This window comes from Aestuariimicrobium soli (genome assembly GCF_051192575.1).
Taxonomy (GTDB): domain Bacteria; phylum Actinomycetota; class Actinomycetes; order Propionibacteriales; family Propionibacteriaceae; genus Aestuariimicrobium; species Aestuariimicrobium soli.
Genome location: NZ_JBPJSQ010000003.1, coordinates 335,476 through 393,146 on the forward strand (window position 1 = coordinate 335,476; position 57,671 = coordinate 393,146).

The 57,671-nt window shown below is 70.0% G+C and carries 44 protein-coding genes (2 of these 44 only partly in view); 25 read left to right on the forward strand and 19 right to left on the reverse strand.

Translation table 11 applies throughout. The features are described from left to right. On the reverse strand, positions 1–795 hold the 5' portion of the coding sequence (locus ACSDQ9_RS05330) for an NAD(P)-dependent oxidoreductase (RefSeq protein ID WP_435144543.1). It extends 78 nt beyond the left edge of the window; the window shows 795 of its 873 coding nt (coding positions 1–795); it begins with the start codon at positions 793–795; its stop codon lies off the left edge, out of view. Between the two features lie 129 nt (positions 796–924). On the opposite strand from ACSDQ9_RS05330, the gene ACSDQ9_RS05335 reads away from it, so the two are divergent. The 4 genes from ACSDQ9_RS05335 (at position 925) to purB (ending at position 6,395) form a co-directional block, all read left to right on the forward strand. Continuing rightward, positions 925–2,349 (forward strand): lactate racemase domain-containing protein, encoded by a 1,425-nt coding sequence (locus ACSDQ9_RS05335; RefSeq protein WP_435144546.1) that lies wholly within the window; start codon positions 925–927, stop codon positions 2,347–2,349. Positions 2,350–2,413: 64 nt separating this feature from the next. After that, a complete protein-coding gene (locus tag ACSDQ9_RS05340) occupies positions 2,414–3,481 on the forward strand; it encodes a Gfo/Idh/MocA family protein (RefSeq protein ID WP_435144548.1) in 1,068 nt (355 codons plus the stop codon). 169 nt (positions 3,482–3,650) lie between these two features. Next, the gene (purD, locus tag ACSDQ9_RS05345) at positions 3,651–4,925 is read left to right on the forward strand and encodes a phosphoribosylamine--glycine ligase (protein ID WP_435144551.1); all 1,275 of its coding nucleotides are present in this window, start codon (positions 3,651–3,653) and stop codon (positions 4,923–4,925) included. A 9-nt stretch (positions 4,926–4,934) separates the two neighbouring features. Next, positions 4,935–6,395: an adenylosuccinate lyase gene (purB, locus tag ACSDQ9_RS05350; protein WP_435144553.1), complete on the forward strand. Its 1,461-nt coding sequence runs from the start codon at positions 4,935–4,937 to the stop codon at positions 6,393–6,395. On the opposite strand, the gene ACSDQ9_RS05355 is transcribed toward purB, so the two are convergent. Continuing rightward, a complete protein-coding gene (locus tag ACSDQ9_RS05355) occupies positions 6,371–7,432 on the reverse strand; it encodes a LacI family DNA-binding transcriptional regulator (RefSeq protein WP_435144556.1) in 1,062 nt (353 codons plus the stop codon). The two genes, purB and ACSDQ9_RS05355, sit on opposite strands and share 25 nt — an antisense overlap. Before the next feature lie 144 nt (positions 7,433–7,576). Between ACSDQ9_RS05355 and ACSDQ9_RS05360 the strand changes: the two genes are divergently transcribed. Next, positions 7,577–11,077, forward strand: a complete 3,501-nt coding sequence (locus ACSDQ9_RS05360; RefSeq protein WP_435144558.1) for a CBM96 family carbohydrate-binding protein — start codon at positions 7,577–7,579, stop codon at positions 11,075–11,077. 92 nt (positions 11,078–11,169) lie between these two features. Here ACSDQ9_RS05360 and ACSDQ9_RS05365 read toward each other — a convergent pair whose 3' ends face one another. Beyond that, complete coding sequence (locus ACSDQ9_RS05365; protein ID WP_435144560.1) at positions 11,170–12,120, reverse strand: DUF389 domain-containing protein; 951 nt, start codon at positions 12,118–12,120, stop codon at positions 11,170–11,172. A 107-nt stretch (positions 12,121–12,227) separates the two neighbouring features. On the opposite strand from ACSDQ9_RS05365, the gene ACSDQ9_RS05370 reads away from it, so the two are divergent. Then, a complete protein-coding gene (locus tag ACSDQ9_RS05370) occupies positions 12,228–12,584 on the forward strand; it encodes an MmcQ/YjbR family DNA-binding protein (protein WP_435144563.1) in 357 nt (118 codons plus the stop codon). 18 nt (positions 12,585–12,602) lie between these two features. On the opposite strand, the gene ACSDQ9_RS05375 is transcribed toward ACSDQ9_RS05370, so the two are convergent. From ACSDQ9_RS05375 to xylA, 3 genes are all read right to left on the reverse strand, one after another. Further along, positions 12,603–13,574, reverse strand: a complete 972-nt coding sequence (locus tag ACSDQ9_RS05375; RefSeq protein WP_435144565.1) for a LacI family DNA-binding transcriptional regulator — start codon at positions 13,572–13,574, stop codon at positions 12,603–12,605. Between the two features lie 113 nt (positions 13,575–13,687). Beyond that, entirely contained in the window at positions 13,688–15,187 is a 1,500-nt protein-coding gene (gene xylB / locus ACSDQ9_RS05380) for a xylulokinase (protein WP_435144567.1), read from the reverse strand. Between the two features lie 2 nt (positions 15,188–15,189). Next, positions 15,190–16,362, reverse strand: a complete 1,173-nt coding sequence (gene xylA, locus ACSDQ9_RS05385; RefSeq protein ID WP_435144570.1) for a xylose isomerase — start codon at positions 16,360–16,362, stop codon at positions 15,190–15,192. Positions 16,363–16,506: 144 nt separating this feature from the next. On the opposite strand from xylA, the gene ACSDQ9_RS05390 reads away from it, so the two are divergent. After that, positions 16,507–17,688: an ROK family transcriptional regulator gene (locus tag ACSDQ9_RS05390; protein WP_435144573.1), complete on the forward strand. Its 1,182-nt coding sequence runs from the start codon at positions 16,507–16,509 to the stop codon at positions 17,686–17,688. Between the two features lie 10 nt (positions 17,689–17,698). Here the strand turns inward: ACSDQ9_RS05390 and ACSDQ9_RS05395 are convergent, their stop codons facing one another. Further along, positions 17,699–18,718, reverse strand: a complete 1,020-nt coding sequence (locus ACSDQ9_RS05395; RefSeq protein WP_435144575.1) for a LacI family DNA-binding transcriptional regulator — start codon at positions 18,716–18,718, stop codon at positions 17,699–17,701. A gap of 154 nt (positions 18,719–18,872) precedes the next feature. Here ACSDQ9_RS05395 and ACSDQ9_RS05400 point away from each other — a divergent pair, with 154 nt between their 5' ends. The 9 genes from ACSDQ9_RS05400 to ACSDQ9_RS05440 all read left to right on the forward strand — a co-directional run bounded on the left by ACSDQ9_RS05400 (position 18,873) and on the right by ACSDQ9_RS05440 (position 31,251). Beyond that, a complete protein-coding gene (locus ACSDQ9_RS05400) occupies positions 18,873–20,171 on the forward strand; it encodes an ABC transporter substrate-binding protein (protein ID WP_435144577.1) in 1,299 nt (432 codons plus the stop codon). A gap of 3 nt (positions 20,172–20,174) precedes the next feature. Continuing rightward, on the forward strand, positions 20,175–21,242 hold the full coding sequence (locus tag ACSDQ9_RS05405) for a carbohydrate ABC transporter permease (RefSeq protein WP_435144580.1): 1,068 nt from the start codon (positions 20,175–20,177) through the stop codon (positions 21,240–21,242). Further along, positions 21,242–22,150 carry a carbohydrate ABC transporter permease gene (locus ACSDQ9_RS05410; RefSeq protein ID WP_435144583.1) on the forward strand — a complete coding sequence of 303 codons (909 nt, stop codon included), beginning with the start codon at positions 21,242–21,244 and terminating at the stop codon, positions 22,148–22,150. The genes ACSDQ9_RS05405 and ACSDQ9_RS05410 overlap by 1 nt, the downstream gene beginning before the upstream one ends. 13 nt (positions 22,151–22,163) lie before the next feature. Next, positions 22,164–24,491: a glycoside hydrolase family 3 N-terminal domain-containing protein gene (locus ACSDQ9_RS05415; protein WP_435144586.1), complete on the forward strand. Its 2,328-nt coding sequence runs from the start codon at positions 22,164–22,166 to the stop codon at positions 24,489–24,491. 81 nt (positions 24,492–24,572) lie between these two features. Beyond that, the gene (locus ACSDQ9_RS05420) at positions 24,573–25,730 is read left to right on the forward strand and encodes an endo-1,4-beta-xylanase (RefSeq protein WP_435144589.1); all 1,158 of its coding nucleotides are present in this window, start codon (positions 24,573–24,575) and stop codon (positions 25,728–25,730) included. A 236-nt stretch (positions 25,731–25,966) separates the two neighbouring features. Beyond that, complete coding sequence (locus ACSDQ9_RS05425; RefSeq protein ID WP_435144592.1) at positions 25,967–27,457, forward strand: glycoside hydrolase family 5 protein; 1,491 nt, start codon at positions 25,967–25,969, stop codon at positions 27,455–27,457. A 151-nt stretch (positions 27,458–27,608) separates the two neighbouring features. Continuing rightward, positions 27,609–29,243: a type 2 periplasmic-binding domain-containing protein gene (locus tag ACSDQ9_RS05430; protein WP_435144595.1), complete on the forward strand. Its 1,635-nt coding sequence runs from the start codon at positions 27,609–27,611 to the stop codon at positions 29,241–29,243. Beyond that, complete coding sequence (locus tag ACSDQ9_RS05435) at positions 29,240–30,256, forward strand: ABC transporter permease (protein WP_435144598.1); 1,017 nt, start codon at positions 29,240–29,242, stop codon at positions 30,254–30,256. The genes ACSDQ9_RS05430 and ACSDQ9_RS05435 overlap by 4 nt, the downstream gene beginning before the upstream one ends. Next, complete coding sequence (locus ACSDQ9_RS05440) at positions 30,253–31,251, forward strand: carbohydrate ABC transporter permease (protein WP_435144600.1); 999 nt, start codon at positions 30,253–30,255, stop codon at positions 31,249–31,251. Before ACSDQ9_RS05435 ends, ACSDQ9_RS05440 begins: the two co-directional genes overlap by 4 nt. Here ACSDQ9_RS05440 and ACSDQ9_RS05445 read toward each other — a convergent pair. Further along, a complete protein-coding gene (locus tag ACSDQ9_RS05445; protein WP_435144603.1) occupies positions 31,241–32,260 on the reverse strand; it encodes a LacI family DNA-binding transcriptional regulator in 1,020 nt (339 codons plus the stop codon). The two genes, ACSDQ9_RS05440 and ACSDQ9_RS05445, sit on opposite strands and share 11 nt — an antisense overlap. Positions 32,261–32,361: 101 nt before the next feature. On the opposite strand from ACSDQ9_RS05445, the gene yicI reads away from it, so the two are divergent. After that, positions 32,362–34,719 (forward strand): alpha-xylosidase, encoded by a 2,358-nt coding sequence (gene yicI / locus ACSDQ9_RS05450; protein WP_435144606.1) that lies wholly within the window; start codon positions 32,362–32,364, stop codon positions 34,717–34,719. 64 nt (positions 34,720–34,783) lie between these two features. Then, positions 34,784–36,832 (forward strand): beta-galactosidase, encoded by a 2,049-nt coding sequence (locus tag ACSDQ9_RS05455; protein ID WP_435144609.1) that lies wholly within the window; start codon positions 34,784–34,786, stop codon positions 36,830–36,832. On the opposite strand, the gene ACSDQ9_RS05460 is transcribed toward ACSDQ9_RS05455, so the two are convergent. Further along, positions 36,786–37,724 carry a VanW family protein gene (locus ACSDQ9_RS05460; protein ID WP_435144611.1) on the reverse strand — a complete coding sequence of 313 codons (939 nt, stop codon included), beginning with the start codon at positions 37,722–37,724 and terminating at the stop codon, positions 36,786–36,788. The genes ACSDQ9_RS05455 and ACSDQ9_RS05460 overlap by 47 nt on opposite strands. Positions 37,725–37,774: 50 nt before the next feature. Next, entirely contained in the window at positions 37,775–38,794 is a 1,020-nt protein-coding gene (locus tag ACSDQ9_RS05465) for an aldo/keto reductase family protein (protein WP_435144614.1), read from the reverse strand. Between the two features lie 137 nt (positions 38,795–38,931). On the opposite strand from ACSDQ9_RS05465, the gene ACSDQ9_RS05470 reads away from it, so the two are divergent. Then, complete coding sequence (locus ACSDQ9_RS05470) at positions 38,932–41,265, forward strand: glycosyl hydrolase family 95 catalytic domain-containing protein (protein ID WP_435144617.1); 2,334 nt, start codon at positions 38,932–38,934, stop codon at positions 41,263–41,265. A 114-nt stretch (positions 41,266–41,379) separates the two neighbouring features. Here the strand turns inward: ACSDQ9_RS05470 and ACSDQ9_RS05475 are convergent, their stop codons facing one another. Further along, the gene (locus ACSDQ9_RS05475) at positions 41,380–41,643 is read right to left on the reverse strand and encodes a hypothetical protein (protein ID WP_435144619.1); all 264 of its coding nucleotides are present in this window, start codon (positions 41,641–41,643) and stop codon (positions 41,380–41,382) included. Positions 41,644–41,767: 124 nt separating this feature from the next. Here ACSDQ9_RS05475 and ACSDQ9_RS05480 point away from each other — a divergent pair, with 124 nt between their 5' ends. Beyond that, on the forward strand, positions 41,768–42,388 hold the full coding sequence (locus ACSDQ9_RS05480; RefSeq protein WP_435144622.1) for a LysE/ArgO family amino acid transporter: 621 nt from the start codon (positions 41,768–41,770) through the stop codon (positions 42,386–42,388). 10 nt (positions 42,389–42,398) lie between these two features. Here ACSDQ9_RS05480 and ACSDQ9_RS05485 read toward each other — a convergent pair whose 3' ends face one another. From ACSDQ9_RS05485 to ACSDQ9_RS05500, 4 genes are all read right to left on the reverse strand, one after another. After that, a complete protein-coding gene (locus tag ACSDQ9_RS05485) occupies positions 42,399–43,508 on the reverse strand; it encodes a lipase family protein (RefSeq protein ID WP_435144623.1) in 1,110 nt (369 codons plus the stop codon). A 79-nt stretch (positions 43,509–43,587) separates the two neighbouring features. Further along, positions 43,588–44,361, reverse strand: coding sequence for an amino acid ABC transporter ATP-binding protein (locus ACSDQ9_RS05490; RefSeq protein ID WP_435144946.1), 774 nt, complete (start codon positions 44,359–44,361; stop codon positions 43,588–43,590). A gap of 47 nt (positions 44,362–44,408) precedes the next feature. Continuing rightward, complete coding sequence (locus tag ACSDQ9_RS05495; protein WP_435144626.1) at positions 44,409–45,368, reverse strand: amino acid ABC transporter permease; 960 nt, start codon at positions 45,366–45,368, stop codon at positions 44,409–44,411. A gap of 126 nt (positions 45,369–45,494) precedes the next feature. Beyond that, positions 45,495–46,445 carry an ABC transporter substrate-binding protein gene (locus ACSDQ9_RS05500; protein ID WP_435144629.1) on the reverse strand — a complete coding sequence of 317 codons (951 nt, stop codon included), beginning with the start codon at positions 46,443–46,445 and terminating at the stop codon, positions 45,495–45,497. A gap of 147 nt (positions 46,446–46,592) precedes the next feature. Here ACSDQ9_RS05500 and ACSDQ9_RS05505 point away from each other — a divergent pair, with 147 nt between their 5' ends. From ACSDQ9_RS05505 to ACSDQ9_RS05515, 3 genes are read left to right on the forward strand one after another with little or no spacing between them, the layout of a single operon-like run. Continuing rightward, the gene (locus ACSDQ9_RS05505; RefSeq protein ID WP_435144632.1) at positions 46,593–47,795 is read left to right on the forward strand and encodes a phosphoribosylaminoimidazolesuccinocarboxamide synthase; all 1,203 of its coding nucleotides are present in this window, start codon (positions 46,593–46,595) and stop codon (positions 47,793–47,795) included. Between the two features lies 1 nt (position 47,796). Next, complete coding sequence (purQ, locus tag ACSDQ9_RS05510) at positions 47,797–48,474, forward strand: phosphoribosylformylglycinamidine synthase subunit PurQ (RefSeq protein WP_435144635.1); 678 nt, start codon at positions 47,797–47,799, stop codon at positions 48,472–48,474. Between the two features lie 7 nt (positions 48,475–48,481). After that, entirely contained in the window at positions 48,482–48,817 is a 336-nt protein-coding gene (locus tag ACSDQ9_RS05515; RefSeq protein ID WP_435144637.1) for a YnfA family protein, read from the forward strand. A gap of 466 nt (positions 48,818–49,283) precedes the next feature. On the opposite strand, the gene ACSDQ9_RS05520 is transcribed toward ACSDQ9_RS05515, so the two are convergent. Continuing rightward, complete coding sequence (locus ACSDQ9_RS05520; protein WP_435144640.1) at positions 49,284–52,175, reverse strand: glucodextranase DOMON-like domain-containing protein; 2,892 nt, start codon at positions 52,173–52,175, stop codon at positions 49,284–49,286. Positions 52,176–52,322: 147 nt separating this feature from the next. On the opposite strand from ACSDQ9_RS05520, the gene ACSDQ9_RS05525 reads away from it, so the two are divergent. Both ACSDQ9_RS05525 and ACSDQ9_RS05530 read left to right on the forward strand, forming a co-directional pair. Then, positions 52,323–53,594, forward strand: coding sequence for an ROK family protein (locus ACSDQ9_RS05525; protein WP_435144643.1), 1,272 nt, complete (start codon positions 52,323–52,325; stop codon positions 53,592–53,594). A 69-nt stretch (positions 53,595–53,663) separates the two neighbouring features. Then, entirely contained in the window at positions 53,664–54,065 is a 402-nt protein-coding gene (locus ACSDQ9_RS05530; protein ID WP_435144646.1) for a hypothetical protein, read from the forward strand. Positions 54,066–54,086: 21 nt separating this feature from the next. On the opposite strand, the gene ACSDQ9_RS05535 is transcribed toward ACSDQ9_RS05530, so the two are convergent. The 3 genes from ACSDQ9_RS05535 to ACSDQ9_RS05545 all read right to left on the reverse strand — a co-directional run. Further along, positions 54,087–55,004, reverse strand: coding sequence for an N-acetylglucosamine kinase (locus tag ACSDQ9_RS05535; protein WP_435144649.1), 918 nt, complete (start codon positions 55,002–55,004; stop codon positions 54,087–54,089). Next, a complete protein-coding gene (locus ACSDQ9_RS05540; protein WP_435144652.1) occupies positions 55,001–57,517 on the reverse strand; it encodes a glycoside hydrolase family 2 protein in 2,517 nt (838 codons plus the stop codon). Before ACSDQ9_RS05540 ends, ACSDQ9_RS05535 begins: the two co-directional genes overlap by 4 nt. Positions 57,518–57,619: 102 nt before the next feature. After that, on the reverse strand, positions 57,620–57,671 hold the final stretch of the coding sequence (locus tag ACSDQ9_RS05545) for an N-acyl-D-amino-acid deacylase family protein (RefSeq protein WP_435144654.1). 1,550 nt of this gene lie beyond the right edge of the window; 52 of the gene's 1,602 nt are visible here — the last part of the coding sequence; its start codon lies off the right edge, out of view — the gene reads right to left on this strand; the stop codon is at positions 57,620–57,622.

Here is a 57,671-nt window from a genome sequence, read left to right on the forward strand (position 1 = left end):
CACGCGCTGACTTGCGGCGACGACCTCGAGCGGGGTGCCTTGGGCGGCCGCCAGATCGAGGGCCAGCTGGGCGTCCTTGCGCATCAGCGCCAGCGAGAAGACCGGGTCGAAGTCACCGGCCACGGCGCGCGGGGCGACGTCACGGAAGAGTCCCGACACGCTGGCCGCCCCCGAGTCGAGCACCACGTCGACGAACGTCTGCGGGTCGAGTCCCGACGCCTCGGCGAGTGCCAATGCCTCGCCGGTGACCGCGTTGATGGCCGACAGCATCAGGTTGTTGCAGACCTTCAACACGGCCGCCGCGCCCGCATCTCCCACCCGGACGACGCGCCGCGCCAGGGGAGCCAGCAGCACCTCGGCGCGAGCGGCCAGGTCGTCGGCGCCGCCCACCGGGATCGTCCACGAGCCGACGCCCGCAGGTCGTCCGAGAATCGGGGTGTCGAGGTGGGGTCCGCGGGCCGCGAGCTCCCGCGCGGTGGCGGGGTCGATGGTCGAGGTGTCGCAGACCAGCAGGTCGGGGCGCACCGACCAGAGTTCGTCGGTGACCTGTCGGACGATCGCTCCCGTCGGCAGCGACGCGATGCAGGCGTCAACCCGGGTGGCCAGCTCGGCGGCGGAGTCGACCACCGTCAGCCCCTCGGCCCGGGCCCGATCGCGGGCGGCGGGGTTGGCATCGGTGACCACGACGTCGACGCCGGCGGTTCGCAGGTGCTGGGCGATGGGCCAGCCCATCGCTCCCAAACCGACGACCCCAACGGGGCCTCTGACGCCAAGGTCATGCGCATCGTTGCTCATGGCCACGCATTGTTGCAGCCCGCTCGGCCCGCGCAGAACACCAGGCTGGGCTCAAAGCTCCACCGTCCACCATGGAGTTCTGCGCACACGCTGGTGTTTTGCGGAGGGGGTGGGGCACCATCGGGAGGCATGAACGCGACGCAGCGTGTGAGCCTCCAGTACGGCGACGGCGAGGTCGAGGTGGACCTGCCACCAGGCTCGGTGGTACTGACCGCCGATCTCTCCCGCGAACCCGAGCCGCTCGCCGACCCCGTGGCCGCCACCCGGGCCGCCCTCGCGAACCCCGCCGGGTCGGCCCCGATCGGTGATCGGGTGGGCCCGGGCAGCACCGTCACCATCAGCTTTCCCGACCGGGTGAAGGGTGGCGCCCACGAGACGGCCCACCGGCGGGTGGCCATTCCCGCGGTGCTCGACGAGCTGAGGGCCGCCGGGGTGCGCGACCGTGACGTCACGCTGGTCTGCGCGATCGGGTTGCACCGCAAGAATCGCACCGACGAGTGGGCCGAGTACCTCGGGGCCGACCTGCTCGAGCGCTGCCGCGATATGCGCGTGGTCAACCACGACGCCGAAGACCCCGACGCCATGGTCGACCTGGGCCACTCCGAACTGGGCGACCCCGTGGCCGCCAACCGCCACGCCGTCGAGGCCGACCTGTCGGTGCTGATCGGGCACGCGGCCGGCAACCCCTACGGCGGCTACTCCGGGGGCTGGAAGATGCCCGCGACCGGACTCACCTCGTGGCGCTCGATCGCCGCCCACCACGCTCCGTCGACGATGTATCGGCCCGATTTCGTGCCCGCCACCCCCTACGGACGATTCCGGGAGCAGCTCCGGTCGATCGGCGAGCGCATGGAGGCCCATCTGGGGTCGCCGTTCCTGGCGATCGACGCCGTGCTCGACTCCCGCTCCCGGCAGCTGGCGGTCACGGCCGGTGCCATCGGCGACGTGGAGCAGGCCTCGTGGCCGGTGGCCGGAGCACGCACCGATGTCGAACTCGACGCCGAACCCTTCGACGTGCTGCTGCTGGGCATGCCGCGAACCTTCCACTACGGGCCCGGCATGGGCTCGAACCCCGTGCTGATGATGCAGGCGTGCGGGGCGGGGGTCGTCCGGGCCGCCAAGGCGCTCATCGACCAACCGGTGGTGATCGCGGCGAGCGTGTGCGACGGCTGGTTCAACGACGACGACTTCCCGAGCTACCGGCCCGCGTTCGACCTGCTGCAGACCGTCGACCACCCCCGCGAGATGGTGCAATTCCATGATCAACTCTCCACCGACCCCGATCTGATCAGCGCCTATCGCGACCGCTGGGGCTACCACCCGTTCCACGCGTTCTCGATGGTCTACATGGGCGGAGTGGCCCTCGACAAGGCCTCACGGGTGATCATCGCCGGGGCGCAGCGCCCCGGGCTGGCCCGGGCGATGGGGGCGCGCACGGCACCCGACGTCGAGGCCGCCCTGCGCCAGGCCGCCGACCTGCTCGGACGAACCCCCCGCGTGCTCTGCGTGCCGCAGCTCACGGCCCCGGCCTTCCATCCGCACACCACCCGCTGAACGAGACTACGGCAACCACTGGCAACCCCTATTGGCACGTGCTAGCCATGGGCAGTCTGCAGGCATGATCAGAGCAGCGCTGGTGGGTACCGGGTTCATCGCCGGGGTGCACGCCGAGGCGATCGCGCGAGCGACGGGGGTCGAACTCGCCTGCGTCGTCGAGCGCAGTCGTCGCGAGCCGGCGTGGGGCGACCGCCATGGCGTGCCGACCTTCCGCACGCTGACCGAGGCGGCCGAGGCGACCGACGTCGATCTGGCCGTGGTGACGGTGCCGACCGGGGCCCACGTCGCGGTGGCGACCGAGGCCCTCGGGCTGGGTCTGCACGTGCTGCTCGAGAAGCCCGCCGACATCACCCTGGAGAAGGTCGACGGGCTGCTCGAGGTCGAACGTGCCTCGGGGGTGACCGTCGCGGTGGTGAGCCAGCACCGGTTCGACGCCGGCACCGCTCTGGTGCGGCAGCGGATCGCCGAGGGCGCGTTCGGGCGGATCACCTCGGGCCTGGCCTCCACCGCCTGGTGGCGCCCCCAGGCCTACTTCGACGAGAGCGACTGGCGCGGCACCTGGCGCCACGACGGCGGCGGAGCGGTCATCAACCAGGGCATCCACGCGCTCGACCTGCTGGTGCACCTGCTCGGTCGCCCCACCGAGGTGTTCGCCTGGGCGGCCACGCTCGCTCACGCCATCGAGGTGGAGGACACGGCGGTCGGCGTCGTCCGATTCGAGAACGGAACCCTGGGCATGCTGCACGCGACCACGGCGGCGAACCCGGGGCTGAGCGTCACCCTGGGGGTGATGGGCACGCGCGGGTCGGCGCTGCTCGAGAACCACCAACTGCGCTACCTGCACCACGGCGAGGGCCACGACGACCCCCGCCTCAGGGAGGGGTCGCTGACCATCACCAACCAGGTGGACGAGCTGCCCCCCGACCTGCGCGAGGCGGTACAGGCCGAGGAACCGCTGGGGGTGGGGCACGCCCGGCAGTACGAGGCGATGGTCGACGCCCTCGAGGCCTGGAAGGCGGGGGAGCGGGGGGTTCGTCCGCCGGTGTCGCTGGCCGACCATCGGGTCTCGCTGGCGCTGGTGCTGGGGCTGTACGAGTCGGCGCGGACGGGATTGCCGGTCAGCCTGTGAGGTCCGCCCCGGTGCGGGCGAGTGTGCGGCTGGCGCATCCGAGTCGCCGTTCGTGGCTCATCTGGGGAACGAACCCCGTTTCGGGTGCGCATTTCACACAAAACGCCGGCAGCCGGGCGCGGCTTGGGCGCCGGTGACCGCCACCGCCGACAGCAATTAGGCTGACCCTGTGAATCCCACCCCCTTCAGCGTTCTCGTCGTGGGCGGGGGCGGCCGCGAGCACGCTCTGGCCCGCGCCATCGCCGCCGACCCGCTGGTCGAGGCCGTGCACGTGGCCCCCGGCAACCCCGGCACCGCGAGCTTCGCCACCAACCACGCCGTCGATCAACTCGACGGTGACGCCGTGGCCGCACTCGCCGTCGAGCTCGGTGTGGGCCTGGTGGTGGTCGGCCCCGAGGCCCCGCTGGTCGCCGGTGTCGCCGATGCCGTGCGGGCCGCGGGCATCCCGTGCTTCGGTCCCAGCGCCGAGGCCGCCCAACTCGAGGGGTCGAAGGCATTCGCCAAGGACGTGATGGCCTCCGCGGGGGTGCCCACGGCCGCCGCCCGCGTCTGCACCACTCCCGAGGAGGCGGCTGCCGCCCTCGATGAGTTCGGTGCCCCCCACGTCGTCAAGGACGACGGTCTCGCAGCCGGCAAGGGAGTGATCGTCACCGACGACCGTGCCGCCGCCCTCGAGCACGCCGCCGGCTGCGAGCGGGTGGTCATCGAGGACTACCTCGACGGTCCCGAGATCAGCCTGTTCGTGGTCACCGACGGCACCACCTGCGTGGCGCTGCAGCCGGCCCAAGACTTCAAGCGGGTCGGCGAGGGCGACACCGGCCCGAACACTGGCGGTATGGGTGCCTACTCGCCGCTGCCCTGGGCTCCGGACGACCTGGCCGAGCAGGTGCTCGCCACCGTCGCCCGGCCCACCCTCGACGAGCTGCGCCTGCGCGGCATCGAGTTCTCTGGCCTGCTCTACTGCGGCCTCGCTCTCACGAGCACGGGGCTCAAGGTGGTCGAGTTCAACGCCCGCTTCGGCGATCCCGAGACGCAGGCGCTGATGGCGCTCATCGACGCCCCCGTCGGGCAGCTGCTGTTGGCCGCCGCCACCGGCACCCTGGCCGACTTCGGCGCCGTCGGCTGGCGCGAGGGGTCGTCCGTCGTGGTGGTGATGGCCGCCGACGGATACCCGGGCACCCCCGCCCAGGGTGGGGTGATTCGCCTGCCCGCCGACCGCGACGACGCCTGGGTGATCCATGCCGGCACCGCGCTCGACCAGAGCCGGGGCGACCATGATCAACTCGTCGCCGCCGGTGGTCGGGTGCTCACCGTCGTCGGACGAGGCCCCGACCTCGCCGCCGCCCGCGCCGAGGCCTACGCGCTGGTCGACGCCATCGACTTCGAGACCGGATTCGTCCGCCGTGACATCGCCGAGCGAGTGCTCGCCGGCGAGCCTGCCTGAGGAGACCCCATGCCCGAGCGCACCAGCGTTCCCAACGTGCTCGCCAACCGCTACGCGTCCGACGCGATCCGCACCGTGTGGAGCCCCGAGAACAAGATCATCGCCGAGCGTCAGCTGTGGCTGGCCGTGATCGAGGCGCAGCGCGACCTGGGCGTCGCCTTCACCGCACCCGACGGAACGGCCGAGGACGTCGACCAGGTGTTGGCCGATTACCGGGCCGTCATCGACCGTGTTGATCTTGGTTCGATCGCCGCCCGCGAGCGGGTCACCAAGCACGACGTCAAGGCGCGCATCGAGGAGTTCAACGAGCTGGCCGGGCACGAGCACGTGCACAAGGGCATGACCAGCCGCGACCTCACCGAGAACGTCGAGCAGTTGCAGGTGCTGGCCTCGCTGCGGGTGGTGCGTGACCGCATCGTGGCCGCGCTGGCGATGCTCGCCGATCTGGCCGCTCGCTTCGCCGACCAGCCGATCGCGGGCCGTTCACACAACGTGGCCGCCCAGATCACCACCCTCGGCAAGCGGTTCGCCACCGTCGCCGACGAGTTGCTGGTCGCGCACGCCCGCATCGACGAGCTGATCGCTCGCTACCCCGCGCGCGGCATCAAGGGGCCCGTCGGCACCAGTCAGGACATGCTCGACCTGCTCGGCGGTGACGAGGCCAAGATGGCCGACCTCGAGCAGCGCATCGCCGCGCACCTCGGCTTCGGCCGGGTGTTCACCTCGACCGGGCAGGTCTACCCGCGCTCGCTCGACTACGACGTGATCACCGCGCTAGCCCAGGTCGCCGCCGCCCCGTCGAACCTCGCCACCTCCATCCGCCTGATGGCCGGGCACGAGCTGGTCACCGAGGGCTTCAAGCCGGGCCAGGTGGGGTCGTCCGCGATGCCCCACAAGATGAACACTCGCTCCTGCGAGCGGGTCAACGGGCTGGCCGTGATCGTGCGTGGTTACGTCTCGATGGTGGGCGAACTCGCCGGTGACCAGTGGAACGAGGGCGATGTCTCGTGTTCGGTGGTGCGCCGGGTCGCGCTGCCCGATGCGTTCTTCGCGCTCGACGGCCTGTTCGAGACCTTCCTCACCGTACTCACCGATTTCGGCGCCTTCCCGGCCGTGATCGAGGCCGAACTGGCCCGCTACCTGCCCTTCCTCACCACCACCAAGATGCTGATGGGCGCCGTGCGCGCCGGTGTCGGACGAGAGGCCGCCCACGAGGCCATCAAGGAGAATGCGGTGGCCGTGGCGCTCGAGATGCGCGCCTCGGGCGCACGGACGAACGACCTGCTCGACCGACTGGCGGCCGACGAGCGGCTGGGGCTGTCGAAGGCTCACCTCGAGGGCATGCTCACCGAGCCGCTCGAGTTGTCGGGGGCGGCCCGGTCGCAGGTGGCCGCGCTGGTGGCCCGCATCGGCGAGCTGGCCCAGGCCAACCCGCAGGCGGCCGCCTATCGTCCGGGCGAGGTGCTCTGACCGCGCTGGTGTGACCGTGGTGGCGCCGTGGTGGACCGCTCGACCATTGCGGTCGGCAGCATCACGGCGTCGGGTTCCTGGCCGAGGGCCAACTGTGCCGCCGCCAACCCCAACTCGCGCGCGGGAATGCGCACCGTGGTGAGCCTCAGGTCGGCCGCGAAGGCGGCGTCGTCGAAGCCGACCACCGAGACGTCCTCGGGCACCCGGATGCCGGCATCGTCGAGCGCGATCAGCACTCCGGCAGCCACCTGATCGGTGTGGGCCACCACCGCCGTGAAGCCACTCAACCCGTTCGCCAGAACGGCCTCCATGACGGCTCGACCCGAGTCGCGGTCCCAGGCCGGGCCGACGACCAGAGCCGGGTCGAGGTCGCCGTCGGCCGCCTCGAGGGCGCGACGCCAGCCGCGCTGACGTTCGCGGGTGATCGACTGGTCGGCCGGCCCGCTCACCTGCAGGATGCGCCGGTGCCCGAGGGCGGTGAGCTGGGCGATCGCCTGTTCGGCCCCGCCTTCGCCGTCGTACTGCACCACCGACTGTTCGAGGTCGGCGTGCAGGGGTGGGCGAGCGCACAGCACCAGGCGCCCACCCGCTGCGGCCAGGGCACGGGCCTCGTCCGCCATGCCCCGCTGGTAGGCGTCGTCGTCGACGACCGACCCGATCATCACCACCGCCTCGACCGCCTGCGCCCTCAGCCGGCGGACCGCCTGCAGTTCGCGCTCGGGATCACCCGCCGTGGTGGCGATCAGGCACAGCCGCCCGGCTTCGGCGAGCGCGCCGGTCAGGGTCTGGGTCAGTTCGAGCAGGAACCCGTCGTCGAGCATTCTCAGCACGAGAGCGACGGGCGCCGAGGCGGGGCGGGTGAGGGCCCGCGCGTGTGGGTTGGCGACGTAACCCAGCTCACGCACCGCCTGCGCGACCTTCTCCCGAGTGCGGGGGGCGGCGGTGTAGCTGTCGTTCAGGATGCGCGAGACGGTCGCGACCGACACGCCGGCACGCTCGGCCACGTCGCGGATGCCCACCCGGCGCTTCTCGGTCACCGCGTCAGTGTAGTAGCCCTTGACCCGAGATTGTTAAACCGGTTTACTCTTGCATGGAGCCAGCGATGGACGGACGACGCCCTCCCCCCACGGCAATGACGCCGATCGTCGCTGGCCCCCCACTTCTCACCCCTGGGAGCCCCCGTGCCCGCATCAGATCCCCGTCCCACGTCAACCAGGCTGCCCCGCCAGCGCTGGACCCGTCACCGCTGGAGCCGGGCGCTGATCACCCTGCTCGGCATGGTGACGGCCATGGCGGGCGTCATCGCCCCGGCCCCGGCCGCCGCCGAACCGGACGACTCGTCCACCAGTCTGGTCGCCCAGGTGCTGGCCGTCAGCCCGCAGCACCCTCGCCTGCTGGTCACGCCGTCGTCCGTCGATGACCTGCGCACCCGGGTCGAGGGAGACGCCAGGCTGCAGCGCTGGCAGCAGGCCCTGGTCGTCACGGCCGAGGGCATGCTCACCGAGCCGGTACCGATCCAGGGCGGCGGGAACGTCTCGGGCGATCTCGAGGACGTCGTCAAGAAGCGGGTGTACACCCTCGGCCTGCTCTACCTGCTGACCGACGATCGCCGCTACGCCGACCGGGCGGTCGCCGAGGTGATGGCCGTGTCGTCGTTCACCACCTGGAACCCCAGTCATTTCCTCGACGTGGCCGAGATGACCCAGGCGGTGGCCATCGGTTACGACTGGCTGTACCCGGTGCTGACCGATCAGCAACGGGCCACGATCCGGCAGGCGCTGCTCGAGAAGTCCCTGCGACCCGCGTGGGCCTACTACGGGCAGACCACCAGCTTCTTCACGCAGACCCACAACTGGAATCTCGTGTGCAACACCGTCGCGTTGGGGGCGTTGGCGATCGCCGAGGACGAGCCGGAGGTGGCCGAGCAGGTGCTGGCGGCCAGCGTGGCCTCGATTCGCCACGGCATCACCGAGTACGCACCCGACGGTGGCTACGCCGAGAGCCCCGTCTACTGGGCCTACGGCACCGATGCCCTGGTCAGCTACCTCGCGGCCCTGACGACGGCCACCGGATCCGATCAGGGTCTGGGCGACCTGCCGGGGCTGGCCGAGACGGGCTGGTTCGGTCTGCACGTCACCGGCCCGACCGGGCTGGCCGCCAACTTCGGTGACGGTGGCACGGACTTCCTCGGGTCGGTGACCCCCGGATGGCAACTGCCCCACCAGCTGTGGTTGGCGCAGCGCTACGACCTGCCCACGGTGGCTGCCTGGGAGGCCGAGCGGGCCGACCTGTCACCGAGCCCCCTCGATCTGATCTGGTACGACCCGGGGAGCGGCACCGGCCAGACGCACCCCGCCTCGACCGATGCGACCTTCGCCGGCGTCGAGTTGGCGACCGCGCGCAGCGGCTGGTCGCCCCAGTCGGTGGGGGTGGCCTTCAAGGGGCTGCGGGCCGGCTACGACCAGGTCGTCGCCCACGAGAACCTCGACGCCGGCAACCTGACCCTCGACGCGCTGGGCGTGCGGTGGTTCGAGGAACTGGGCGGCGATGGCTACGGCCTGCCCGGTTACTTCGACTGGAAACTCGACCACGGCGGACGATGGGACCATCTCGTGGCCCGCACCGAGGGACAGAACACGGTGGTGATCGGTGGCGGACCCGTGCCCTCGACCGCACTCACGGCCGGGGCCACGGTCGAGACCCGGATCGCGACCCCACGCCGATGGGCGGCGGTGACCGACCTGACGGCGATGTATGCGGGAACGGCGGTGACCGGCGCCCAGCGCGGCGTGCAACTGTTCGACGACCGTCGCCAGGTGCTGGTGCAGGACGAGATCGTCGCCGCCAACCCCGTCGACGTCGTGTCGGTGTTCCACACGCGCGCCGACGTGACCATCGCCAGCGACGGCCGCTCCGCCGTGCTGACCCGCGGTGGTCAGCGGGTGTGGCTGCAACTGCTCGGTGACGCCGGGCTGGGCGGGCAGTTCACCGTCGGGCGGACGGCGCCCCTGCCGTCGAGCCCGGCTCCGGCCGGGCAGAGTGCCCAACCGGGCCTGTCGGCGGTGACGATCCGCCTCTCGGGGGTCACGCAGGCCAGGTTCGCGGTGCGGGTGATGCCGCTCGACGCCGGGCAGCAGCCGCCCACCGACCGGCCGGCGCTCGTCCCTCTCGATGCCTGGGCGCCCACGGCGGACGACGCCACCACCACACTGTCGGGCATCTCGGTCGACGGCGTGCCGCTGCCGGGCTTCGCTCCCGACCGGTTCCGCCACGACGTGGTGCTGCCGGGCGACGCCGAGACCGCCCCCAGGGTGTCGGTCACGGCGACCCGCACGTCGCGGGTGAGCAAGATCACCCAGGCCGACGATCCCTCGTCCGAGCTGGGGATGGGCGTGGCCACCATCACCACCGAGGTGCGCGAGGGCCGCTCGTGGCGACCCGGGCCCACCTACCGGGTTCACTTCCGGCAGCCCGGCCGGCTGGGGACGAGTCTGCCGGTGGTCGCGGCTCGGGCCTCGTCCGACGACGGCAATCCCGCGGGTGGAGCCGTCGACGGCAATCTGGGCACCCGCTGGACCGCCCTGGGCGACGGCGTCACCCTCACCCTCGATCTCGGGCGGCCCAGCACGGTGGCGGCGATCACCGGTCAGTGGGCCAACGGATTCGCCCGCACCTCCCGCTTCGACGTGGTCACCTCGACCGACGGGGTGGCGTGGTCGCCAGCCCTGCTGGGAGCCAGCACCCGCGGCGGCAGTGACAACGTCGAGGCCTTCACGTTCGACCCGAGGGCTGCCCGGTACGTGCGGCTCGTCGGCCACGGGAACTCGGTGAGCGGCTACACCTCGATTCTCGAGCTGCGGGTGCACGCCACCGCCGCCAGCGCCTTGGCCGAGGTGCCCAATCTGCCACCCCGGTTGACGGCGCTGAGCGCCACGCCCGCCGCGGTCACCACCCAGGTCGGGGCCAGCACGCCGGTGTCGCTGGCCGGACTGATGACCGATGGTGCGGCGGCCGACCTGTCCCACGGTGCGGTGGTCTGGCAGAGCCTCGACCCGACCGTGGCGACGGTCTCGTCCGAGGGGTTGGTCACGGCGGTGGCCGGCGGCAGCACCACGGTGACCGCCCTGGTCACGCTGGGTTCGGGGTTCGCGGTGGCGCGCGTGCCGGTCACCGTGGACGACCCGGGCCACGTGGCGGCGGTGGCCGACGGGTTCGTGTTCGCGGGCACCCCGACGACCGGGAACTCGAAGGGCACCACCCTCGAGGTGCGCAACAATCCGACGTTGGGCAGCGGCTACGAGCGGATCGCTTACCTGACCTTCGCGGCGCCGCAGTACGGGTGTCGGGTGACCCGCGCGGTGCTGCACCTGAGCGGCCAGATCGCGACGACGGAGTCGAGCGCCACCGACGCCATTCGGGTGGCCGAGTCGGGCTGGGTCGAGGGCGGCTTGACGTGGGCGAACCGCCCCGACTTGGGCGCCACGCTCGGCACGGTCACGCTGACGCGCACGGCCGGCTGGGTCGAGGTCGACCTCACCGACCACGTGCGCGCGCAGTTGTGCGCCGGGCAGGAGGTGCGCCTGGCGATCGCGTCGACGGTGTCGTCCTACGGGCCGCTGACGCGCTACGCGAGCCGGGAGGCCAGCACCGGCTCGCCCTACCTGGAGCTCACCTTGGCCTGACCTTCCTACAAACGTCTACACGCCTGCTCGGATGACCCCCAGTTTTCGGGGGTCATCCGAGCAGGCGTGTAGAAGTTAGTAGCCGACCGTCCTCAGCCGGCGCGGCGGCGCACGTGCCAGCGCGTGCGCACCCGCCCCCACAGCGTGCGCTGCACCACCAACGTCAGCCACCCGGCGGCGGCCATGGCGGTGAGGTTGAGCGCCAACTGCAGCAGACTGCCGCGCACCTCGTGCCACGCCCCGAAGACCAACCCCAGGGCGACGTTGGCGGCCGCGGGAATCGTGGTCACCGACACGAACGCCCCCGAGAGTCCGTCGCGCTTGTCCGAGGTGATCGCCAGCACGCCCGCCGAGGCGGCGATCATGCCCACGATGAACGACCAGCGGTCGGGTGTGTAGATGAAGGCCGTCGCCGGACGAGGGCCGGTCACGTGCTCGGCGCTGATCCAGCCCAGCCATCGTCCGGCCAACCCGAACAGGGCGGTCACCGCCATCGCCAGGGCGAAGCCGACCCCCAGCGTCCGCAGCGCCTGGCCGAGCAGCGCCCAGCGGCGACGCAGCACGCCCACCGAGGCGGCGGCGATCGCCCCGAACTCGGGGCCGAGAATCATCGCCCCGACCACCAGGATCGGCGAGTCGAGCACGATGGCGATGGCCGCCAGCAGGGTGGCCAGGCAGATGGTGGTGGCGAACACCCACGTGAAGGTCGAGTCACCGCGCAGGGTCTGCACGACGTCGGCCCACAGCACGGCATCGGTGCCCTCACCGGGAGCGCGACGTTCGGCCTCCAGCTGGCGCCGTGACAACCAAGTGTCGACGGGTTGCACCAGCACGGTGCCGTGCTCGGGCACGTCGGCGTCCCGCAACCTCGTCAGCAGGGCGTCGCCCGACTCGCGGGCCACGTCGATGGTGATCACGTCACCGGGTGGCCGCACCGAGGCCCCCGGGAGCACCGCCACCGACGAGATCCCGGGGTCGTCCTCGCAGAGCGCCAGCACGCGGGGCGTCAGTTCGGCGGGCACCCTGACGGTCACGGTCAACACGGCTTCAGTGTGACAGCGCGCCCTGCCCATGGCTGGGGAACTGTCCGGAGCAACGGTCGGATGATGACTGTCTGGGAAATGTCGGAGGGTGGGCGCATGCTTGGCCCATGGCCAGCAAGACCGAACGCGCCCCGATCCCGCTCGAGTTCGTCGAGCGGGTGCGTGCGGTCATGGATGCCCTGCCCCGCACGCACGAGGAGGACGCATGGACGGGGGTGCGGTGGCGCGTGCGCCAGGTGACCATCGCCCACCTGTTCGGCGGTGAGGACCAGCAGGTCAGGATCACGTTCAAGGGCTCGTCCGACGAGGTGCATGCGTTCGGCGAGATGGGTCACCCGTACTTTCGCACCGAGTGGAGCGAGGACACCATCGGCATGGTGCTCGACGCGTCCACCGACTGGCAGGAGGTGGCCGAGATGCTGCAGGACTCCTACCGGCTGCAGACCGGACGACCCGCCCCCTGAACTCGCGACCGGTCGCGGTCAGTGCACGGGTGCGGGGCCGGACGAGTCGCGGAACGAGGCGCCCGCGGTCAGGGTCTGCGTGGTCGGGGAGAGGTCTCCCTCGGCCAGCAGCCGGCGCACGGCGGCACGACCGAGGTCGGCCGCCAGATCGGTGGTGGTGGTCAGCGAGGGCACCGCGATGTCGCGGAGCGAGTCGTCATGACCCACCACGGAGAGGTTGTCGGGCGGGCGAAAGTTGCGCCGGAACAGGGCCGCCACCACGCCCTGGGCCATCCGGTCGTTGGCGCAGACGGCGGCGGTCGCGCCGGAGGCGAGCACCGCGTCAGTGAGCGACTCGCCGGCCTTGATGGTGCTCTCGGTGTGGGGGAGCACCGTGAGCGTCACGTCGCGCTCGGAGCACAGTTCGGTGAACACGGCCAGCTTGTGCCGGGGCATCCAGCGCTCCGACGGTCCGGGAAGGTAGGCCAGGTGCCGGTGTCCGTGGCCCATCAGGTGGTCGAGGATGGCCACCATGGCGGGCCGCGACTCGATCAGCTCGCAGGCGACGCCGGGAATGCTGCGCTGCAGCAGCACCAGCCGCTTGCGTTCGGCGATGGAGCGCAGGGCCTCGTCCGACGCCCGGGCGCCCAGCAGGATCAGCCCGCGCGCCATGTCAGACATGGTGTCGGCCCACTCGGACTCGCGTTGGTCGATGGCATTGGTGTCGCCGACGGCGAGCCAGAGCCCGTGCTCGTAGGCCTCGGCCTGCGCACCCTTGATCGCCGAGGTCATGAAGGGGTCGGCGATGTCGGTGACCAGCATGCCGATGATCGGTGAACTGCCGGTGATGAGCGCCTTCGCGAGTGGGTTCACCCGATAGTTCATCTGCTCGGCGACTTCCCTGATGCGCGCCACGGTGTCGGCGTTGAGTCGTTCCGGGTGGGTGAAGGCGCGCGACACCGTCGACACCGCCACCCCCGCCTCGCGTGCGACGTCCTTGAGCGTGGCCAACCGAACTCCTTGGTTTGCCCCCAGCAAACAGAGGGAAGAAGCACACCATACCGCCTGTCACCCCCTACGGGTGGGGCGTGGCGCGACGGTCCGGCGCCGCTGGTCGGGGGTGCTCAGTGGCCGCCGGCGGTGAAGGTCGCGGCCTGCCTGTCGGCCACCTCGCGGTAGCGCGCTCGCAGGGTCGCGCCCCTTGTCAGGGCGCGGTCGTCCGGCGTGGACGAGCCGCTGCCCGTCACCCGCCAGGGGGGTGGGGTGGGGGTCTGGCCCAGCATCCACGCGGCCTGCCGGGCGGCCCCCCGGGCGACGTGTTCGGCCGGGTCGGGCAGGTCGACGGGCAACCCCCACACTTCCGCGGCCAGTTCCCGCACGGCCGGGGAGGCAGCCGCCCCGCCGATCAGGCTCACCCGCTCGATCGTCACCCCCTGGTCGCGCAGGGCTTCCAAGCCGGTGGCGACCGAGCACAGCAGGCCCTCGACGCTCGCGCGGGCGTAGTTCTCGCGGGTCATCGAGGCGGCCGTCATGCCGTGCAGCGAGGCCGTGGCCGTGGGCAGGTTGGGGGTGCGTTCGCCCTCGAACCAGGGCACCAGCACCAGGCCCCCCGCTCCCGGTTCCGCGCTCAGCGCCAGTCGGGAGAGCTCGTCGTGGTCGACCCCCAGCAGGGAGCAGGCGCCATCGAGCACCCGCGACCCGTTGAGCGTGCACGCCAGCGGCAGGAAGGCGCCGGTCGCATCGGCGAACCCGGTCACCAACCCGCTGGCATCGTGCGCCGGCGTCGACGAGACCGCCGCCACCACTGCCGACGTGCCCAGCGACACGCTGGTGTGCCCCGGTTGCAGGCCCAGCCCGAGGGCAGCCGCGGCGTTGTCGCCCGCTCCCGCCGCGAGCAGCGGACCCCCGTGGCCCGGGACTGGGCCGCGGGTCGACCCGGGCAGCGCGACGGCTGGTCCGGCCGACTCGCTCACCCCCAGCACCCGCGGCAGCACGATCCGCTCGCCGGCTCGGGGGTCGCGCAATGCCAGCCCGACCAGGTCGCGCCGGTAGCGGTCGCCCCTCGCCGAGGCCGCGTCGTACCAGCCGGTGCCGGAGGCGTCCGACCGGTCGGTGGTGAGATCGGTGAGCGCGGACGACCCCAGCAGCTTCCAGGTCAGCCAGTCGTGGGGCAGGCAGACCGCGGCGGCGCGGGCGGCGTGCTCGGGCTCGTGGTCGGCCAGCCAGCGCAGTTTGGCGACGGTCAGGCTGGCCACCGGCACCGATCCGACGGCCCGCGCCCAGGCCTGCGGCCCACCGAGGTCGTCGATCAGGTCGTCGGCCGCACCGGCCGAGCGGGTGTCGTTCCACAACAGCGCGGGGCGCAGGACGGCGCCGGTGTCGTCGAGCACCACCAGGCCGTGCTGCTGACCGGCCACCGACAGTGCCTCGACGTCATCGAGACCGCCGGCCTGCGCGATGGCGTCGACGAGCGCGGCCCACCAGTCGTCCGGGTGCACCTCGGTGCCCTCGGGGTGGGTGGCCCGGCCCTCGCGGACGACCTCGCCGGTGGCGGCGTCGCAGACGAGCACCTTGCACGCCTGGGTGGACGAATCGACCCCGGCGACCAGTCGGCGCGGGACCACGGTCAGCCGATCAGGTGGGCGAGGGCCTGCTGGTGCAGCCGCACGAAGTGGGTCTCGCGCGCGCCGGCGGCCTCGGCGTCGAAGTCGTCGTCGGCGGACAGCAGGTCGGCCACGGTCTCACCCTCGGCCAGCGTCGGCTGCGCCAACTCGTCGATCTTGGCGGCCTTCATGGTGGCCTGCACCTCGGGGTCGGCGCGGAAGGCGCGGGCCTTGTCGGCGAGCAGCAGGTAGGTCTGCATGTTGGCGCGGGCCGAATCCCAGACGCCCTCCATGCCCTCGGTGCGCGACGGCTTGTAGTCGAAGTGGATCGGGCCGTCGTAGCGCGGTCCGCCGCCGGGGAATCCGTTGACCAGCAGGTCGACGGTGAAGAAGGCGCTCAGCAGGTCGCCGTGGCCGAAGACCAGGTCCTGGTCGTACTTGAGACCCTTCTGGCCGTTCAGGTCGATGTGGAACAGCTTCTCGGAGTGCAGCGCCTGCGCCAGCCCGTGCGTGTAGTTGAGGTTGGCCATCTGCTCGTGACCGACCTCGGGGTTGAGGCCGACGATGTCGCCGTGCTCCAGGGTCGCGATCAGCGCCAACGCGTGCCCGATGGTCGGCAGCAGGATGTCGCCCCGGGGCTCGTTCGGCTTGGGCTCCAGCCCGATGCGCAGGTCGTAACCCTGCTCCTTGATGTGGGCGGCGACCGTGTCGAGCCCCTCGGCGTAGCGGGCGTGGGCGGCGTAGAGGTCCTTGGACGAGTCGTACTCCGCCCCCTCGCGGCCGCCCCACATCACGAAGGTGGTGGCACCGAGTTCGGCGGCGAGGTCGACGTTGCGCAGCACCTTGCGCAGCCCGAAGCGGCGCACGCTGCGGTCGTTGGCGGTGAGCCCGCCGTCCTTGAAGACCGGGTGGCTGAAGGTGTTGGTGGTGACCATCTCGATGACCAGGCCGGCGGCATCGGCGGCGGCCTTGAGTCGGCCCACGCGGTCGGCGCGCACCTCGTCGGTGGCGTCGAAGTCCCAGACGTCGTTGTCGTGGAAGGTGATGCCCCAGGCGCCGAGCGCGGCCAGCTTGTCCGCGTATTCCCACGGGTCGAGTGCCGTGCGGGTGTCGGGGCCGAAGGGGTCGGTGCCCGTCCATCCCACCGTCCACAGGCCGAAGCTGAACTTGTCGTCGCGGGTGGGCTTGCGCACCATGATGGGTCTCCTCGTCGAGAGTATTTTGTTCTATGGAGAAACTTAAGTGATTGTCGGGGCGCTGTCAACCATGGGCACAGCGGGCCGGCGGCACTGCTCCGGTAGGGTCGCAGCGGGTGGCACGGTGCGTCGACGAGGAGGGCCATGAGCGAGGGTGCGAGCCAGGCCACGCTGCGCGAGCTGAACCTCGCCTCCGTGGCCAAGGTGCTGTTCGCGCACGCACCGCTCTCGCGGGCAGAGGTGGCCACCCGCACCGGGCTCACTCGGTCGACCGTCTCGCGGCTCGTCGACGAACTGATCGCGAACGGTGTCGTCGTCGACCAGCTGCCCAGTGGTGGTGGCGGCCGCGGGCGACCCGCCGTGCCGATCACCCCCGCGGCGGCCACCTGGCTGGGGTTGGGGCTCGAGGTCAACATCGGGCACCTGGCGGCGCGACTCCTCGACCTGACCGGGGCGGTCGTCGCGGAGCACGTCCTCACCGCCGACCTGACCGGCTCCGACCCCCACCGGACGCTCACCTCGCTCGCGCGGGCCGGAGCCGACCTGCTCCGACAGGCGCCGTCGACCGCCCGCGTGGTCGGTGCCCGACTGGCCCTGCCCGGGCTGGTCGACTCGGCCCAGGGCATCCTGCTGCGGGCCCCCAACCTCGGATGGCGCATGGTTCCCGCGGGCTCGGTGGTGGCCGAAGCACTGGGCGGTGACGTGGGCGTGCGCGTGGGCAACGAGGCCGACTTCGCGGCTCTGACCGTGGCCAGGGAAGCACCGGGGCGTCCGTCGGGGCACACCGACTTCCTCTACGTCTCCGGCGAAGTCGGCATCGGCTCGGCGCTGATCCGGGGCAGCGAGTGGGTCGGAGGTCGTCACGGCTGGGCGGGGGAGATCGGCCACATCTGCGTCGACCCGGGCGGGCTGCCCTGTGGGTGCGGGGCGCGCGGGTGCCTCGAGACCGTCGCGGGCCAGCGCGCGCTGCACCGCGCGGCCGGGGTGACCGACCATGCCGCCCTGGTGACGGCGTTGGCGGCCGGTGACCCGCGTGCCCACGAGGCCGTCACCGACGCCGGACGAGCACTGGGCCTCGCCCTGGCCGGCGCCCTCAACCTGCTCGACGTGTCCGTGATCGTGCTCGGCGGCCACCTCGGCGCTCTCGCCGACGACCTGATGCCCACGCTCTCGGACGAACTCGCCACGCGTGTGCTGGCGGCTCCCTTCGAGCACCCCACCATCGAGTCGGTGGTGGTCGACAATGCCCCGGCCGCCAGCGGCGCAGCCCATGCGGCGCTGGAGGCCGTGCTGGCCGATCCGGCCAGCTGGTGGGTGCACGCCTGAGCCCCACGCCTCAGCGCGGTCGGGGGGCAGTCGTGCCGCGCACCACGAGCCGAGTCGGCACCTTGACCGAGTGGGTGGCCGACGGCTCCGACCGCAACTGGGCCAGCAGTTCCTCGAACGCGCGCCGGCCGATCTCCTGCATGGGCTGCTCCACGGTCGTCAGCCCGGGTACCGACATCGCAGCCTCCGGCACGTTGTCGAACCCGACGACGGAGAGGTCGTCCGGTACCGACAAACCAAGCTCGGTCGCCACGGCGAGCACGCGTAGGGCCGTCACGTCGTTGGCGGCGAAGATCGCCGTCGGACGAGGGCTGAGGCCCAGCAGGGCGTGGGTCGCTGCCGTGGCGCCCCGGGCGGTGTAGTCGCCCGCGGCCACCCACGCCTCGTCGACCGGCAGCCCCGCCGCCGCCATGCCCTCGCGGTACCCCCGTTCGCGGAACTGGGCGGAGGCCAGGTCGGCTCGTCCGCCCAGGTGGGCAATGGATCGGTGCCCCATCGCCACGAGGTGTTCGACGGCCAGTCGGGCACCGCCCAGGTCGTCGGCGTGCACGTTCGGCATGGGGCCGGACGGGTCATGGGGGTCGACCGCCACCAGGGGGAAGCCGGCGGCGTTGACGGGGGCCGCGCTCGGCGTCACCAGCACCGCACCGTCGATCAGGCTGCCGGCAAGCTTGGCGATCAGGCGTTGCTCCCAGCCCGCCTGAGTGCGGTCACCGCCGACCGCGGCCGACCAGGCCAACAGCTCGTAGCCCGAACCCGAGCAGGCGGCGGCGATGCCCTTGAGCACCTCGGCCGAGTACGGCTCGAACTCGTTGATGAGGACGCCCAGGACCCCGCTGCGATGCCCCCGGAGTCCTCGGGCTCCGACGCTCGCGCCGTAGCCGTAACGGTCGATGACCTCCTGCACCCTGACCCGGGTGGTGGGCGAGATGCCATCGCGATGATTGACGACCTTCGACACGGTCGACACCGAGACCCCGGCCTCGCGGGCCACGTCGTGGATGGTGACGCGGCGGTGGGGGGTGGACATGCCGGAAACCTATCCCACGGCCGTCGAGAGGACGAAAGTCGCGATGAAAACGTTGTCGACAACGGTTGACAAACCTTTAGTAGTGCGACGAGACTAAATGAAGCGCTCCTCCCGGGGGGTGGAGCAGAACCCTTCGACGACGATGGAGACCTCAATGGCGAGCAAGAGAATCCTGGGCGCGGTCACGGCCGCCATGGCCCTGGGCATGACGCTGACGGCCTGTTCCGGAAGTGCCGACGCACCCGTGACGACCGACTCGACGACACCTGTGACGATGCAGTTCTGGCACAACTCCACCACCGGTGACGGAGCGGCCTACTGGCAGCAGACCGTCAAGGAGTTCCAGACGGCGCACCCCAACGTGACGATCAAGATCACGGCGATCCAGAACGAAGACATGGACGGGAAGCTCCAGACCGCCTTCAACTCCGGCACGGCTCCCGACATCTTCATGGCGCGCGGCGGCGGCAAGTTGGCCGACGTGGTGCACGCCGACATGGTGATGGACCTCACCGACAAGATCAGCGCCGACACCAAGAGTGCCTACGGGGACGCGATCTTCTCGACCTTCACGGTGGACGGCAAGGTCTACGGCATGCCCACCTCGGTGCTGCCCGACGGCATCTACTACTCCAAGGAGCTGTTCAAGAAGGCCGGCATCGACACCCCGCCGACCACCATGGCCGAGCTCTCCGACGCCGTCACCAAGCTGAAGGCAGCGGGCATCACTCCCATCGCCCTCGGCGGGAAGGACGCGTGGCCGGCCGCCCACTGGTACTACCTGCTGGCCCTGCGCGCCTGCTCCCAGGACGTGCTCACCAGCAAGGCCATGGGGGGCGACTTCTCCGACCCGTGCTGGACGAAGGCCGGTGAGGACCTGAAGGCGTTCGCGGACACCAAGCCCTTCAACGAGGGCTTCCTCACCACCTCGGCCCAGCAGGGGGCCGGCAGTTCCGCCGGCCTGCTCGCCAACCACAAGGCGGCCATGGAGCTCATGGGCGCCTGGGAACCCGGTGTGGTGGGGTCACTGACCCCGGACGAGAAGCCGCTGCCCGACCTCGGCTGGTTCCCGTTCCCGTCGGTCGAGGGTGGTCAGGGTGACGCCAAGGCGATGATCGGTGGTGCCGACGGCTACTCCTGCTCGAAGAAGGCCCCGGCGGTCTGCGCGGACTTCCTCAACTTCGCGGCGCAGAAGTCGCAGCAGGAGGGCTACGCCAAGGCATTCAACACCCTGCCCGCCAACCAGCAGGCACAGTCGGTCGTCACCGATCCGGCCCTCAAGGACAACCTGACGGCCTACAACGACGCCAGCTACGTGGTGCTCTTCCTCGACACCCTCTACGGCCAGAACGTGGGCAACGCCCTCAATGGTGGAGTCGTCGACCTGTTGGCCGGCAAGGGCCAGCCCGCCGACATCGTGAAGGCGGCGCAGGCAGCCGCGTCGAAGGGCTGATCGGTGGCCGACAGCGTCTCGCTCGCGGCGGCTCGTCCGGGGACGGGGGGGACCTCCACCTCCTCCGTCCTCGGGCGGGGCGCCCTCCCCGGTGCCGCCGGCGTCGCCCAGGTGCGGGCGCCGGGCCGCGGCACCGCCTCCCGTTGGCGCCAGCGATTCGAGATCCTTCTTCTGGCGGGACCGGCGGTCGTCGTGTTCGTGACGTTCGTCATCCTGCCGGTGGTCCTGGCCGGCTACTACGGCTTCTACCGCTGGAAGGGGTTCGGCCCGCCCACCGACTTCGTGGGCCTGCGCAACTACCGCATCATCCTCGCCGACCAGCACTTCCTCTCCGCTCTGGGGCACAACCTGTTCATCGTGGTGATGTCACTGGTGCTGCAAGGACCGGTGGCCATCGGGTTCGCCCTGTTGCTGAACCAGAACATCAAGGGCCGCTCGATCATCCGAGTGCTCATCTTCGTGCCCTACGTGGTCTCCGAGGTGATCGTGGGCGTCGGCTGGGGCCTGATGCTGCAGTACACCGGGGCCGTGAACGGGCTGTTGCACAAGCTCGGGTTGGGCAGCCTGGCGTTCGACTGGATCGCGAATCCCAAGGTCGCCATCTGGACGTTGATGGTGATCATCTCGTGGAAGTACATCGGTTTCGCCGTGATCCTGATGCTGGCTGGCATGCAGGGCATCCCGGATGAGCTGTACGAAGCGGCCGCCATCGATGGAGCGTCCTTCTGGCGCACCCAACGGTGGATCACGCTGCCGCTGCTGGCGCCCACCATCAGGGTGTGGGCCTTCCTGTCGATCATCGGCTCGCTGCAGCTGTTCGACCTCGTCTACATCATCTGGGGCCAGTACGTGGCGTCCACCGCCGGCACGTCGACGATGGCGACCTACATGGTGCGTGAGGGACGACTCGCCGGCAACTACGGCTACGGCAATGCCGTCGCCGTGGTCATCTTCCTGATCTCGCTCGTGATCGCCCTCGTCTACCAGCGCTTCGTGCTGAAGCGGGACACCGAGGGAGCCCTCACCGGCGCGCCGCGGCGTCGCCCGAACCGCACCCCCAGGGAGGCCTGATGTCCGCCACTGTGACCGCCCCGACCGTCGGTGGCACCGTCCCCGCGGCACCCACACCCCGTCGCCGCCGCCCGGGCACCCGCGAGGGATCGCCGCGCTGGGGCAGCCCCCTGACCTACCTGCTGGCCGTCGTGCTGATCGCCCTGTGTGTCGGACCGGTGTTGTACATCATCCTGGGCGGCTTCCGCACCAACTCCCAGATCACCATCGACCCCGCCGGGTTCCCCAACCCGTGGCGGCTCACGAACTACACGTCGGTGCTGAGCAGCGGCATGTTCTGGCAGCAGTTCGGCAACTCCCTGGTGGTGGGGCTCGCCACGACCGCGGGCGTGGTCATCCTGGGCCTGTGCGCGAGCTACGTGCTGGCCCGCTACCGGTTCCGCGGTCGCGGCGCCCTGTACACGTTGTTCGCGGCCGGCCTGATGTTCCCGCTCACGGTGGCGATCACCCCGCTGTACCTGCTGCTGAAGAATCTCGGACTGGTCGACTCGCTGTGGGGGCTGATCCTGCCGCAGATCGCCTTCGCGCTTCCCACCACGGTGATCATCCTCGTCCCGTTCCTGGCGGCGATCCCCAAGGAGCTGGAGGAGGCGGCCGCCATCGACGGGGCCAGCCGCCTCGGGTTCTTCTTCCGGATGGTGCTGCGGCTCTCGATGCCCGGTGTCGTCACGGTCGGGATCCTGGCCTTCATCGGCTCGTGGAACAGCTACCTGCTGCCCCTGTTCGTGCTCTCCGACCGCTCGCGATACACCCTGCCGCTGGGCGTGCAGACCTTCTCGAGTGAGCACTCGGTCGACACGGCCGCCGTGCTCGCCTTCACCTCGCTGTCCATGATCCCCTCACTCATCTTCTTCAGCCTGTTCGAACGGCGCATCGTCGGTGGCCTCACCGGTGCCGTCAAGGGCTGAGAAAGGACCGTCCATGACTGACACCATCTCGTCCACCACCGGCTCGTCCACCACCGGCTCGTCCACCACCGGGCGGGTCGACGCCCTGCTCGCAGCCATGACCGTGGACGAGAAGGTGGCCCAGCTCGGCTCCTTCTGGGGCCAGCCGGGCGAGGGTGGGGAGGTGGCACCCATGTCGAACGACTTCGCCACCAGCACCCTCACGTTCGACGACTGCATCCGCGACGGCCTCGGCCAGCTGACCCGCACGTGGGGCACCACCCCGCTGTCGCTGGCCGAGGGCGTGGCGGCCATGCGCGAGCGGCAGCGGCGGGTGGTCGAGGCGTCTCGGTTCGGGATCCCTGCCGTCGCCCACGAGGAGTGCCTGACGGGGTTCACCGCCCACGGCGCCACCGTCTACCCGACGTCACTGGCCTGGGGGTCGAGCTTCGATCCTGAGCTGGTGGAGCAGATGGCACGCGCGATCGGCGAGGACATGGCCTCGGTGGGCGTGCACCAGGCGCTGTCCCCGGTGCTCGACGTCGTCCACGACTACCGCTGGGGGCGGGTGGAGGAGACCATCGGTGAGGACCCCTACCTGGTGGGGCTGGTGGGTTCGGCCTACGTCCGGGGGCTCGAGTCGTCCGGCATCGTGGCCACCCTGAAGCACTTCGCTGGCTACTCCGCGTCGGTCGCCGCCGTCAACCACGGTCCCGTCCGCCTGGGACGGCGTCACCTGCGCGACGTGGTGCTCGTCCCGTTCGAGATGGCCCTCAGGTTGGGCGCTGCCCGGTCGGTCATGAACTCCTACACCGACGTCGACGGGGTGCCCTGCGCCGCCGACCCGTGGCTGCTGACCGACCTGCTGCGCGGCGAATGGGGATTCACGGGCACCGTCGTCTCCGACTACTTCGCCGTCAACTTCCTGCACGAGGCACACCACGTCGCAGCCACCCCGAGTGATGCCGCCGTGCTCGCGTTGCGGGCCGGCCTCGACGTCGAACTGCCCCAGACCAACTCCTTCGCCGGCGTCGCCGGCAAGGTGGCCAGCGGCGAACTACCCTTGGAGGTGCTGGACCTCGCGGTGCGCCGGGTGCTCGAGCAGAAGGAGCAGCTGGGGCTCTTGGACGAGGGCTGGCAGCCGAGGCTCGACGACCCCTCGTCCATCGACCTCGACAGCCCCCGCAACCGGGAACTGGCCCGTCGGCTGGCCGAGGAGTCGCTCGTGCTGGTGGCCAACGACGGCACCCTGCCGCTCGCGCCGGGGAGTCGGATCGCGGTCGTCGGGCCGTCCGCGAGTGACCCGCTCACGCTGATGGGTTGCTACTCCTTCCCCAACCACGTGCTCAAGCACCACCCCGATTTGCCGCTGGGGATCGAGGTGCCTTCGGTTCTCGCCGCCCTGGGCGAGGTCTTCGACGTCGTCGGTCACGAGATCGGGGCCCCGATCCAGTCGACGGACACGTCCGGCTTCGCCGCCGCCGCCGACCTGGCCGCCGCCGCGGAGGTGACGGTGGTGACCGTCGGCGACATCGCCGGGCTGTTCGGCCACGGCACCTCGGGGGAGGGCATCGACGTGCCCGACCTGCAGCTACCCGGTGTGCAGCGGGAGCTGGTCGAACGGGTGCTGGAGACCGGGACGAAGGTGGTGCTCGTGGTCGTCTCCGGCAGGCCGTACGCGCTGGGTGGGCTGGCGGAGCGCTGCGCCGCCGTGGTGCAGGCATTCTTCCCGGGCGAGGAGGGCGCAGGCGCGATCGCGCGGGTGCTCAGCGGTGAGGTGAACCCGTCGGGACGACTGCCGGTCGGCATCCCGGCCACCCCGGGTGGGCAGCCCTGGACCTATCTGGTGCCGCCACTGGGCCACGGGAACAACGGCGCCACGGGTCTCGACCCTCGTCCGCTGTTCGGTTTCGGCCACGGACTGTCGTACACGTCCTTCGAGCTCGGTGACCTGAGACTCTCGGACGAGGCCATTGCCCCCGACGGCACCCTGCAGGTCTCGGTGACGGTGACCAACACCGGCGGCGTCGACGGTGTGCACGTGGTGCAGCTCTACCTGCGCGACGAGGTCTCCCAGGTGACCACCCCGGCCCTGAGACTGGTCGGGTTCGCCCGGGTTCCGCTGGCGGCTGGGGCGTCCTGCCGGGTCACGTTCGACCTGCATGCCGACCGGACCGCGTTCACGGGTCTGGCGATGCGCCGCATCGTGGAGCCGGGCTGGTTCATCGTGCAGGTGGGGTCGAGTGTCACCGACCTGCCGCTGACCGGGCGGTTCCGCATCGAGGGTGCGGTGCGAGAGGTCGGACACGACCGTGTGCTGACCACCCCATGGACGCTGGCTGACCCAGGCGCCCTGTCCTGAACGTTTGCCTGCCGATGAATCTGCCCACTCCAGACCCAACCAGTCCAGACCCATCCACACAGTGAAGTGAGGACCACCCCCATGACCATTCGTCCCAAACTCCCCCGGATCGCCGCACTGTCCGCCGCCATGCTCATGGCGTCGGCGCTGGTCATCGGGGGCAGCTCGACCAGTTCGGCCACGCCCCCCGAGGCGACCTTGCGCAAGGCCGCCCCTATCGACCTCAAGATCGGTAGCGCCACCTGGGGCCAGCGCGACCTCACCCCCTACACCACCAAGCACCCCACCGCCTACCAGTCACTGCTGGCCGCGCAGTTCAGCTCCGTGACTCCCGAGAACGACATGAAGTGGGACGCCATCCACCCTGCTCCCGCTGTCTACGACTTCACCAGTGCCGATGCGGTGGTGGCGTTCGCCAAGTCCAACGGCATGTCGGTCCGTGGGCACACGTTGTTGTGGCACAGCCAGAATCCGCAGTGGGTGACGGATGCGGCACAGACCTGGACCTGCGACGAGGCGCGGTCCGTGCTGAAGGACCACATCTTGACGGTCGTGGGCCACTTCCGCGGAAAGATCTACGAGTGGGACGTGGCGAACGAGATCTTCCACGACACCTGGGACGAGGGTGGGGTCAGGCTTCGTACCGACCAGAACCCCTTCCTGAAGGCATGCGCTGCCGATCCGGTGGGGCTCATCGGTGACGCCTTCCGCTGGGCACACCAAGCCGATCCCAAGGCCGCCCTGTTCATGAACGACTACGCCGCCGAGGGCATCAATGCCAAGACGGACGCCTACTACGCCTTGGCCAAGCAGCTCCTCGCCGAGGGGGTTCCGCTGGGCGGCTTCGGGGCACAGGCGCACCTTGACCTGGACTACGCCTTCGACACCAGTCTGCAGGCCAACTTCCAACGCTTTGCCGCGCTCGGACTCAAGGTGGCCGTCACGGAGGCCGATGTTCGGGTGCGCGTGGACTCGTCCGATCAGCCCCTTGACCCTGCCGATGTGCAGCGACAGGCGGACCAGTACGGACAGCTGCTCAAGGCCTGCCTGAATGTGAAGGCCTGCTCGAGCTTCACCGTCTGGCAGGACACGGACGCCTACTCCTGGGTCCCTGGTGTGTTCCCGGGCAAGGGGTACGCCACTCCGTGGACAGCCGACCTGCAGGCCAAGCCAGCCGCCACCACCATGCGCTCGCTCCTCGAGGACGCCACCCCTGGCAGGTCGCCCCGGCGCTCCTGACCCACGGGCCGGGCTGGGGTCCGGGGGTCGCGGCGTGGTGCTGCGGCCCCCGGCATGTCCGTTTGCCTGCCGAGCGCACCGTTTCCTCGGTCGTGTCGAGCGTTTGCCCCGTCAACGTGCGTTTGCCCTTGTCGCAACGGCGGTAAAGGCACGCTCGAGAGGCAAACGCGGTGGGGGTGGCGGCTCGACCCGGCGAAGTCTGCTTGGCTGGAGGCGGGGGAGAGAGGATCGCCGTCGTGCACGCACCCGCCACCGGCTTCGTCCGCCGTGAGGGCACCCAGCTGCTCGGCCCCGACGGCAAGCCCACCCACTTTCGCGGGGTCGGCATCGGCAACTGGCTGCTGCCCGAGGGCTACATGTGGCGCTTCTTCGCCGGCGCCACTCGTCCGCGACTGATGGAGCGCCGCCTCGCCGAACTCGCCGGCCGCGAGTACGGGGACGCCTTTTGGCCGCGGTTCCGCGACGTCTTCTTCACCGCGGACGACGTCGCCGCCATCAAGGCCGCTGGCTTCGACCACGTGCGCCTGCCCTTCAACTGGCGCCTGTTCATGGACGAGACCACCGGCGACTGGGTCGAGGAGGGGTTCACCCGGCTGCAGCAGGCCGTCGACTGGTGTCGCGCCGAGGGGCTGCTGGTGTTGCTCGACCTGCACGGCGCTCCGGGCGGTCAGACGGGGGCCAACATCGACGACTCCGAGCACGATCGCCCCGAGGTCTTCGAGTCACCGCACCGCGAACGCTGCCTCGCGCTGTGGGTCGAGGTGGCCCGCCGGTTCGCCGATGACACCACCGTGATGGGCTACGACCTGCTCAATGAGCCCTGCCGTGACGAGTTCCAGCACCGCCACGCGGACGACCTCGCGTTGCTCTACCGCGACCTCAGTCGGGCGATCCGCACCGTCGACCCGCACCACCTGCTGATGTACGAGGGCTCCCACTGGGCCACCAATGTCTCGATCTTCACCGACCCGGCCCACGCCGACTTCTGGGACGAGAACTCCTGCCTGCAGTTCCACCGCTACTGGGACGCTCCCGACCGCGACGGGCTCGCCCGGTTCCTGGCGGCCGCCGACCAGCTCGACCGTCCGCTCTACATGGGTGAGGGCGGCGAGAACTCCGTCGGCTGGCTGCGGGCGGCGTTCGGCAGCTACGACCAGTTGGGCATCTCGTGGAACTTCTGGCCGTGGAAGAAGCTGCACAACCCGTCGTCGCCCGCCGACGCGCCCGCCCCCGAGGGCTGGGACGAGGTGGTGGCCGTGTTCGAGGCGACCGATCCGCAGGGCTCGGGCCCCACCGCCGAGCGCACGCGCGAACTGTTCGACGCGGTGCTCGAGAGTTTCCGGCTCGAGCGGTGCACCCAGCACCAGGCTCTGCTCGACGCCCTGCTGCAGGCACCCCGCGGGGTGCTGCCCGCCTACGCCGTGGAGCACCGCTGGGGCGAGCCGGTCGGCTCCGGGGTGCGCGCCCTCGACGGCTGGACGATCGAGCACCGCGGCGGCGACCAGGGGGCCAACCCGTTCTCGGCCGATCCCGCCGAGCGGGCCCGGGCCGGTGAGCACGTGCTGCTGCTGGCCCCCGGCGAGCGCGCCACGTTCCGGGTGGCCGGTCGTCCGGCCGAGGCACAGGTGATCGGGTCGTCGTCCGCCTCGATCGAGATGCACGACGACCGACTGGTGGTCACGGGTGGTCCCGGCGGCTCGGAGGTGGTGGGCATCCGGCTGGGATGATTTTGGGCCATGACACAACAAATTGGTCACAAAACCTTCCCGCGCCGACGATGCCTGGTCTAAGGTGCAGGAGTCGAAACGCTTCGACGGTGGTTCGCCCGTGACGCTCGTCGCTCACGCACCACCCGATCTCACAAGGAAGTGAAGGAAGATGACCATCGATCTGTCGCGCCGCGGTCTGCTCGGCGCCCTGGGTGTCGGAGCCATCGCCGTCGCCGGCCCGAGCGTGCTCGCCGGCTGCCGCACCAACCCGCAGGGGGCCCCCACCACCAACCCGTCGGCCGCCGCCGACGCCCTGATCCCGAAGTACACCCTCAAGGAGTACGCCAAGCCCGACTACCCGCCGCCGGCCAACGGGTTGGAGAAGATTCCCGCCTCGTTCGCGAAGTCCTACGACACGCCCCCCGGCTCGGGCTCCACCATCACGGCGATGACGCCGCTGTGGGGCGCCATCCCCAAGACCACGGGCAACAAGTACTTCGACGGCATCAACGCTCGCCTCGGCAGCACCATCAAGTTCCAGATCTCCGACGGCAACACCTATGGCGACAAGCTCGCCACCGTGATGGCCTCGAAGAAGGACCTGCCCGACTGGCTCTGCCTGACCACCTGGAGCCTGCCCGCCCGCTTCTCGGACACCGCGCCCGACCTGTTCGAGGACCTCACCCCCTACATCGGTGGCGACAAGGTCAACGACTACCCGAACCTCGCCTCGGTGCCCACCGATTCGTGGCGCTACAGCGTCTACAACGACACGCTGATCGGCATCCCGATGCCCGACGCCGGCATTCCCAACCCGCTGTTCTACCGCGCCGACCTGTTTGAGAAGTTGGGCGTCACCGACCTGCCCACCACCCCGGACGAGGTGCTCACCCTCGCCAAGGAACTCACCGACACCAAGGCGGGTCGCTACGGCTGCGACGACCTGTGGAACCAGGCGCAGAACTTCTACGGCGTGCCGCCGAGCTGGCGGTTGGACGACGCCGGCAACCTGCTCAACCGGGTCGAGACCGACGAGTACCGCCAGGCCCTGGAGTGGATCGCGAAGCTGTTCAAGTCGGGTGCCGTGCACCCCGACGCGGTGGCCGGCAACGGCGGCGACGCCAAGACCCGCTTCGAGTCGGGCAAGACGTTGATGCTCTCCGACGGCATCGGCGGCTGGGCCGAGGCCCTGCAGCGTCAGCTGCCCACCAACCCCACCTACAGCCAGCTGCCCATGCCGGTGATCGGCAATGGCTCGGGCGACCCCGTCGTCTGGAAGGGCCCCGCGATGGGCATCTTCTCGGCGATCAAGAAGGGCACCGCCGAGGCGAAGGTGAAGGAGATCCTCAAGCTGGCCGACTTCATCGCGGCCCCGTTCGGCACCGAGGAGTACAACCTGATCAACTACGGCATCGAGGGCACCCACTACACGCTCGACGAGAACAAGCTGCCGAAGATGACCGACCTGGGTGGCGCCGAGGTGCAGCCCACGTTCATCTTCCTGGCCTCGCCCGCCCCGTCGGTGGCCAAGGTGCAGTTCCCGGGCTTCGTGAAGGCCTACTCCACCTGGGTCAACGAGACCGCGACCCACTACAAGGAGCCGCTGTTCTACGGCATGAACATCACCGTGCCGACCCGGCTGGCCTCGATCGGCTCGCCGTTCGACGACCTGTCGAAGGACATCGCCCGCGGGCGCAAGACCCTCACCGACCTCGACAAGGCGATCGAGACCTGGAAGAAGGCCGGCGGCGAGGAACTGCGCACCATGTACAAGAAGATCCTTGACGAGACCAAGCCCTCGTGAGCAACGCCCCAGCCCAGCTGGGGGCCGAGACCGACACCGCCCCCGCGCGGACCGCCAAGGTCCGCGCGGGTCGGCGCGAACGCTCCGGCCCCCCGACGCGCAAGCTGAGCCTGTGGACGCGTTTCAAGCGCGACCGCTCGCTCATCCTGATGACGGTGCCCGGTGTGGTGCTGCTCGCGGTGTTCGCCTACCTGCCGATGGCCGGCAACATCATCGCCTGGCAGGAGTACAACCCGGTGCGGGGCTTCCGGAACTCGCCCTTCATCGCCTGGGACAACTTCGCCCGCATCTTCACCAACCCGCAGTTCGCGCTGGCGGTGAAGAACACGCTGGTGATCACGCTGTTCCAGCTCGTGTTCTACTTCCCGATCCCGATCATCCTGGCGCTGCTGCTCAACAGCGTGCTGTCGACCAAGGTGCGCACGTTCATCCAGTCGGTGGTCTACCTGCCGCACTTCTTTAGCTGGGTGATCGTCGTGACGGTCTTCCAGCAGATGTTCGGCGGCGCCGGCCTGCTCAACCGCATCCTGATCGACCACGGTATGCAGCCGTTCGACCTGATGACCAACCCGCACACCTTCCTGGTGCTGATCACCTCGCAGGCGGTCTGGAAGGACGCGGGCTGGGGCATCATCATCTTCCTGGCGGCGTTGTCGGCGGTCGATCCGGCCCTCTACGAGGCCTGCGCGATCGACGGCGGCAACGGCTGGCGGCGCCTGTGGCACGTCACCCTGCCCGCCCTGAAGTCGGTGGTGATCCTGCTGCTCATCCTGCGGTTGGGTGATGCGCTGAACGTCGGTTTCGAGCAACTCATCCTGCAGCGTGCGGCCGTCGGCCCCGATGTCAGCGAGGTCATCGACACCTACGTCTACTACCAGGGCGTCATCGCCGGTGACTGGGGCTTCGCCACCGCCGCCGGACTGATGAAGGGCGTCGTGGGGCTGTTGCTCGTCCTGGGCGCCAACAAGCTCGCCCACATGTTCGGAGAGTCGGGGGTGTACCAGAAAGCATGAGTACCGGATCCGTTGACCAACTGGGGGCGGAGGCCCCCGTGACGCTGGCCCCCACCGAGGCCACCCGCGTGCCGGGCACGGTGCGACGCAAGCACCGCGACCCCAACCGTCCCGCCTACATGGAGCCCGCCCACCCGGTCGGCACCGCCCTGAAGGTGATCGTGCTGGCCGCGATCACGCTGGCGGTGCTGTTCCCGCTGTGGTCGATCCTGATCACCTCGTTCTCGACCAATCAGGCCGTCACCCGGGCCGGCGGCATGGTCACGGTGCCCGACGGGCTGACCGTGTCGGCCTATCGTCAGATCCTCTCGGGCGGCATCGTCACTCGGGCGGCGCTGGTCAGCGTGTTCGTCACGGGGGTCGGCACGGTGCTGTCGACCACCGTGTCGGTGCTGGCGGCCTGGGGGCTGTCGAAGCCGTCGTCGCTGTTCCATCGTCCGATCCTGTTCATCTTCCTGATCACGATGTTCTTCGGCGCGGGCATGATTCCCAGCTACCTGTTGGTGAGCGCGCTGGGGCTGCTCGACAGCCTGTGGGCGCTGATCCTGCCGGGGGCGGTGTCGGCGTTCAACGTGCTGATCCTGCGCAACTTCTTCATGGCGATCGAGCCGGCCATCATCGAGGCCGCGCGCATCGACGGGGCGGGGGAGTGGCGCATTCTGTCGACGATCGTGCTGCCGTTGTCGAAGGCCGTGATCACCGTGGTGGCGCTGTTCTACGGGGTCGGCTACTGGAACGCCTTCTTCAACGCGATGCTCTACATCAACGACAACACCAAGTGGCCGCTGCAGTTGGTGCTGCGCTCGTACGTGTTGCAGGGGGTCTCGCTGCCCGGCGGTGATTCGGGCACCATCGACGTCGCCCACGGTCAGGTCACCGGCCTGCCCATCAAGATGGCCGTGGTGGTGCTGGCGATCATCCCGATCCTGGTGATCTACCCCTTCGTGCAGAAGCACTTCACCAAGGGTGTGATCTTCGGTGCCGTCAAGGGGTGACCGTGCCCTCGACCATCAGGTCGGGGGCCACCAGGTGCACGGTCGGTCGGCCCTGCCCGGCCAGCGCCGCCATGGCGAGATCGACGGCGGACGAGCCGATGCGTCGTCCGGGAAGGTCGATGGTGGCCACCGACGGCCCGTGTCGGGCGACCATCGAGCGGGGGCCGACCACCACCACGTGGGTGTCGTCGCCGAGGCGGCGGCCGGCGGCGGCGATCGCCGTCAGCACTCCCTCGGTGGCCGCCTCGTTGTGCACCACGAAGCCGGCCAGGTCGGGCCAGCGTTCGAGCAGGTCGGTGGTGGTGCGCACGCCGTCGGCGAAGGACGCCTCGCAGGCGGCGGTCTGCAGGTCGACCCCGAGCCGGGCGGCCTCGTCGGTGACCCCGCGCAGCATGCGGTCGGCGTAGCTGGTGTGACGCTCGAGCACCGCCGGCGGGGAGCCGACGAGGGCGACGCGTCGTCCGCCCGTCGCCTGAAGGTGGGAGCTGGTGAGATGGGCGTGCAGGTGGGCGACGGCGAGCCGGCCGGCGGCCTCGAAGTCGACGTCGATGCAGGTGAGCCCGTCGGCGTGCGCCGGCAGGCCGATCAGCACCGACGGCTGGCGCATCGTCCGCAGCGCGGGCAGGCGGGCATCGTCGGACTCGACATCCATCACCACCAGGGCGTCGACCAGACCGGCGCCGGCGCGGGGGATGGCGTCGGGGTCGTCCCCGGTCAGGATGAGCACGTCGTGATCGTGGAAGCGGGCACGGGTGACCACGCCGGCGACGAACTGCATGATCACGCTCACGTCGACGTCGGGCCGAAGCGGCATCACCAGCCCGATCACCCGGGTGCGTTGGCTGGCCAGCGCGCGGGCGCCGGGGTGGGGCCGGTAGTTCAAGGCCGCGACGGCCTCCAGCACCCGCTGGCGGGTCGGCTCCGAGATCGGTCGGCGCCCCGACAGCACGTACGAGACGGTGCTCGCGGAGACGCCAGCGCGCCGCGCCACGTCTTCGATACCTGCCATGTGTTCCCCCTCGGCGCCCCCGTTGTCAGGGCCACCACCCGGCAAGCATCGCAGACCGCCAACACAGCACCACCACCCCTTCCAGCAGAAATGATGTGCCCATGAAGTTCTCCGACGGTTACTGGATGCTGCCACCCGGCGTCGAGGCCATTCGCGGACGCGCTGTCGTCGACGTCGAGGTCGGCGACGACCGGCTGGTCGCGCACAGTGCCGACCAGGCGATCCACCACCGCGGCATGACCCTCAACCGACCGCTCATCACGGTCGAGCTCGACTCGCCCGCCGAGGGGGTGATCGGGGTGACCATCGAGCACCATGCCGGTCACGGACGACGCCAACCCGACCTCGGGCTGGCCAGCACCGGCGACGTGCGCGTCGAGACCGGCGATCACGACGGCTGGGCCGTGCTGACCAGCGGCGACCTGCGCGCCCGACTGGCCACCTCGGGGGAGTGGTCGCTGATCTTCGAGCGCCGTGACGGCGACGGCTGGCGCACCCTCACCTCGTCGGGCCCCCGGTCGGTCGCCCACCACACCGTCACCGGACGAGGCGCTGACGACGGCAGCCATGTGCGCGAACAGCTGGCGATCGGGGTCGGCGAGCACTTCTACGGGTTGGGCGAGCGGTTCGGGCCGCTGGTCAAGAACGGCCAGACCGTCGACATCTGGAATGCCGACGGCGGCACCTCGTCGGAACAGGCCTACAAGAACGTGCCCTTCCTGCTGTCGGATCGCGGCTACGGCGTGCTGGTCGAGTCGACCGACAAGGTCTCGTGGGAGGTCGCCAGCGAGGCGGTCTCGGCGGTGCAGTTCTCGGTGCCGGGGGAGCGGCTGCGCTACCTGGTGGTTGACGGCCCGACGCCCGCCGACGTGCTGGTGCGTTACACGGGGCTCGCGGGTCGTCCGGCGAAGGTGCCCGCCTGGTCGTACGGGCTGTGGCTGTCGACCTCGTTCACCACCGACTACGACGAGGCCACGGTGCTGTCGTTCGTCGACGGCATGGCCGAGCGGGGCATTCCGCTGAGCGTGTTCCACTTCGACTGCTTCTGGATGCGCCAGTTCCACTGGAGCGACTTCGTGTGGGACCCGGCGACCTTCCCCGACCCACGCGGGCTGCTCGCCAAACTGCACGACCGCGGCCTGCGGGTGTGCGTCTGGATCAACCCCTACATCGCGCAGCGCTCGCACCTGTTCGACGAGGGTGCCGAACGTGGTTTCCTCGTGCGCACGACCTCGGGTGCGGTCTGGCAGACCGATCAGTGGCAGGCGGGCATGGGGCTGGTCGACTTCACCAACCCCGAGGCCAGCGACTGGTACGCGGGCAAGCTGCGGGCCCTGCTCGACGACGGTGTCGACTGCTTCAAGACTGACTTCGGTGAGCGGATTCCCACCTCGGCCGATGGCGAGGCGATCGTCTGGCACGACGGCACCGACCCGCAGCTGATGCACAACTGGTACGCCACGCTGTACAACGCCTGCGTGCACGACCTGCTGGTGCGCGAACGGGGCGAGGGTGAGGCCGTGCTGTTCGCCCGCTCGGCCTCGCTGGGTGGCCAGCAGTACCCGGTGCACTGGGGTGGCGACTGCGAGTCGACGTTCGCGTCGATGGCCGAGTCGCTGCGCGGCGGGCTGTCGCTGGCGGCCTCGGGCTTCGGGTTCTGGAGCCACGACATCGGCGGCTTCGAGGGCACGCCCGACCCGGCGGTGTTCAAGCGCTGGGTGGCGTTCGGCCTGCTCAGCTCGCACTCCCGCTTGCACGGGTCGACCTCGTACCGGGTGCCGTGGGTGTTCGACGACGCTCAAGCCGGCGACAATCAGGCCGCAGAGGGGGAGGCGGTCGCGGTGACGCGGGCCTTCACGAGGCTGAAGCTCTCGCTGATGCCCTACCTGGCCGGGGCCGGGCTGGCCGCCCACCGCACCGGGGTGCCGGTGATGCGCCCGCTGGTGCTCGACTTCGCCCACGACCGCACCGCCTGCCTGGTCGAGCACCAGTACCTGCTGGGCGATGCGCTGCTGGTGTCGCCGGTGTTCTCGGCCGAGGGTGAGGTCGAGTTCTACCTGCCCACGGCGCCCGGCGGGTGGACGAACTGGTGGGACGGCTCCGTGGTGCCCGGGGGCCAGTGGCGCCGCGAGACCCACGGCTTCGCCAGCCTGCCGCTGTACGTGCGACCGGGGTCGGTGGTGGCCGTCGGCGCCCGCGACGACACCCCCGAGAGCGACTGGGCCGACGGGGTCGTGCTGCGCGTCTTCCAGCCCGCCGACGGGTTCGATCGCGAGGTGCGGGTCGGTCGTCCGGATGGCTCGGAGGTGGTCTTCTCGGTGAGGCGGTCCGGTGACACCGTCGAGGTGACCTCGGACGACGCACCCGCCGGCTGGGGGGTCGCCCTCGGCATGGGCGAGGTCGTCCGCGAGACCGACGGGACGGTCACCGCCTCGATGGAGGACACGTTGGTCGAGTAGCGGCGAGGAACGAGCCGCGTGTCGAGACCCCCCACCCGTCCACCCCACCTCACGGGAGCGAACCATGACCATCCCCAACACCCTGGCAGCCAACCCCCTGGCCAACGTGGCCGACGGCGCCCTGCTCTACGGCGGCGACTACAACCCCGAACAGTGGGACCGCTCGGTCTGGCGTGACGACGTCGCCCGCATGGTCGAGGCCGGCGTCAACGTCGCCACCGTCGGCGTCTTCAGCTGGTCGCGCTACCAGCCGACCCCCGACACCTTCGACACCGACTGGATGGACGAGGTGATCGACCTGCTCTGGTCGCACGGCATCGCCATCGACCTGGCCACCCCCACCGCGTCCCCGCCGCCGTGGATGGGACTGCGTCAGCCGGCCACCTTGTCGGTCAGCCCGTCGGGGCAGCGCAGCCAGCACGGCGGCCGCGCCCACTTCTGCCCCAGCTCGCCGGAGTTCCGCGAGCACTGCCGCGAGATCGCCCGCCGGCTGGGTGAGCGCTACGGCCACCACGAGGCGGTGCGCCTGTGGCACATCGGCAACGAGTACGGCCACGGCTGCTGGTGCGACCACTGCCGGGCGGCTTTCCAGGCCTTCCTGCGCGAGCGCCATGGCAGCATCGAGGCGCTCAACCACGCCTGGGGCACCGCGTTCTGGAGCCAGTACCACGCCAGTTTCGACGAGGTGGTCGTGCCGTTGCGTGGCCAGAACCCGGGTGCGGTGCTCGACCATCGTCGGTTCGTGTCGGCGCAGTTGAAGACCTTGTACCTGGAGCAGCGGGAGGTGCTTCGTCCGCTGGTCGGCGACACCCCGATCACCACCAACCTGATGGGTTTCTACGAGCACGTCGATGCCCAGCGGTGGGCCGACGACCTCGACGTGATCGCCGACGACCAGTACCCCGACCCGGCCGACCCGTGGGCTCGGCAGCGAATCTCGTTCGTCGACCACATGCTGCGGTCGCTGCGCTTCGGGCAACCCTGGTTGCTGATGGAGCAGGCGATGGGGGCGGTCAACTGGCGGCCCCACAACACCCCCAAGACCTCCCGGCAGCGGGTGGCCGACGCGGTGCGGGCGATCGGGCACGGCTCCGACGGGGTGCTGAGCTTCCAGTGGCGGCAGGCGTCCTCGGGCTCGGAGCGGTTCCACTCGGCGATGCTTCCCAACAGCGGCGCCGACACCCTGCTGCACCGCGACGTGCAACGGATCGGCACCCTGCTGCGCGAGCTGCGGCCGGTGGCGGGCACCCAGGTCACCACGCCGGTGGCCCTGGTGCTCGACTGGGAATCGCGGTGGGCGGCCGAGGAACCCGATGCTCCCTCCAACCTGAGCACGGTGCTCGAGCGGGCCGAGGCGTGGCATCGTCCGTTGTGGGAACGTGGTTGGCAGGTCGACGTGCGGGCGCCGTGGGACGACCTGTCGGCCTACCCGGTGGTGTTCGCGCCGTGCGCGCACCTGCTGTCGGCGGAGTCGGTGGACAACCTGCGGGCGCACGTCGAGGCGGGCCGCACGCTGGTGATGGGTGCATTCTCGGCGGTCGAGGACGAGTCCGCCCGGCTGTTCCCCGGGCCGTTCCCGGGCGGGTTCACCGACCTGCTCGGGGCGCGCGGCGAACAGTGGTGGCCGCTCGGCGAGGCCGGGGCGGGGCTGGTCTCGGAGGCGCTGGGCGGTGGGCGGGTGGCCGCCTGGGCCGAACGGTTGGTGCTGGACGAACACCGCCCCGCCCGGGTGCTGGCCTCGTTCGACCAGACCACGCCCGAGACCGCCGACCTCGGCCCGGCGGTGGTCAGGTCACCCGACGCGCCGTTCTACTACGTGGGCGCCGGCTTGGCCGAGCCGCAGTTGGCCGCCCTGGTCGACCTGGTGCTGGACGAGGCCGGGGTCGCTCCCGACCTCGGGGTGCTGGCGGCGCTCCCGGTGGCTGACCGCTCCCACGACTGTCCGGGTGTGGAGGTCATGGTGCGCGGTGGTCACACCTTCGTGGTGAACCACGCTCCGCTCGAGCAGACGGTGCACAGCACGGTGGACTGCCTCGACCTCGTCGAGGGCACCCGGGGCAGGGAGTTCAGGCTGGCGCCCCAGCAGGCGGCGGTGCTTCGTCCAGGTCGATGATCGCCACGTCCTGCGGCAGGTACTTCACCAGCGCGCAGTTGCGCTTGACGAGCTCTTCGCCGTCGCGGTTGCCGGTGCGGCGGTCGATCAGCTCGCGCCAGATCTCGTTGCGCCGGAAGTACTCGTCGTCCTTCTTGAGGAACTGCTCGTTGCGGGCGAACACCTTGTAGCTGTGGCTCTGCTGCTGGTCGGCGCGCAGCTCACCCTCGAGGTAGCGGTCGCCGACGCCGACCAGCAGCTGGAAGGTGGTGTCGGTGTCGTTGCGCACGACCAGGTCGACGTAGTTCCACACGATGGAGCAGCCCACACCCCACGGCAGCACGCGGCCGTTGTCGGGGAACGGGTCGAACGAGTGCTCCGACCGCTCAGTCACGGTCAGCGCCGAGTGCAGGAACATCCAGTGCAGCAGGTTGGCCAGCTGGCAGATGCCGCCACCCACTCCCGGACGAGCCTCCCCGTTCGACAGGCGCATGCCCTCGACGAAGCCGCGGCCCTTGGTGCAGTTGCCGACCACCTTGTTGAACGAGAACGACTCGCCGGGGCGGATCAGGATGCCGTTGACCTCGGCGGCCGCCAGCCTCAGGTTGGTCACCTTGTTGTGCTGCAGCCACATCTCCGACTCGCCCAGACTGCGCAGCAACAACGACTTGTGCAGCTTCACCTTCACGGGCAGGGGGTCGTCCGATCTCGTCGCGGCCCACGGGGTCGACGAGCGCTGCCAGGCGATCCAGCGGCGGGTCTGGTGGTACTTGACGGCGAGCGGGTAGAGCCAGGGGTGGCGTTCGCTGAGCGGTGCCCCGGCCTGCAGGCGGGTGGGCAGCTCGAACGTGGTGCCGACCTGATCGGCGGCGCTGGTGTGGGTGGTCATGGTGTCCTCGGGGAGCGATGTCACGTCATGACTACGCCCCCCGAGGGTCACCGGTTCACGAGTTCAGGAACTTCTCAGCTGAACTCCGGACGCTCCTGCGGCGACCGGGTCGCGGTGATCGCCGGATCGTCGGTCACCACCGGCTTGACGATCTCGTCGATGCGGGCCATCACGTCGGCGGGGATCGTCACGCCCGCTGCGGCCGCGGAGTCCGTCAACTGCTCGGGACGAGAGGCCCCCACGATGGCGCAGGCCACGTTCGGGTTCTGCAGCACCCAGGCGATGGCCAGGGTCGGCATCGAGATGCCCAGGTCAGAGGCGATCGGCTTGAGCTGCTGCACGCGCGTCAGCAGGTCGTCGTTCTCGAGCCAGCGCGACACCATGTTCTTGCCGCCCTTCTCGTCGGTGGCGCGCGACCCCTCCGGCGCGGGCTGCCCCGGCAGGTACTTGCCCGACAGCACGCCCTGGGCCATCGGCGACCACACCACCTGCGAGACGCCGAGCTCCGACGAGGTGGGCACGACCTCGGCCTCGATCACGCGCTGCAGCATCGAGTACTCGGGCTGGTTCGACACCAGCTGGATGCCCAACTGCTTGGCCAGGCCGTGGGCCTCGCGAATCTGATCGGCGGTCCACTCCGAGACGCCGATGTAGAGGGCCTTGCCCTGCCGCACCACGTCGGCGAAGGCCTGCATGGTCTCCTCGAGCGGGGTGAAGTGGTCGTAGCGGTGGGCCTGGTAGAGGTCGACGTAGTCGGTCTGCAGCCGCTGCAGCGAGCCGTTGATCGCCTCGAGAATGTGCTTGCGGCTCAGGCCGCGGTCGTTCTTGCCGCGAGGGCCGGTCGGGTTGAAGACCTTCGTGAAGATCTCCAGCGACTCGCGCCGCTGGCCCTTCAGCGCCTCACCGAGCACGGTCTCGGCGGCGGTGTTGGCGTAGACGTCGGCGGTGTCGAAGGTCGAGATGCCCAGGTCGAGGGCGGCCTTCACACAGGCCGTGGCCTGATCGGCCTCGATCTGCGAGCCGTGGGTGAGCCAGTTGCCGTAGGTGACGGCCGAGATGAGCATGCCCGAGTTGCCCAGGTTGCGAAACTCCATCGCGCGGGTCCTTCCGTGAGTGACGTTGTGGGTTCACCCCCATCTTTGCCGGTCGGGTGGTGGGCGCGCCCGGGGTCTCGCTGTTCTTGCGTGGCGCGCACGCACGATTGCGTCAGGCGACCTCTAGGGTCGTGGGCATGTCCTCGGCGACCCCACCCCTGCTGCTCACGTATTCCACCCCCGGCGACCTCGACGCGTGGGAGTCGGCGGTGCTGCCGATCGGCAATGGCACCCTCGCGGCCAGCATCTTCGGCGGCCCGACCACCGACCACCTGGTGCTCAACGAGAAGTCGCTGTGGAGCGGCGGCCCTGGGGTGCCCGGCTACCGCCACGGCAACTATCCCGAGGACGAGATCGAGTGGCGCCACCAGCGACTGGCCGAGCTGCGGGGCCGGTTGGCCGACGGCGGCGAGCTCGACCCGGCCCTCGTGATGGCCCACGACCAGCTCGGTCAGGCCAAGGTCGGCTACGGCTCCATGCAGACCTTCGGGCGACTGGAGTTCGGCTTCGACGGCTCGGCCGTGGGGGAGTCCTACCGCCGCACCCTCGACCTGGCCACCGGGGTCGTCCGGGTGGCGGGCGACGACGGCGCCTACGTGCGCGAGTACCTGTGCTCGCACCCCGACCGGGTGGTGGCGGCCCGGTTCACCGGCACTCAGCCGGTGAGCTTTGACGTGGCGTGGAACCCAGCGGCTGGCCCGGATGAGCTGCTCGGTGCGGCCGAGGTGGCCATCGAAGCCGGGGCGGGCGAGGGCACGATCACGCTCGCCGGTGTCGGCGTCGACAACGGCCTGCGGTACGCGGGCCGGGTGGTGGTCAGGGCCGTCGGCGGATCGGTGGCCGCGGCCGGGTCGGGGCTGCGGGTGACCGGGGCCGACGAGGTGCTGCTGCTGTGGTCGGGTGGCACCGACTACGCCAATCGCTTCCCCGACTACCGCTCCGGCGTCGACCCGGCCCCCCGCGTCGCCGCCGATCTCGACCGGGCCGCCGACCTGGGGTGGGCCGAGCTGCGCGCGCGCCACGTGGCCGACCACGGCTCGTTCTTCGGACGTCTCGACCTTGACCTGGGCGGGGCGCCGACGGTGGGGGACACCTCCGACTGGGTGGAGCACTACGGCCAGAACGCCTCGGCCGACCGCCACCTCGAGGTGCTGCACGCCCAGTACGGGCGGTACCTGATGATTGCCTCGTCCCGGGCCGGTGACGACTCGCTGCCGGCGAACCTGCAGGGCGGCTGGAACCACGTCAACACCCCGCCATGGGGAGCCAATTACCACGTCAACATCAACCTGCAGATGAACTACTGGCACGTCTGGGCCGCCGGTCTGGCCGAGTGCGCCGAGCCGTACCTGCGCTGGATCCACGGCCTGCTCGAGCCCGGGCGCCACTCGGCCCGCAACGTGCTCGGCACCACCTCGGAGCGGGCCTGGCTGGTGAACAACGAGACCAATGTGTGGGGTTTCACCGGCGTCTATGACTGGCCGACCGCCGCCTGGTTCGCCGAGGCCGGCGCCTGGCTGGCGCAGGCGTTCTGGTGGCACCAGCGCCACACCGGCGAGAGCGAGGTGCTGCGGGAGCAGGGCTGGCCCGTGTTGGTCGGTGCCTGCGAACTGTGGTTGGACACCCTGCAGTCCGGGGCCGATCAGGCCCTGCTGGCCAGCCCGTCGTACTCGCCGGAGCACGGCTGGTTCACCGCCGGAGCCGCCATGAGCCAGCAGATCGTGCACGAACTGTTCACCACCACCCTCGAGGCGGCCGCGTTCCTCGGGCTGACCGACGACGCCGTGGTCGCCCGCCTGACCGAGGCCCTGCCCCGGCTCGCGGACGGGCTCGAGGTGCGCGACTCCGAGATCGCCGAGTGGCGCACCCCCGAGGTCTCGGGCACCGAGGAGCACCACCGCCACACCTCCCAGCTCTACGCGCTGCACCCGGGTCGCGCCCTGCTCTCCCACTCGAACGCGGACGACCTGCGGGCCGCCGCCCGGGCCACCCTCGACCACCGCGGCGACGAGGGCACCGGCTGGTCGAAGGCGTGGAAGGTCAACTTCTGGGCGCGGCTGGGCGACGGCGACCGGGCCCATCGACTGCTCGGAGGGCTGCTGTCGGGGTCGACGATGGCCAACCTGTGGGACACCCACCCGCCGTTCCAGATCGACGGCAACTTCGGGGCGACCGCCGGGGTGCTCGAGCTGCTGGTGCGCAGCGACCTGGGCGGGGCACTGCGGCCCGACGCCCCCGAATCGGTGCTCGTCGACCTGCTGCCCGCGCTGCCGTCGGCCTGGCGTGAGGGGCGCCTGAGCGGCGCCCGCACTTGGGGTGGGTTGGAGGTCGACGTGGAGTGGCGTGACGCTCAGCTGCAGTCGGCCCGATTGACGGCCACCCGCGACGTCGAGGTGAGTCTCACCGTGGCCGGCGCGCTGGTTCGGGCCGACGTGCGGCTGGCGGCCGGGGAGTCGTGGGAGCTTCCCTGACCGACTGAGTCGGGTGGGAGAACCAGAACTCGGTTCTGGTTGGCCTGAGTGGGGTCTGGACGACCCCGTCAGGCCAACGGGAACCGAGTTCTGGTCCTCGCCCTGGCGGACGGGTCAGCGGCCTACCATCTGGGCGGCCTTGTTGAGGTCTCCGATGCTCTCCTCGAGCAGGGCGGCCTGCTTGGCCAGCGACTGCAACTGGATGTCGACGAGGAAGAACTCGGCCGGGGTGGTCCACCCGGGCCGCCGCCATTCGGCGATGATCTCCTTCAGCGTGGCCCGGTGGTCCGAGATGCGGTCGACGAGACCCAGCAGGGTGTGGGCGCGCTCGTCGAGCAGATCGAGGTCGTGGTCGAACTTCTGGTCGATGGGGTTCATGGTGATGTCTCCTGGATCGGGGCTCAGGTGACCTGAGCGGTTGCGGCGCCCCTGATCGGGGCCGCCATTGATCAAGAGCACGACCATCGTCCGGCGATACGGTTCGCGCCGATACAGTGAGCCGGTGCTCGACAGTGTGCTCAATGGCTTCGGTCTCGGCGCGAGTCTGATCATCGCCATCGGGGCGCAGAACGCGTTCGTGCTCCGGCAGGGAATCCGCCGCGAGCACGTGGGCATCGTGGTGCTGATCTGCGCCGTCTCTGACCTCGTGCTGATCGCCCTCGGCACGGCAGGCATCGGGGTGATCGTCGAGCGCGTCGGCGTGCTGCTCACCATCCTGCGCTGGGCGGGCGTGGCCTACCTGCTCTGGTTCGCGATCCAGAGTTTCCGACGCGCGTGGAAACCCGGCGAACTGCACGAGGCCGACGACGACGCCTCTGGCACACCCCACGCACACACACGCAGCGCCGCCGTCGCGCGCACCGCGCTGGCGCTGACCTGGCTCAACCCCCACGTGTACCTCGACACCGTGGTGATGCTCGGCAACCTCGCGAACCAGCACCAACCATGGCGATGGTGGTTCGCCGCCGGAGCCGGCGCGGCCAGCATCACCTGGTTCACGGCCCTCGGCTTCGGCGCCCGGGCGCTGGCCAAGCCGCTCGGCAACCCCCGCACCTGGCGCGTGCTCGACCTGCTGATCGGCGTGGTGATGGTGGCGATCGCCATCAAGCTCGCGATCGGCTAGTCAGTCTGGGTCAGTCGCGGGCGAGTTCGTCCAGCAGCATGCCGAAGACGTCACGGTGGGCCCGCTCGCCCAGGAAGATGTCGAGGTGGCCGTAGTTCTCGACCACGTGCAGGGCGTGGCGACCGGGCTGCCAGCGATCCAGCCAGGCGAACGTGCGCTCCTGGCTCTCGGGCAGGAAGCAGCGGTTGTCGCGGCCCGCGACCAGCACCCAGCGGGCGTCGGTCTGCGGTGGCGTCACCCCGAAGTCGGTCGGCAGCCCCGAGCCCTCGGTGACGCTGACCAGGTGCCCCGCCCGCACGCAGCGGTCCATCTGCGCGAAGAAGCTCATGGGCGCCATCCCGAACTCCCCGCGGATCCACTCGTGGGTCGCCTCGTCGAGCTGCGCGTGCGACCACAGGGCCGGGCGTCCGCTGCCGTAGGTGAAACTCACCAACCGGCAGACCGTGTTGTCGCACTCGCGGTGGGTGAGCCGCACCGCCCGGCTGGCGACCTTGCCGAACGCGCTGTCGGGGTCGTCCCCCCACGATGGGTCGAGGCCGGGAGTGAGCCCCGAGATCAGCGGACGAAGGCCGTGGATCTTCACCCGCGATCCCAGCGGGATCACCGGATGCAGTGAGACGGCGTTCGAGACGATGGTGGTGACCTGGGGCACCAACCCCGCGGCGGCGCTCATCGCGAATGACGTCGACCCCTGGCAGTGCACCACCGCCTTCATCGTGTCGGCGCCGGTCAGTTCGGCCACCGTGCGCACCGCGGCGGGGTGGTCGTGCTCGGCGGCGGCATCGAGGGTCCACGGCACCGGGTCGAGGTCGATCGAGGCCCGCCAGTTGAGCAACCAGACGTCCCAGCCGTCGTCGATCAGGGCGTCGACGAAGGTGCGACTCGTGGGCGGCCGGAAGATCTCGGCCCTGACGCCGGCGCCGTGCACCAGCAGCACCGGCCCGCGCGTGGGTTCGTGGCGCCCGCGCACGTTCAGCAGCGTCAGCGGCAGCCCGTCGGTCGAGGTGAACGCGTGGGTGGTGACGCGGTGGTCGTCCCTGGTGGTCGGACGAGTGCGCGTGCCCCCGGATGCTCCCGCTGAATCGTGCCCCTCAGAGTCGTGCCCAGGTAGATCGTTCATGGGGTCCCCCTCGCCCAGTCTCGATGAGCGCAGCGTAGGCGCGCGGACGATCCCTCCACAAGGGGGCAACCCCACCGGCTCAGGTGGCGGCGGCACCCTCTTCGCGCACGCGCTGCAGGAACTGCTTGGTGCGGTCGTGCTGGGGGTCGTTGATCACCTGTCGGGCCTCGCCCTCCTCGACCACGACGCCGTCGGCCATGAAGACCACCCGGTCGGCCACGTCGCGGGCGAACCCGATCTCGTGGGTGACCACGATCATGGTGGTGCCGCCCTCGGCGAGGTCGCGCATCACCCGCAGCACGTCGCCCACCAGTTCGGGGTCGAGGGCCGAGGTGGGCTCGTCGAACAGCATCAGCTTGGGGTCCATGGCCAGCGCCCGGGCGATGGCCACCCGCTGCTGCTGACCGCCCGACAACTGCGCCGGGTAGTGGTGCACCTTGTCGGCGAGCCCGACCTGGGTGAGCAGTTCGACGGCGCGCGCGGTGGCGACGGCCTTGGACTGGCGGCGCACGTGCACCGGGGCCTCGATCACGTTGCCGAGCGCGGTCATGTGGGGGAACAGGTTGAACCGCTGGAAGACCATGCCGATCTCGCGGCGCTGCGCGGCCTGCTGCTCGTCGCCGAGGTGGCGCAGTCGTCCGCCCCGCTCCTCGAGCCCCATCAGCTGGCCGTCGACGAAGATGCGGCCACCGTCGATCTGCTCGAGCAGGTTGATGCAGCGCAGGAAGGTCGTCTTGCCCGAGCCCGACGGGCCGATCAGGCAGACCACCTCACCGGGATGCACCACCAGGTCGATGCCCTTGAGCACGTGGTTGCGGTGGAACGACTTGTGCACGTTGATGGCTTCGACCAGCGGTTCCTGGGCGAGTTCGGGGTTGGTGTTGGCCAGACGTTGACTCATCAGTGTTCTCCGGCCTTGTTGAGCAGCCGCTGGGCGCGGGGGTTGATGGCGCCGAAGCCTCGTCCGAAATGACGTTCGAGCAGGGTCTGGCCGACCATCAGCACCGAGCAGATGATGATGTACCACAGGGTCGCCGCGACGTAGGCGGGCATGATCTTGTAGGTGCGGTTGGCGACGATGCTGGCCTGGTTGAACAACTCCAGGCCCACCGGCACCGCGATCAACAGCGAGGTGTCCTTCACCATGGCGATGGTTTCGTTGCCGGTCGGGGGCACGATCACCCGCATGGCCTGCGGCAGCACGATCCGCGACATGGTGCGCGACGAACTCATGCCCAGCGCGGCGGCCGCCTCGCGTTGCCCGGTGTCGACCGAGAGAATGCCGGCCCGCGCGATCTCACTCATGTAGGCGGCCTCCGACAGCCCGAGCCCGATGGCGCCGACGACGATGCCCTGGCTGAGCTGGCGGGTGTCGATCATCCACGGCGAGAGGGTGTTCTCGTCGAGCCCCAGCGCCCGCGAGAGCTCCTGCCCGAACGGCAGCCCGAGGTCGAGGTGGGGGTAGAGGTAGATGACGCCCACGCCGAGAATCGTCAGCAGCACGTACCGGGGCACCGAGCGGAAGAACCAGGTGTAGACCGCCGCCACCGCGCTCAAGACCGGGTTGGACGAGAGCCTCATCACCGCCAGCACCACGCCGAGGCTGACGCCCACGATCATCGCGATCAGAGTGCCCAACAGGGTGCCGACGGCCAAGCCTTGCAGGATCGGCCGGTAGTTCATCACCGAGAAGACGTAGCTCCACTCCCACTTGGGATTGGTCGCGAACGAGTGCACCATCATCGCCACCAGCACGGCGATCACGGCGATCAGCACCCAGCGCCACGGATGCCGCACGGGCGCGGCCTTCAGGTCGGATGGGCGCTCCTGCCTGGCGCGCTCCAGCAGCGAACTGCTCATCAATGGTCCTTCCGGGACGAGGTGGAGTGGGTGCCGACGCCGGTGTCGACCCCCACCCCGATTCGGGGGGCCGGCTCCGCGGGGGAGCCGGCCTCAGTGTCAGCCAGACTCAGGGGTGAGCCGGCCTCAGGGGTTGACGGGGAACTCGGTGACGGCGCCGCCGTCGTTGCCCCACTTGGCCAGGATGGCGTCGTAGGTGCCGTCGGCCTGCAGTTTGGCGAGGGCCTCGCCGATCAGCTTGCCGAACTCCTCGTTCTCCTTCGAGACGACGATGCCGTACGGAGCGGCGTCGTAGATCTCGCCGATCTGCTCGAGCTGCCCGTTGGTCTGGGTGATCGCGTAGGCGACGACGGGGGAGTCGGCCAGCATGGCGTCGGCCTTGCCCGAGACCACGTCGGCGGTCGCCTTCGACTGCTCGGCCTCGACCACGATGGTGATCTTCGGCTTGCCGGCGTCGGTGCAGACCTTGTTGCGGGCCTCGATGTCGTCGATCTGCACGGTGCCCTTCTGCACCGCGACCGTCTTGCCGCACATGTTGTCGGGGTCGAGCCCGCTCGACGGCTTGGCGGCCCACGAGGTGCCGGCGTTGAAGTACTGCACCATCGTGACCTGCTGCTTGCGCTTGTCGTTGATGGTGAACGAGCTGACCGCGATGTCGTACTTGCCGCTGGTGACGCCCAGGATGATGGTGTCGAAGCCGGCGTTGTTGTACTCGACCTTCAGGCCCAGGGTGGTGGCGACGGCGTCGAGCAGCTCGATGTCCATGCCGACGATGGTCTTGCCGTCGGTGTCGATGAACTCGTTGGGGGCGTAGCTCGCGTCGGTGCCGTCGACGAGCACACCCTTCGACTTGATCGCGGCCGGCACCTTCGCGGCGAGGGCCTCGTCCACCTTGACGGTGGCGGTGCTCGCCGACGCCGACGAGCTGGACGAGGTGCTGGGCTGGGTGTCCGCGGGGGCGGAGGGCTGGCCGCTGGGCAGTTCGGTCGAGCCGCAGGCGGTGAGCGTCAGGCTGAGCAGCCCGAGCGCCGCCAGACCGGTGCGCCAGCGGGAACGCGAGGTGAAGGTGACCGACATGGGGGCCCTTTCTGGGTGGGGGTGATGCGTGCAGCCGATCATGGCAGTCGGGCGCCGACGAGGTCAGCCTGTTCGTCGGCGGGGCGCACATCGCAACCAGATTGGAACAATCACCTGCCCCGGGCGAGCGGGCCGTAGGGTTGACGCGTGAGCTTCGACGAATCCGACCTGGGCGCGCTCGACGCCCCGCAGATCCATGCCGGCAAGGTGCGACGGCTGTACGCGTGGCCCGCGGACGAGTCCGGGCGTGAGCGCCTGTTGATGGTGGCCACCGATGCGGTGAGCGCCTACGACCATGTGCTGTCGCGTCCGATTCCCGACAAGGGGGCCGTGCTCACCCAGCTCTCCCAGTGGTGGTTCGACCAGCTTGGGGGCGTGGTCGACAACCACGTGCTCTCGACCGACGTGCCGGACGTCGTGGTCGGCCGGGCCGTGATCTGCGAGTCGCTGACGATGTTCCCCGTCGAGTGCGTCGCCCGCGGCTACCTGACGGGGTCGGGCTGGGCCGAGTACCAGGCGTCGGGAACCGTGTGCGGGGTGTCGCTGCCCGACGGGCTGCACGACGGGGCGCGGCTGCCGGAACCGATCTTCACCCCGGCCACCAAGGCCGAGCTGGGCGAGCACGACGAGAACATCGACTTCGACCGCATGCGCGGCATCGTGGGTGACGAGGTGGCCGAGCGGCTGCGTGAGTTGACCCTGGCGATCTACTCGGCTGCCGAGCGGATCGCCCGCGAGCGGGGCATCATCCTGGCCGACACCAAGGTCGAGTTCGGCCAGCGCCCCGACGGCACCATCGTGCTCGCCGACGAGGTGCTCACCCCCGACTCGTCGCGTTTCTGGGATGCCGAGGCGTGGCAGCAGGGGCGTCTCGAGTCGTTCGACAAGCAGTACCTGCGCGACTGGCTCACCCGCGACTCGGGCTGGGACAAGGCCTCCGACGTGCCCCCGCCCCCTCTGCCCGACGAGGTGGTCACCGCCACCCGCGAGCGCTACCTGGAGGCCTACCAGCGGTTGACCGGGGCCGCCTTCGCGTCCGGGGCCGCGGGCGTGGGTGCGGAGGCATCGTCCGATCTCGATAGGATCACGGGCATGGCCAAGATCGTGGTGGACGTGATGCCCAAGCCCGAGATTCTCGACCCGCAGGGCAAGGCGGTGACCGGGGCGCTGCAGCGGCTGGGGCACACCGGCCTGACCGTGCGGCAGGGCAAGCGGTTCGAGATCGAGGTCGACGGCGAGATCACGCCCGAGCGCCTCGACGAGGTGCGCCAGGCGGCCGAGACGCTGCTGGCCAACACCGTGATCGAGCAGTTTGACGTGCGCGTCGAGGCTCCCGGTCAGGAGGCCTGACGTGGCGACCCGGATCGGCGTCGTCACCTTTCCCGGCTCGTTGGACGACCACGACGCCCAGCGGGCGGTGCGCCTCGCCGGGGCGGAGCCGGTGTCGTTGTGGCACGCCTCCGACTCGTTGGCCGGTGTCGACGCGGTGATCCTTCCCGGCGGATTCTCCTACGGTGACTACCTGCGATGCGGTGCGATCGCGCGGTTCTCGCCGGTGATGCAGTCGGTGATCGACGCCGCCGGTACGGGCATGCCGGTGCTGGGCATCTGCAACGGCTTCCAGGTCTTGTGCGAGACCCACCTGCTGCCGGGGGCGATGATTCGCAACGAGTCGCAGCACTTCATCTGTCGCGACCAGCGGCTGCGGGTGGAGTCGACCGACACGGTGTGGACCTGCGACTTCGAGGCCGGGCAGGAGATCACCATCGTGCTGAAGAACGGCGAGGGCAACTACCAGGCCGACCCCGAGACCCTGAAGCGGCTCGAGGACAACAACCAGGTGGTGTTCCGCTACGTCGGCAACCCCAACGGTTCGATCAACGACATCGCCGGCATCACCAACGAGCGCGGCAACGTGGTCGGGCTGATGCCGCACCCGGAGCACAACATGGAGGAGCTGACTTCGCCGTCGCTGGACGGTCGTCCGTTCTTCTCGTCGGTGCAGAGGTTCCTCGCGGCCCACGTGTGAGGCAGGCATGCTCCCGCTGAAGTCGCTGGCCCTGTTCGTCGTCGCGGCGCTGTGCGAGATCGGTGGGGCGTGGCTGGTCTGGCAGGGGGTTCGCGAGCATCGGGGCTGGCTGTGGGCCGGGGCCGGGGTGATCGCGCTGGGGCTCTACGGATTCGTGGCCACGCTGCAGCCCGATGCCCACTTCGGACGAATCCTGGCTGCCTACGGCGGGGTCTTCGTGGCCGGCTCACTACTGTGGGCGATGGTGGTCGACGGGTTCCGGCCCGATCGGTGGGACGTGATCGGGGCCCTGGTGTGCCTGGTGGGCGTGGCGGTGATCATGTACGCGCCGCGGGCGGCCTGAGCGGGCCCTTCGACACGGCCGCTCGTTCCTCGCGGCCTACTCAGGGAGCGAGGGGCGTCCGTGCAGTGAGTAGCGGAGGGACGAGCGTGTCGAAGTGCGGTCACCGGGGCAGCTGTGGCGCCTGCGGCGCCTTGCCAGCAGCCCGCTACGCGGGGCTGCCCCCTACTCCCTGCCACGCCGCGCCTTCGGCGCCCGCCAGAGCCGGCCCGTACGTCCCACGCATGGACACCCCCCCACCAGCTGGTGGCGGACCCCAGCGTCGAGGAGCTCCATGACGGCACGGACCCACTCGACTACCCCTGCGACGAACGCGGCGCCCCACCACACCAGGCAGTCCACCACGGGGTCACGTGCCCCCTCATCGGGCTACACGAAGGGCCTTGGCCAGATGGCCAAGGCCCTTCGCTTCGTCAGACGTGAGGCACGGCTCACCCAGCCTCATGAGCCCGGCTGTAGGCCCATGCCGTCAGCGATCCAAGCGCACGTATGGAACGATCACCGGGCCCCTCGTCCAGTCCATCACTTGGGCTTGAGATGCCGGACCAGAGATGATGTCGAGAGCATTGGAGTCGCTGACGTCAGTGTCCTTTGACGGGATCGAGTCATCGAACTCGCCAGCGCCTCCAGCTGGGCGGTAAGGGCCGACGAACCAGGGACAGCCCTCACCAGCAGCGCACGCCGCGCTGTAGACGGGGCGCACATTACCGACGCCCTCTCCACCCTCGGCGTCGGTGAACATGGACACCTGCATTTCAAGATCCGACAGGTTAACCCCCTTCAACGCCTTGGCCGGAATCGACGCCACGATCGTTCCGCGAGGGTCAACCAGCAGGGTGGTGCTGCCCACCTTGGTGAGTGCAGCATCGTAAACGCCGCTGCCGAACTGGGCATCGTCATAGCGTCCGTCGGCGACGATGACGTGGCTCCAGGCTCCGGCTGCGGAGGTGTTGGTGCCCGGCAGCATGGGCGTCGTGACCGTCGACTGGCCGTCCCGCAGGTAGATGTTCAGCCGCTGGGTGCTCATCCCGTTGCCGCCCCATGGGTTGCGGATTGGGCCAGCGGTGTTCGTCACGAAGCGGATCGTCTTGCCGTCGGAGTAGACCTTGAGGCCAGTGAGGTCAAGGCTGCCCGGATTGAAGGCCGAGTCCGTGGGATAGGTGTAGCTGCCGGGCCCGTTGTCGTCACCTACAGGATCGGTCAGCGAGCCAACGAGAGTGCCGTAGGCCACCACGGTGCGTCGGTCGACGCTCATCACCCCCGTCGGGCCGGTCGCGGTCACCACCAGATGGTTGGTGACCTCGGGCAGCTTCACTTTGACGCTGAACGATCCCTTGGTCACGGGTGCCTTCTTGGTGATCCCGTTGACCCTGATCTGGACGCTGCTGGTGTCGGTGGTGCCGGTGACGGTGACGGTGCGGGAGCTGGCGACGGTCCCGTCCGCGGGCGAGGTCACCGATAGCTTCGGGGGCGTGCCGGTCGGCTGGCCGTCGGCGGTGGCGTTCCAGGAGTCCCAGGTGTCGGCGTCGAAGTTGAGACGCCCCAGTTCGTCGCTGGCCCAGTTGTTGCCGCTCTTGAGGATGTCCTCCCCGCCGACGGTGTAGTTGTGCAGAAGCAAGCCGTGGCCTTCGGTGGGCTCGTTGCCGATCTCGACCCGTTGGCCGGCACCATCGGAGTAGCGCTTCAGGAGGCTCTGCTGCGACGACAGGTCCAGCCCGTTCCACGAGTCGATGGCAAGCCCGTCGATCGTCACGTCGCGATGGTTCGACAGCGCGAAGACTCTGATCGCGCAGTTGACGGCGCCCTCGACTCGGGTTCCGGTGAATGTGAGGTTTGAGACGGTGGAGGAGACGTCAGCCCGATCCGTGGCCCCCATGTCCTCGTAGTGCGACGATGAGTTGAACACGCAGGTGTTGTACTTCTGGTCCTTCCAGTACATCCGGTTGTGAATGACATCGGTGTCTGTGACCGTGACGTTGTCGATGGTGCGCGGCACCCAGCCCCACTGGAAGACAGGTCCGTTCTCGTTCTTCCAGATCACGGTGTTCCTGACGTCGACATCACTGTGGTAGAGCTTCAGTACGTCGTCATTGGCGTGGAAGAAGGTGTTCGCCATGCTGCTGTGGTCGTAGAGTTCGATGCCGTCCGTCTGCCAGTACCAGCTTCCGACCTGCTTGTAGCCCTGAACGTCCATTCGGAAGTTCTCGACGCCCACCTCCACGCCCGCCGAATGCGCATAGGTGACGAATGAGTGGTACGGGGGCGAGGCGACAGTGATTCCTTGGAGCAGCAGCGACTGCCCGGTGTTGGTCGACTCGAACTGCAGCATCTTCACACAGGTGGAGTGACACTGGTCGGCGACGCTGTGTTGGTAACCGTTGGCCGTGTCGGCCTCGTAGACGTACTGCTCACCGGACAGGACACCCAGACCAGTCACCTTGTACTGGGCCACCGGGGCGGCGCTGGTGTCCGGGAACCGGAACGCCCCCTTCACGTACGCGCCCGGAGCCAGGTAGACCCAGCGCACATTGGCGGGGAGCACGGTGTGGTGGTCGCTCCCCATCCAGTAGGTGCCTGGGCCGAAGTAGAGGATCTCCTCGGCCATGGTCTCCAGCCCACTCAGATGACCGGGTTCCGGACGTCGGATGGTGCCGTCGGCTGCCGTCGGGACGCGCTCTGCGGCTTGGGTTGCTGTCGGAGAGGGGTTGGCGAAGACCATCATCGAGTTGCGGGGCTCCGTGTGGACGAAGCGGTTGCCAGCCGCCACCGTGGTCTGCTGGCCACTGGCACCGGACAGGTCGTTGTAGACCGACACCTGCTCAGGGTCGAATTCGACCGAGAAGCGGTAGCCGTCAGGACTGAATGGCACGAAGACGCGGATGGTCGAACTGTTCACCAGTTGGGTCTTCAGCCCGAGGTTGGTTGGCCTGACGGTGACCTGACTCGCCGAGCGAATCGGCTGCGAGGTCAAGAGGGTGACGTCGACCCACACGTCGGTGGAGTACTCGAAGCTCGACCAGCTCATGGTCCACCCGTTGGCAGCGGTGAACTCGGCGCCATCCTCCTCGGTGTAGCCTCGCTTGCCCTCCCCTGATCTCGGGACGCTCATGTAGACGAAGGAGTCGTGCTGGTCAGCCGGCGCGGAGATCGGCGTGACTGCGGCTGTGTAGAACGGCGAACGCCGCACCTGGCCATCGCCGATCGGGCCTGTGGTGGCGACTGCGTTGGGGTGGGCCCAAGTGGTCACTGCTGGTGCGGACACGTCGGCCAGTGCTGGCGATGGACCCAGCGCAACGAGGACTGACAGCACGAGAACAAGCGCGCTGCCGAGCACAAGGGCGGGTGATGAGGTGCGCGACATGGTGGTCCCTTCTGAACAACAGTGGTCTGAGGGCGGTGGCTGCGCCTCGGACAGCGTGGCGCGCCCTTAGTTTCGTTTCAAAACTCCCAGGGTGTCAAGGGGTCGCCGCAGAGCCGTCCCGCTGGACGCTTGACTGCCGCGACGAAAGTGATCTCGCATGCCACGGCCGCGGCGGCCTTCCTCGTCCGCCGGCCCGATGCCACGATGGATGCCATGACGCTGTCATCCACGAGCGTGCGACCATCTCCTTGGCAGCAGCGCACCGACACCGAGCAGGCCATCGCCCTCGAGGTTCTGCTGCACGGGCCCTTGGCTCGTAGCGATCTCGCTCGGCGGCTGCGCCTCTCACCCGCCTCATTGACGAGATTGTCGGGCCCTCTCATTTCGGCTGGCCTGCTCGAGGAGACCGACGACAACGGGGTCGGACCATCCGGACGGCCGACCCGACCCCTGCGTGTCGTCGCCGACGCGGGCAGGTTCATCGGGGTGCGGCTGACCCCGACCGAAGCCCACGGCGTACTGATCGACTTCCATGCGCGCGTGCTGGGGTCGTCCCGGGCCCGCCTGCTGGACCGGAACCCCGACGGGGTGCTCGAGGCACTTGCCCAGGTGGTGCAGTCGCTGGACACCCGTGGGCACGCCCAGGCGATCGGGGTGAGTATCGGTGGACTCGTCGTCGACCATGCGAGCGTGGTTTCGAGCCCATTCTTCCCCTGGACCGAGCCAGTTGACCTGGCGGCTCGCCTTGCCGACAAGGTTGGCGTGTCGACGGTGGTGGACAACGACGTCATGGCCCTCACCCGCGCCCAGTCGTGGTTCGGGTATGGCCGCGGACGCGACCGATTCGCTGTGTTGACGCTGGGCGTGGGTGTTGGTCTGGGCGTGGTGGCCCACGGTGACCTGATCGAGAGTCCTGACGCGGGGTTGGGACTGATCGGACATGTGCCCCTCGATCCCACAGGACCGCTGTGTCCACACGGGCATCGCGGCTGCGCCGACGCAATGCTCACCGATCAGGCGATAGCGGCAGCTGCCAGCGTGGCCCTGCGCCGCCCGGTGGCGTACTCAGAGGTAGTGGACCTCGCCTCCGCGGGTGACGCCGTGGCCGCTCGGCTGATCGAGCCATCCGGTCGTGCCCTGGGGCGTCTGCTCGCCACCGTCGCCAACCTGACCATGGCCGACCGGATCGTCGTGACGGGTGAAGGAGCTGGACTCGCCCACGCAGCCGCCGCAAGTGTTCAAGCCCAGTTGGCCGCCGATCGACACCCGGCAGCGCAACCTGTCGACGTGGTCACTCCCATTCTCGGGTCTGACGAGTGGGCCCGAGGACCAGCCGTGCTCGCCATGCAGTCAGTGGTGCACCCACGAGTCAGAGCAGCGTCGACCAGTAGCACCAGGGGCGCAACGCGACCGCGGTGACCAGCACAAGCCACCCCGCGACCAGCCGAATGGCGGGTTGGAGTGGATCATGAACGGTAGGAGTTGATCATGAATCAGGCCGCGCTGGACGACTCGTCCCCGGACTTCTGGGCCCAGCTGTTCGGATCCATCGACGCCCACCTGCGCTGGGTGTCCTCCCTCGACCCGCGTGGTCCCGAGGCCGCGGCCAGCGGTCTCGAGACGTTCGGTTGGGCGACGGCCGCACCCTCGTCCGCCTGGGCGCTGCACTATGCCTACGAGGCCTTCGGGGCCGCCTCGAAGCGCGCCGAGTGGCAGTTCACCTCGAACGAGAACGTGCAGCGGCTGAAGGAGTCGACCAATCTCGGGCTGGCCCACGTGCGCGGACTCGAGCCCTCCGCGGAGCTCGACGAGTCGCTGCGTGCCTGGCAGCAGTCCGCCGGCATCGAACCGAAGCACTACCCCGGCGAGGCGCCCCGCCGTCACCGCTGAGCCTCAGATGGCCGCGTCGCCCTAGCGATCCGCCCGCAGGATGGTCGAGAACAGGGCCTCGTCCTCGTCCACCTCGACCAACAGCGCTGCCCCGTCGAGCCCGCTGCCGAGCGGGGTGACGAACTGCGCCGACCCGAACTGCGCCCGCACGTGCTCCTCGAACGACGCCTGCACCAGGTCCGACCCGAAGACGTTGCCGAGCACGGCGACGGGCGGGTCATCCGCCGTGATGCCCACCGCGCGCAGACCCGAGGTGGCCGAGTGGGCCAGCTCCGCCCCGGCGGCCCGCACGATCCGGGCGGCCACCTCGTCGCCGGCAGCGGCGTGCTCGGCCACGAGCTTGGCGTACGACGCCACCCGCCGCACCCGCTCGGGATCGGCCTGGATCTCCAGGTACAGCTCGGGCAGCGACGGGAAGTCGCGCACCACGGGTTCGGTGAGCGAGGTGGCTGGTCCGCGCCGGTCGAAGGCACGCATCACGGCGTCGAGGCCGGCTCGTCCGATCCAGAACCCCGAGCCGGCGTCGCCGACCAGGTACCCCCAGCCGTCGACCCGCAGCACCTCGGACGGCCCGACCGCCAGGGTCACCACCCCGGTGCCGGCGGCGGTCACCACGCCCTGGTGATGCCCCAGCGCGCCGAGGTAGCTCGTCACCGAGTCGTGGGCGAGCACCACCTGACGCACCCTCAGGGGCGCCACCTGGTCGAGGAACTGGGCGGCGGTCTCGTCCGCCCCGAGGCCGGTCGACCCCACCCCGACCACGTCGATCGGACGACCGAACCGCTGCGCCGCCTCCCGTACCGCGGCGGCGAGCTGCGGCACGACGGCGCGGTCGGTGAGCATGCCGCGGTGGTCGCTCAGCTGCACCTCGGCGCCGTCGACGCGGATCGAGGCGCGCATGCCGGACTGGCCGGCGTCCAGGGCCAACAGGGTCGTCATCGTGGGGCTCCCGTGATCGGTGGGTTGTCGTTGACGAGGTCGTTCAGGCTTGCCAGCGCCCGTTCGACGCCGGCGAGGTCGATGCTGCCCGAGACGGCGAAGGTGTGCGACTCGCCCGGTCGCAGGGTCACCATGCCGCCGTCGACGGCGAGATCGGGGTCGGCCTTGTCAACCAGCAGCGTCAGGTCGCGCACCAGCGTCTCGGCGGTCACCGTCACCAGGGTCGCCCGGGACTCCTCGGCCAGCGTCACCCGCACCCGGGCCGGGCCGAGTCGCGAGTCGCGGGGTGGCACGAAGAACCACCACCCTCGCGTCTCGTCACCGGAAGGGCCCCCCGGCAGGGTCGCCGCCAGGTACTCCCCGGCCTCGTCCGACGTCGTTGACAGCTCGCCCAGGTCGACGGAGCCTGCGCCCCTCGCGCCGACCTCCAGGGGGAGCGCACGCTCGTCCAGCACCTCACCGGAGGTGATCGAACAGCGGCGCACGACCACCTCGCCCGCGAACGGCTCGTCGGTGTCGTTGACCAGCGTCGCCCGTAGGCCCGAAGCGTCCGGCTGGATCGTCAGCAGCCGCGGCGCGTTGGCGTGCCGCATGGCGTGCAGCAGCGGCTTCACGTGCCCCAGGCCGTCGACGGCGGCCCACGAGATCACCGGCCAGCAGTCGTTGAGCTGCCACACGATGTTGCCGGTGCACACCGGATACAGCGAGCGGAACCACTCGATGGCAAGGCGAATCGCGTCCGCCTGCTGCCACTGCAGCGCCCAGTGCCAGGTCGCCAGATCGGTCGGCAGGGGAGCGTTCGGCAGCAGCCCGCGGGTCAGGTTGTTGTTCCCCGACGAGGCCTTCTGGTGCACGAAGGTGCCCGGCGAGGTCGGGGTGATGGCGTCGTCCCCGAAGGTCTGCAGCGTCGTCCACGCCGGCGGCGCCTGCCAGCCGTACTCGGCCACGAACCGCGGCCGGAAGCTGCGGTAGGCCGTCGCCGGCAGCCGGTTCCAGGTCGCCCACGAATGCATCGAGCCGCGCGTGGGTTCGTTGGGCGAGTAGGTCAGATCGGACGAGATCCCCTCCCCGAGCGGGGTCCAGGGCGAGCCGGGCAGGTAGGCCTGGGTCGGCGCCAGCTCGGCCACGATCGCGGGGAACTCGGTGTAGTAGTAGCGCTCGCCCCAGGTGTGGCCGTCGAGGGTCTTCTGCCAGCCCCAGTCCTGGAACCCCTCGAGGTTCTCGTTGTTGCCGTTCCACAGCACGAGGCTGGCGCGGTGTCCGAGCCGGGACACGTTGTCGCGGGCCTCGGCGATGATCGTCGAGAACAGCGGCTCCTCCTCGGCGTAGGCGGCGCAGGCGAAGGTGAAGTCCTGCCAGACCAGCAGGCCGAGCTCGTCGGCCAGGTCGTAGAAGTCCTCGGACTCGTACAGCCCGCCGCCCCAGATGCGCACCAGGTTGAGGTTCGCCCCGAGCACGTGCCCGAACTGGGTCTCGAGCCGCTCGCGGGTCACCCGGTGGGGGAAGGGGTCGTCCGGAATCCAGTTGACCCCGCGCACCTCGACGAGCCGCCCGTTGACGTGCAGCGACATGCCGATGCCGTGCTCGTCGGGGGTGACCGGCCACTCCACCGTGCGGAAACCGAGCCGCCGCTCCACCCGGTCGAGCTCACGACCGCCGGCCGCCAGCACCACGACGCAGTCGTGCAGCACCGGATCGCCGTGCCCGACCGGCCACCAGCGTTCCGCCCGCTCGAGATCGACGGTGAGCTCGGTCGTGGTCTGGCCGGCCGGAATCGTGGCCGTCTGACTCGTACCGGCGACGGTCACCTCGACGGTGAGCTCGTCCGGTCGGGCCCGCTCGACCTCGACGCGCACCGTCACCCGGCCGCCCTCGCCGACCGGCCGCGCGTCGGTCTGCACCCGGCCGAGACGGGCGGTCGTCCAGCCCTCGAGGCGCACGTCGCGCCAGATGCCGGACGAAGCGGTGGCGATGCCCCAGTCCCAGCCGAACGAGCAGGCCATCTTGCGGATGGCGTTGTAGGGGTGGGGGTAGTCGTGGTGGCGCGGGCGCAGCTGCTGGGCCATGGCGTTCGTGGCGTCGACGGGGGACGAGAACGCCACCCGCAGGCGGTCGGTGTCGCGGCCGGTGACGTCGAAGCGGTGGCGGCGGTGCATGTTGTCGGTGCGCCCGAGCAGGGTCTCGTCGGAATCGTCGGAGATCGTGACCGCCGCGATGGTGTCGAGCCCGTCGAACACCAGGTCGACCCGGTCGAACGCCAAGCCCTCGGCGGGGGAGAGGCCGGGAAGGGTGGTGCTGTAGGCCCAGTCGCTCTGGCCGATCCAGAACTGGCCGAGCTCGTTCTGCCCCCAGAACGGGTCGCGGATGAGGTCGGCGGCCAGCAGGTCGGTGTGCACGCTGCCGGGCACCGTCGCGGGGATCTCGGGCGGCAGGTCGATCGGACCCATCGGACCCGGGGCCAGTCGGGTGGGGTGCAGGGTCCACGGTTGGGCGGACAGGGACTGCTTCTTCATCGAAGGCTCCCTCGGGGATGGTCAGGACGAACGTTCAGGAGTGAGCCTATCGACGTTCGCGGGCGTGCAGAACCGGTTCTTTCTCCGAGTGCTCGGAGCGGGTCACGAGGGGGTGAGCACTCGTCCCGGGCGGGCCCCGGTGTGGCGCCCCTCG

Bases quoted from the DNA above. Each gene is read 5' to 3' on its own strand.
- ACSDQ9_RS05430 (WP_435144595.1), top strand. From the start codon at position 27,609: ATGACCATCGATCTGTCGCGCCGCGGTCTGCTCGGCGCCCTGGGTGTC.
- ACSDQ9_RS05475 (WP_435144619.1), bottom strand. From the start codon at position 41,643: ATGAACCCCATCGACCAGAAGTTCGACCACGACCTCGATCTGCTCGAC.
- ACSDQ9_RS05335 (WP_435144546.1), top strand. From the start codon at position 925: ATGAACGCGACGCAGCGTGTGAGCCTCCAGTACGGCGACGGCGAGGTC.
- ACSDQ9_RS05465 (WP_435144614.1), bottom strand. From the start codon at position 38,794: ATGGAGTTTCGCAACCTGGGCAACTCGGGCATGCTCATCTCGGCCGTC.
- ACSDQ9_RS05535 (WP_435144649.1), bottom strand. From the start codon at position 55,004: ATGACGACCCTGTTGGCCCTGGACGCCGGCCAGTCCGGCATGCGCGCC.
- ACSDQ9_RS05340 (WP_435144548.1), top strand. From the start codon at position 2,414: ATGATCAGAGCAGCGCTGGTGGGTACCGGGTTCATCGCCGGGGTGCAC.
- ACSDQ9_RS05415 (WP_435144586.1), top strand. From the start codon at position 22,164: ATGACTGACACCATCTCGTCCACCACCGGCTCGTCCACCACCGGCTCG.
- yicI (WP_435144606.1), top strand. From the start codon at position 32,362: ATGAAGTTCTCCGACGGTTACTGGATGCTGCCACCCGGCGTCGAGGCC.
- ACSDQ9_RS05410 (WP_435144583.1), top strand. From the start codon at position 21,242: ATGTCCGCCACTGTGACCGCCCCGACCGTCGGTGGCACCGTCCCCGCG.
- ACSDQ9_RS05420 (WP_435144589.1), top strand. From the start codon at position 24,573: ATGACCATTCGTCCCAAACTCCCCCGGATCGCCGCACTGTCCGCCGCC.
- ACSDQ9_RS05520 (WP_435144640.1), bottom strand. From the start codon at position 52,175: ATGTCGCGCACCTCATCACCCGCCCTTGTGCTCGGCAGCGCGCTTGTT.
- ACSDQ9_RS05495 (WP_435144626.1), bottom strand. From the start codon at position 45,368: ATGAGCAGTTCGCTGCTGGAGCGCGCCAGGCAGGAGCGCCCATCCGAC.
- ACSDQ9_RS05440 (WP_435144600.1), top strand. From the start codon at position 30,253: ATGAGTACCGGATCCGTTGACCAACTGGGGGCGGAGGCCCCCGTGACG.
- ACSDQ9_RS05395 (WP_435144575.1), bottom strand. From the start codon at position 18,718: ATGTCCACCCCCCACCGCCGCGTCACCATCCACGACGTGGCCCGCGAG.
- ACSDQ9_RS05455 (WP_435144609.1), top strand. From the start codon at position 34,784: ATGACCATCCCCAACACCCTGGCAGCCAACCCCCTGGCCAACGTGGCC.
- ACSDQ9_RS05485 (WP_435144623.1), bottom strand. From the start codon at position 43,508: ATGAACGATCTACCTGGGCACGACTCTGAGGGGCACGATTCAGCGGGA.
- ACSDQ9_RS05370 (WP_435144563.1), top strand. From the start codon at position 12,228: ATGGCCAGCAAGACCGAACGCGCCCCGATCCCGCTCGAGTTCGTCGAG.
- ACSDQ9_RS05530 (WP_435144646.1), top strand. From the start codon at position 53,664: ATGAATCAGGCCGCGCTGGACGACTCGTCCCCGGACTTCTGGGCCCAG.
- ACSDQ9_RS05445 (WP_435144603.1), bottom strand. From the start codon at position 32,260: ATGGCAGGTATCGAAGACGTGGCGCGGCGCGCTGGCGTCTCCGCGAGC.
- ACSDQ9_RS05470 (WP_435144617.1), top strand. From the start codon at position 38,932: ATGTCCTCGGCGACCCCACCCCTGCTGCTCACGTATTCCACCCCCGGC.
- ACSDQ9_RS05500 (WP_435144629.1), bottom strand. From the start codon at position 46,445: ATGTCGGTCACCTTCACCTCGCGTTCCCGCTGGCGCACCGGTCTGGCG.
- ACSDQ9_RS05390 (WP_435144573.1), top strand. From the start codon at position 16,507: ATGAGCGAGGGTGCGAGCCAGGCCACGCTGCGCGAGCTGAACCTCGCC.
- xylA (WP_435144570.1), bottom strand. From the start codon at position 16,362: ATGGTGCGCAAGCCCACCCGCGACGACAAGTTCAGCTTCGGCCTGTGG.
- ACSDQ9_RS05540 (WP_435144652.1), bottom strand. From the start codon at position 57,517: ATGAAGAAGCAGTCCCTGTCCGCCCAACCGTGGACCCTGCACCCCACC.
- ACSDQ9_RS05515 (WP_435144637.1), top strand. From the start codon at position 48,482: ATGCTCCCGCTGAAGTCGCTGGCCCTGTTCGTCGTCGCGGCGCTGTGC.
- purB (WP_435144553.1), top strand. From the start codon at position 4,935: ATGCCCGAGCGCACCAGCGTTCCCAACGTGCTCGCCAACCGCTACGCG.
- ACSDQ9_RS05400 (WP_435144577.1), top strand. From the start codon at position 18,873: ATGGCGAGCAAGAGAATCCTGGGCGCGGTCACGGCCGCCATGGCCCTG.